Source organism: Candidatus Methylomirabilota bacterium, assembly GCA_036001065.1.
Classification (GTDB): domain Bacteria; phylum Methylomirabilota; class Methylomirabilia; order Rokubacteriales; family CSP1-6; genus MNEF01.
On sequence record DASYUQ010000115.1, the window covers coordinates 1 to 55,844 of the forward strand.

The 55,844-nt window shown below is 70.9% G+C and carries 57 protein-coding genes, 1 pseudogene and 1 riboswitch; of the genes and pseudogenes, 16 read left to right on the forward strand and 42 right to left on the reverse strand.

Annotated features, from left to right (window positions below; genetic code table 11):
- From VGV13_10390 to thrC, 10 genes are all read right to left on the reverse strand, one after another.
- Window positions 1-419, reverse strand: a 419-nt coding sequence (locus VGV13_10390; protein HEV8641492.1) for an asparagine synthase-related protein, incomplete at its 3' end; no start/stop codon positions are given.
- A gap of 7 nt (window positions 420-426) precedes the next feature.
- The gene (locus tag VGV13_10395; GenBank protein HEV8641493.1) at window positions 427-1,338 is read right to left on the reverse strand and encodes a PfkB family carbohydrate kinase; all 912 of its coding nucleotides are present in this window, start codon (window positions 1,336-1,338) and stop codon (window positions 427-429) included.
- Window positions 1,331-2,248: an S-methyl-5'-thioadenosine phosphorylase gene (gene mtnP / locus VGV13_10400; protein ID HEV8641494.1), complete on the reverse strand. Its 918-nt coding sequence runs from the start codon at window positions 2,246-2,248 to the stop codon at window positions 1,331-1,333. The genes VGV13_10395 and mtnP overlap by 8 nt, the downstream gene beginning before the upstream one ends.
- Entirely contained in the window at window positions 2,245-3,585 is a 1,341-nt protein-coding gene (gene mtaB / locus VGV13_10405; GenBank protein ID HEV8641495.1) for a tRNA (N(6)-L-threonylcarbamoyladenosine(37)-C(2))-methylthiotransferase MtaB, read from the reverse strand. Before mtaB ends, mtnP begins: the two co-directional genes overlap by 4 nt.
- Window positions 3,582-4,625, reverse strand: a complete 1,044-nt coding sequence (gene rlmN, locus VGV13_10410) for a 23S rRNA (adenine(2503)-C(2))-methyltransferase RlmN (GenBank protein ID HEV8641496.1) — start codon at window positions 4,623-4,625, stop codon at window positions 3,582-3,584. The genes mtaB and rlmN overlap by 4 nt, the downstream gene beginning before the upstream one ends.
- A gap of 108 nt (window positions 4,626-4,733) precedes the next feature.
- Complete coding sequence (locus tag VGV13_10415; GenBank protein ID HEV8641497.1) at window positions 4,734-6,068, reverse strand: glycerate kinase; 1,335 nt, start codon at window positions 6,066-6,068, stop codon at window positions 4,734-4,736.
- A gap of 178 nt (window positions 6,069-6,246) precedes the next feature.
- Complete coding sequence (locus VGV13_10420) at window positions 6,247-7,365, reverse strand: aminotransferase class I/II-fold pyridoxal phosphate-dependent enzyme (protein ID HEV8641498.1); 1,119 nt, start codon at window positions 7,363-7,365, stop codon at window positions 6,247-6,249.
- Window positions 7,366-7,650: 285 nt separating this feature from the next.
- Window positions 7,651-7,893 (reverse strand): NIL domain-containing protein, encoded by a 243-nt coding sequence (locus VGV13_10425; GenBank protein HEV8641499.1) that lies wholly within the window; start codon window positions 7,891-7,893, stop codon window positions 7,651-7,653.
- 12 nt (window positions 7,894-7,905) lie between these two features.
- Window positions 7,906-8,184 (reverse strand): ubiquitin-like small modifier protein 1, encoded by a 279-nt coding sequence (locus VGV13_10430; protein HEV8641500.1) that lies wholly within the window; start codon window positions 8,182-8,184, stop codon window positions 7,906-7,908.
- Window positions 8,184-9,443 (reverse strand): threonine synthase, encoded by a 1,260-nt coding sequence (thrC, locus tag VGV13_10435; protein HEV8641501.1) that lies wholly within the window; start codon window positions 9,441-9,443, stop codon window positions 8,184-8,186. Before thrC ends, VGV13_10430 begins: the two co-directional genes overlap by 1 nt.
- 118 nt (window positions 9,444-9,561) lie before the next feature.
- Between thrC and VGV13_10440 the strand changes: the two genes are divergently transcribed.
- The gene (locus VGV13_10440; GenBank protein HEV8641502.1) at window positions 9,562-11,469 is read left to right on the forward strand and encodes a hypothetical protein; all 1,908 of its coding nucleotides are present in this window, start codon (window positions 9,562-9,564) and stop codon (window positions 11,467-11,469) included.
- 98 nt (window positions 11,470-11,567) lie between these two features.
- On the opposite strand, the gene VGV13_10445 is transcribed toward VGV13_10440, so the two are convergent.
- The 6 genes from VGV13_10445 to VGV13_10470 form a co-directional block, all read right to left on the reverse strand.
- Window positions 11,568-12,932 (reverse strand): alkaline phosphatase D family protein, encoded by a 1,365-nt coding sequence (locus tag VGV13_10445; GenBank protein HEV8641503.1) that lies wholly within the window; start codon window positions 12,930-12,932, stop codon window positions 11,568-11,570.
- Window positions 12,922-13,695 (reverse strand): hypothetical protein, encoded by a 774-nt coding sequence (locus tag VGV13_10450; protein HEV8641504.1) that lies wholly within the window; start codon window positions 13,693-13,695, stop codon window positions 12,922-12,924. Before VGV13_10450 ends, VGV13_10445 begins: the two co-directional genes overlap by 11 nt.
- Before the next feature lie 369 nt (window positions 13,696-14,064).
- Window positions 14,065-14,976 carry an SDR family NAD(P)-dependent oxidoreductase gene (locus VGV13_10455; GenBank protein HEV8641505.1) on the reverse strand — a complete coding sequence of 304 codons (912 nt, stop codon included), beginning with the start codon at window positions 14,974-14,976 and terminating at the stop codon, window positions 14,065-14,067.
- 171 nt (window positions 14,977-15,147) lie between these two features.
- Window positions 15,148-15,948: a YihY/virulence factor BrkB family protein gene (locus VGV13_10460; GenBank protein ID HEV8641506.1), complete on the reverse strand. Its 801-nt coding sequence runs from the start codon at window positions 15,946-15,948 to the stop codon at window positions 15,148-15,150.
- Window positions 15,949-15,953: 5 nt separating this feature from the next.
- The gene (locus VGV13_10465; protein ID HEV8641507.1) at window positions 15,954-16,733 is read right to left on the reverse strand and encodes an SDR family oxidoreductase; all 780 of its coding nucleotides are present in this window, start codon (window positions 16,731-16,733) and stop codon (window positions 15,954-15,956) included.
- Window positions 16,734-16,758: 25 nt separating this feature from the next.
- The gene (locus tag VGV13_10470; protein ID HEV8641508.1) at window positions 16,759-17,616 is read right to left on the reverse strand and encodes a dienelactone hydrolase family protein; all 858 of its coding nucleotides are present in this window, start codon (window positions 17,614-17,616) and stop codon (window positions 16,759-16,761) included.
- Window positions 17,617-17,702: 86 nt separating this feature from the next.
- On the opposite strand from VGV13_10470, the pseudogene VGV13_10475 reads away from it, so the two are divergent.
- Window positions 17,703-18,266, forward strand: a pseudogene (locus VGV13_10475) (DsbA family protein).
- Window positions 18,267-18,385: 119 nt separating this feature from the next.
- Window positions 18,386-20,527 (forward strand): DNA polymerase domain-containing protein, encoded by a 2,142-nt coding sequence (locus VGV13_10480; protein ID HEV8641509.1) that lies wholly within the window; start codon window positions 18,386-18,388, stop codon window positions 20,525-20,527.
- A 126-nt stretch (window positions 20,528-20,653) separates the two neighbouring features.
- Here the strand turns inward: VGV13_10480 and VGV13_10485 are convergent, their stop codons facing one another.
- From VGV13_10485 to VGV13_10505, 5 genes are all read right to left on the reverse strand, one after another.
- The gene (locus tag VGV13_10485; GenBank protein ID HEV8641510.1) at window positions 20,654-20,986 is read right to left on the reverse strand and encodes an RNA-binding protein; all 333 of its coding nucleotides are present in this window, start codon (window positions 20,984-20,986) and stop codon (window positions 20,654-20,656) included.
- Between the two features lie 116 nt (window positions 20,987-21,102).
- A complete protein-coding gene (locus tag VGV13_10490; protein HEV8641511.1) occupies window positions 21,103-21,891 on the reverse strand; it encodes an alpha/beta fold hydrolase in 789 nt (262 codons plus the stop codon).
- Window positions 21,891-22,031, reverse strand: a complete 141-nt coding sequence (locus VGV13_10495; protein ID HEV8641512.1) for a hypothetical protein — start codon at window positions 22,029-22,031, stop codon at window positions 21,891-21,893. Before VGV13_10495 ends, VGV13_10490 begins: the two co-directional genes overlap by 1 nt.
- A gap of 8 nt (window positions 22,032-22,039) precedes the next feature.
- Entirely contained in the window at window positions 22,040-22,615 is a 576-nt protein-coding gene (locus VGV13_10500; protein HEV8641513.1) for a DUF309 domain-containing protein, read from the reverse strand.
- A complete protein-coding gene (locus VGV13_10505; protein HEV8641514.1) occupies window positions 22,612-23,109 on the reverse strand; it encodes an RDD family protein in 498 nt (165 codons plus the stop codon). The genes VGV13_10500 and VGV13_10505 overlap by 4 nt, the downstream gene beginning before the upstream one ends.
- Window positions 23,110-23,127: 18 nt before the next feature.
- Here VGV13_10505 and glp point away from each other — a divergent pair, with 18 nt between their 5' ends.
- From glp to VGV13_10535, 6 genes are all read left to right on the forward strand, one after another.
- Entirely contained in the window at window positions 23,128-24,333 is a 1,206-nt protein-coding gene (gene glp, locus VGV13_10510) for a gephyrin-like molybdotransferase Glp (GenBank protein ID HEV8641515.1), read from the forward strand.
- Window positions 24,333-25,898: a TldD/PmbA family protein gene (locus VGV13_10515; GenBank protein HEV8641516.1), complete on the forward strand. Its 1,566-nt coding sequence runs from the start codon at window positions 24,333-24,335 to the stop codon at window positions 25,896-25,898. The genes glp and VGV13_10515 overlap by 1 nt, the downstream gene beginning before the upstream one ends.
- A 4-nt stretch (window positions 25,899-25,902) precedes the next feature.
- On the forward strand, window positions 25,903-26,172 hold the full coding sequence (locus tag VGV13_10520; protein ID HEV8641517.1) for a rhodanese-like domain-containing protein: 270 nt from the start codon (window positions 25,903-25,905) through the stop codon (window positions 26,170-26,172).
- A 131-nt stretch (window positions 26,173-26,303) separates the two neighbouring features.
- Window positions 26,304-27,863 carry a TldD/PmbA family protein gene (locus VGV13_10525; GenBank protein ID HEV8641518.1) on the forward strand — a complete coding sequence of 520 codons (1,560 nt, stop codon included), beginning with the start codon at window positions 26,304-26,306 and terminating at the stop codon, window positions 27,861-27,863.
- Window positions 27,863-28,780 carry a transketolase gene (locus tag VGV13_10530; protein ID HEV8641519.1) on the forward strand — a complete coding sequence of 306 codons (918 nt, stop codon included), beginning with the start codon at window positions 27,863-27,865 and terminating at the stop codon, window positions 28,778-28,780. The genes VGV13_10525 and VGV13_10530 overlap by 1 nt, the downstream gene beginning before the upstream one ends.
- Before the next feature lie 10 nt (window positions 28,781-28,790).
- Complete coding sequence (locus VGV13_10535) at window positions 28,791-29,717, forward strand: transketolase C-terminal domain-containing protein (protein ID HEV8641520.1); 927 nt, start codon at window positions 28,791-28,793, stop codon at window positions 29,715-29,717.
- A 23-nt stretch (window positions 29,718-29,740) separates the two neighbouring features.
- Here the strand turns inward: VGV13_10535 and VGV13_10540 are convergent, their stop codons facing one another.
- The 3 genes from VGV13_10540 to VGV13_10550 are packed head-to-tail and all read right to left on the reverse strand — an operon-like array spanning window position 29,741 to window position 32,095.
- A complete protein-coding gene (locus tag VGV13_10540) occupies window positions 29,741-30,361 on the reverse strand; it encodes an RraA family protein (GenBank protein HEV8641521.1) in 621 nt (206 codons plus the stop codon).
- Between the two features lie 2 nt (window positions 30,362-30,363).
- Window positions 30,364-31,161: an ABC transporter permease gene (locus VGV13_10545; protein ID HEV8641522.1), complete on the reverse strand. Its 798-nt coding sequence runs from the start codon at window positions 31,159-31,161 to the stop codon at window positions 30,364-30,366.
- Window positions 31,142-32,095, reverse strand: coding sequence for an ABC transporter ATP-binding protein (locus VGV13_10550; protein ID HEV8641523.1), 954 nt, complete (start codon window positions 32,093-32,095; stop codon window positions 31,142-31,144). Before VGV13_10550 ends, VGV13_10545 begins: the two co-directional genes overlap by 20 nt.
- Here VGV13_10550 and VGV13_10555 point away from each other — a divergent pair.
- Genes VGV13_10555 through VGV13_10575 form a run of 5 tightly spaced genes read left to right on the forward strand, consistent with a single transcriptional unit; the run spans window position 32,094 to window position 34,458 of the window.
- Window positions 32,094-32,453: a Rieske (2Fe-2S) protein gene (locus VGV13_10555; protein ID HEV8641524.1), complete on the forward strand. Its 360-nt coding sequence runs from the start codon at window positions 32,094-32,096 to the stop codon at window positions 32,451-32,453. The genes VGV13_10550 and VGV13_10555 overlap by 2 nt on opposite strands.
- Complete coding sequence (locus tag VGV13_10560; protein ID HEV8641525.1) at window positions 32,450-32,857, forward strand: nuclear transport factor 2 family protein; 408 nt, start codon at window positions 32,450-32,452, stop codon at window positions 32,855-32,857. Before VGV13_10555 ends, VGV13_10560 begins: the two co-directional genes overlap by 4 nt.
- A gap of 33 nt (window positions 32,858-32,890) precedes the next feature.
- Window positions 32,891-33,199: a CoA-transferase gene (locus VGV13_10565; protein HEV8641526.1), complete on the forward strand. Its 309-nt coding sequence runs from the start codon at window positions 32,891-32,893 to the stop codon at window positions 33,197-33,199.
- Between the two features lie 48 nt (window positions 33,200-33,247).
- Entirely contained in the window at window positions 33,248-33,733 is a 486-nt protein-coding gene (locus tag VGV13_10570; protein ID HEV8641527.1) for a CoA transferase, read from the forward strand.
- Between the two features lie 23 nt (window positions 33,734-33,756).
- Entirely contained in the window at window positions 33,757-34,458 is a 702-nt protein-coding gene (locus VGV13_10575) for a CoA-transferase (GenBank protein HEV8641528.1), read from the forward strand.
- Window positions 34,459-34,529: 71 nt separating this feature from the next.
- Here the strand turns inward: VGV13_10575 and VGV13_10580 are convergent, their stop codons facing one another.
- From VGV13_10580 to VGV13_10590, 3 genes are all read right to left on the reverse strand, one after another.
- Window positions 34,530-35,312: a glycosyltransferase family 2 protein gene (locus VGV13_10580; GenBank protein ID HEV8641529.1), complete on the reverse strand. Its 783-nt coding sequence runs from the start codon at window positions 35,310-35,312 to the stop codon at window positions 34,530-34,532.
- 152 nt (window positions 35,313-35,464) lie between these two features.
- Complete coding sequence (locus VGV13_10585; GenBank protein HEV8641530.1) at window positions 35,465-36,157, reverse strand: iron-containing redox enzyme family protein; 693 nt, start codon at window positions 36,155-36,157, stop codon at window positions 35,465-35,467.
- A 20-nt stretch (window positions 36,158-36,177) separates the two neighbouring features.
- Window positions 36,178-36,906 carry a molybdopterin-binding protein gene (locus VGV13_10590; protein HEV8641531.1) on the reverse strand — a complete coding sequence of 243 codons (729 nt, stop codon included), beginning with the start codon at window positions 36,904-36,906 and terminating at the stop codon, window positions 36,178-36,180.
- Window positions 36,907-36,984: 78 nt separating this feature from the next.
- On the opposite strand from VGV13_10590, the gene VGV13_10595 reads away from it, so the two are divergent.
- On the forward strand, window positions 36,985-37,773 hold the full coding sequence (locus VGV13_10595) for an undecaprenyl-diphosphate phosphatase (GenBank protein HEV8641532.1): 789 nt from the start codon (window positions 36,985-36,987) through the stop codon (window positions 37,771-37,773).
- A 428-nt stretch (window positions 37,774-38,201) separates the two neighbouring features.
- On the opposite strand, the gene VGV13_10600 is transcribed toward VGV13_10595, so the two are convergent.
- The 3 genes from VGV13_10600 to VGV13_10610 form a co-directional block, all read right to left on the reverse strand.
- Entirely contained in the window at window positions 38,202-40,553 is a 2,352-nt protein-coding gene (locus VGV13_10600; protein HEV8641533.1) for a response regulator, read from the reverse strand.
- Window positions 40,550-42,094, reverse strand: a complete 1,545-nt coding sequence (locus VGV13_10605; GenBank protein ID HEV8641534.1) for an ATP-binding protein — start codon at window positions 42,092-42,094, stop codon at window positions 40,550-40,552. The genes VGV13_10600 and VGV13_10605 overlap by 4 nt, the downstream gene beginning before the upstream one ends.
- 207 nt (window positions 42,095-42,301) lie before the next feature.
- Window positions 42,302-43,576, reverse strand: coding sequence for an HlyD family secretion protein (locus VGV13_10610; GenBank protein HEV8641535.1), 1,275 nt, complete (start codon window positions 43,574-43,576; stop codon window positions 42,302-42,304).
- A gap of 160 nt (window positions 43,577-43,736) precedes the next feature.
- Here VGV13_10610 and VGV13_10615 point away from each other — a divergent pair, with 160 nt between their 5' ends.
- Window positions 43,737-44,357, forward strand: coding sequence for a hypothetical protein (locus tag VGV13_10615; GenBank protein HEV8641536.1), 621 nt, complete (start codon window positions 43,737-43,739; stop codon window positions 44,355-44,357).
- 298 nt (window positions 44,358-44,655) lie between these two features.
- Here the strand turns inward: VGV13_10615 and VGV13_10620 are convergent, their stop codons facing one another.
- The 12 genes from VGV13_10620 to VGV13_10675 all read right to left on the reverse strand — a co-directional run bounded on the left by VGV13_10620 (window position 44,656) and on the right by VGV13_10675 (window position 55,802).
- Window positions 44,656-45,375 (reverse strand): alpha/beta fold hydrolase, encoded by a 720-nt coding sequence (locus tag VGV13_10620; GenBank protein HEV8641537.1) that lies wholly within the window; start codon window positions 45,373-45,375, stop codon window positions 44,656-44,658.
- A gap of 128 nt (window positions 45,376-45,503) precedes the next feature.
- The gene (locus tag VGV13_10625; GenBank protein HEV8641538.1) at window positions 45,504-46,289 is read right to left on the reverse strand and encodes a TatD family hydrolase; all 786 of its coding nucleotides are present in this window, start codon (window positions 46,287-46,289) and stop codon (window positions 45,504-45,506) included.
- 15 nt (window positions 46,290-46,304) lie between these two features.
- Window positions 46,305-47,651, reverse strand: coding sequence for a TldD/PmbA family protein (locus tag VGV13_10630; protein ID HEV8641539.1), 1,347 nt, complete (start codon window positions 47,649-47,651; stop codon window positions 46,305-46,307).
- Entirely contained in the window at window positions 47,648-49,093 is a 1,446-nt protein-coding gene (gene tldD / locus VGV13_10635) for a metalloprotease TldD (protein HEV8641540.1), read from the reverse strand. The genes VGV13_10630 and tldD overlap by 4 nt, the downstream gene beginning before the upstream one ends.
- An 84-nt stretch (window positions 49,094-49,177) precedes the next feature.
- Window positions 49,178-49,981, reverse strand: coding sequence for a cobalamin-binding protein (locus VGV13_10640; GenBank protein HEV8641541.1), 804 nt, complete (start codon window positions 49,979-49,981; stop codon window positions 49,178-49,180).
- 4 nt (window positions 49,982-49,985) lie between these two features.
- Window positions 49,986-51,314, reverse strand: a complete 1,329-nt coding sequence (locus VGV13_10645; protein ID HEV8641542.1) for an amidohydrolase — start codon at window positions 51,312-51,314, stop codon at window positions 49,986-49,988.
- On the reverse strand, window positions 51,311-52,423 hold the full coding sequence (gene thiO / locus VGV13_10650) for a glycine oxidase ThiO (protein HEV8641543.1): 1,113 nt from the start codon (window positions 52,421-52,423) through the stop codon (window positions 51,311-51,313). The genes VGV13_10645 and thiO overlap by 4 nt, the downstream gene beginning before the upstream one ends.
- Window positions 52,424-52,535: 112 nt before the next feature.
- A complete protein-coding gene (thiE, locus tag VGV13_10655) occupies window positions 52,536-53,159 on the reverse strand; it encodes a thiamine phosphate synthase (GenBank protein HEV8641544.1) in 624 nt (207 codons plus the stop codon).
- Complete coding sequence (locus VGV13_10660; GenBank protein ID HEV8641545.1) at window positions 53,147-53,929, reverse strand: thiazole synthase; 783 nt, start codon at window positions 53,927-53,929, stop codon at window positions 53,147-53,149. Before VGV13_10660 ends, thiE begins: the two co-directional genes overlap by 13 nt.
- A 4-nt stretch (window positions 53,930-53,933) precedes the next feature.
- On the reverse strand, window positions 53,934-54,134 hold the full coding sequence (thiS, locus tag VGV13_10665; GenBank protein ID HEV8641546.1) for a sulfur carrier protein ThiS: 201 nt from the start codon (window positions 54,132-54,134) through the stop codon (window positions 53,934-53,936).
- A gap of 50 nt (window positions 54,135-54,184) precedes the next feature.
- Window positions 54,185-54,286: riboswitch (TPP riboswitch) on the reverse strand.
- Window positions 54,287-54,528: 242 nt separating this feature from the next.
- Complete coding sequence (locus VGV13_10670) at window positions 54,529-55,218, reverse strand: UPF0158 family protein (protein HEV8641547.1); 690 nt, start codon at window positions 55,216-55,218, stop codon at window positions 54,529-54,531.
- A gap of 38 nt (window positions 55,219-55,256) precedes the next feature.
- Window positions 55,257-55,802: a hypothetical protein gene (locus VGV13_10675; protein HEV8641548.1), complete on the reverse strand. Its 546-nt coding sequence runs from the start codon at window positions 55,800-55,802 to the stop codon at window positions 55,257-55,259.
- Window positions 55,803-55,844 lie beyond the last annotated feature (42 nt).

Sequence of the window (55,844 nt, forward strand, 5' to 3'; positions counted from 1 at the left end):
CCGCGCTGCCTGGCCGACTCCATGCCCGGGCGGTGGTCGCCCAGGTCGTCCACGTTGGCGCCATAGACGAGATAGCGGCAGCCCTCGCGCTCGGCGATGGGCGCGAGCATCGTGAACAGCTCCTCCTTGCAGAAGAAGCATCGGTTGGCGGGGTTGCGGGCATAGTCGGGGTTGTCCAGCTCGCGCGTCCGGACGATGAGGTGGCGCAGGCCCAGCAGCTCGCCGAGCTTCTCGGCCTCCGCTCGCTCGCTCTCGGGGTACGTCTCCGAGTCGGCGGTCACCAGGATGGCGCGATCGCCGAGGGCATCCTTGGCCGCGCGGGCCAGCAGGGTCGAATCGACGCCACCGGAGAACGCCACCACCACGCTCTCCATCTCCCGCAGCACGCCCAGCAGCCGCTCGTATTTCGCCTGGCTCATCCCGCCCTCAAACCGGAAGCCGCATCAGATCCTGGAACACGCCGAACCGCTCGCCGATCTCGGCCGGCGTCAGCCGGGTGAGCCGGTTGAGCGAGAAGTCCTCGACGGTGAAGGAGGCCATGACCGAACCGTACACCAGCGCGCGCCTCATCGTCGCACCTTCCACGCGGTCCTGCGACGCCAGGTAGCCCATGAAACCGCCCGCGAACGTGTCCCCCGCCCCGGTGGGGTCGTAGACCGATTCCAGCGGGTAGGCCGGCACGATGAAGAAGGAGCCGTCCGCGATCATCAGGGCCCCGTACTCGCCCCGCTTCACCACCACCGTCTTCGGCCCCATGGCCGCGATGGCTCGCGCCGCCTTGACCAGGCTGGGCTCCTGGGCGAGCTGGCGGGCCTCGCTGTCGTTGATCGCCACCACATCGACCTCGGCCAGGACACGGAGCAACGCCTGGCGCTTGCCCTGGATCCAGAAGTTCATGGTATCGAGGGCGACCAGGCGCGGGCGCGCCCCCATCTGTCGGAGGACGTCGAGCTGAATCTCCGGGTCGATGTTGGCCAGGAACAGGAACGGCGCACCCCGGAGCTCGGCTGTCACGGCCGGGCGGAAGTCGGCGAAGACGTTGAGCTGGGTGTCGAGCGTCCGCGCCTCGTTGAGGTCGTATCCGTACTGGCCCGCCCAGCGGAACGTGCGGCCGCGGGCCACCTGGAGCCCGGCCAGGTCGACGCCCCGGTCCTTGAGCAATTGCAAGTGCTCCTCGGGAAAGTCCTCCCCGACCACCGCGACCAGGTGCACCGGGGTGAAGAAGCTCGCCGAGTACGAGAAGTAGGTCGCCGAGCCGCCCAGGACTTCCTGCACCTTGCCGAAGGGCGTCTCGACGGTGTCGAGCGCGACGGAGCCGACGACGAGGAGGTCAGCCACGGCCTCGCCCTCGCTTAGACCCCGATCTCACCCCATGCCGTCTTTCTTCCCGAAAATACTTACCGATTAGAAGGTCGAGACGCCGGCGCGTCGATGGAGGGAACGCGCCGGGGCTGGTGATGACCGCGTTCTCGAGGAGGCTCGGACAGGCGCAGGCGCGGACAGACGCGATGGCCGGGATGGCCTGCCGGAGCACCTCCTTGGCGGTCGCGACGTTCTTGAGGAGGTTCTGGATGACTGCCTCGACGCTGACCGTCGCGTGGGTCTCGTGCCAGACGTCGTAGTCGGTGGCCAGGGCCAGCGTCGCGTAGCAGAGCTCCGCTTCCCGGGCCAGCTTGGCCTCGGGCATGTTCGTCATGCCGATGACGTCGACGCCCCAGCTCCGGTAGATCCGCGACTCGGCCTGCGTCGAGAACTGCGGTCCCTCGATGCAGATGTAGGTCCCGCCCCGATGGACGGGGGCGCCGGTCTGCCGGGCGGCCTTCTCGAGCGTCGTCGCGAGCTGCGGGCACACGGGCTCGGCCATGCCCACGTGGGCGACGATTCCCTCTCCGAAGAACGAGGAGACGCGCCGCCTGGTGGCGTCGAAGAACTGGTCGGGGATCACGAGGTCCAGCGGGCGGATCTCCTCTTTCATGCTACCGACGGCGGACACGGAAATGACCCACTCCGCCCCCAGCAACTTGAGGCCCCAGATGTTGGCGCGGAAGTTCAGCTCCGACGGCATGAGGCGATGGCCGCGCCCGTGGCGGGCCAGGAAGATCACCGGCCGCCCGTCCAGGCGCCCACAGCAGTACTCGTCCGACGGCTGGCCGAAGGGCGTGCGCACGCGGCGCCACCGCACGTCGCTGAGCCCCGGCAGCTCGTAGAGGCCGCTGCCGCCGATGATCCCGACCCCCGGCTCGCTCACAGGTCGGAGGGGGGCTCCAGCTCCCCCCGGCTCCGCGCCCCGTCCACTCCGGTGACGCGGACCTTGACGAGCCGCCGCATGAGGCCGGCGGGTCCGTCGAAGACGACCTCCACGTAGTTGCCGCTCAGCCCCACCAGGTGGCCGCTCTCCCGATCGCGCGTCTCCAGCACGAGCACCTCCTGGGTCGTGCCCACGAGCCCCCGGCGAAACGCCAGGCTCTTGGCCTGGCCCAGCCCGCGCAGCTCGCGGCTACGCGCGGCGACGACGCGCGCGCCCACGTGGGCGCAGAGACGCGCCGCCTCGGTACCCCTGCGGTCCGAGTAGGCGAACACGTGCAGATAGGTGAACGGCAGCGCCTCGACCAGCGCGCGCGTCTGGGCGACGTCCGCGTCGGTCTCGCGGGGAAAGCCGACGATCACGTCGGTGCCGAGCCCGAGCGCGGGGATCGCCGAGGCCAGGCGCTCGACGAGCCGCCCGTACATGCCGGCCGTGTAGGGCCGGCGCATGCGCCGGAGCACCCGATCACTCCCGCTCTGCAGCGGGATGTGCAGGTGGGGCGCGATCACGGGCGACCCCGTGATCAGGTCGATCAGCTCGGGGGTGAAGTAGGCCGGGAGCACCGACGACAGCCGCACCCAGCGGAGGCCGGGGACCTCGATCATCTCGCGCAGCAGAGCGGCCAGCGACGCGCGGGGGTAGAGGTCGTGGCCATAGTGGCCCATGTCGACACCGGTGAGCACGACCTCGGGGTAGCCCGTCTCCACGAGCAGGCGTACCTGATCGAGCACCGCCTTCGGCTCGCGGCTCCGGCTCGCCCCGCGCGCGAAGGGCACGATGCAGAACGCGCAGCGGTGCTGGCAGCCGTCCTGGATCTTCACGAAGGCTCGCGAGCGCCCGTTGATCCGGGCCAGAGGCGCCGCCGCCAGCGCATGCTCGGTGCCGATGTCGGAAACGCAGCGGCGCGGCGTCGGGTCGAGGCCCTCGGGGCGGGCCAGGAGCTCCTCGAGCAGCTCGGGCAGGCGGCGCTTGTCGGCATTGCCCACCACGAGGGCGACGCCGCGCACGCGCGCCACCGCGTCGGGATCGGTCTGAGCCCAGCACCCGGTCACGACGATCCGCGCGCCCGGGCTCCCGCGGACGGCGCGATGGATCATCTGCCGGTCGGAAAAGTCGGCGCGCGAGGTGACGGTGCAGGTGTTGACGAGGACGACGTCGGCCGGCGCCTCGAGCGGGACGGTTCGAAAGCCGCGCGCCTCCAGCGCCGCCTGGATCTCCTGCGTGTCCACCTGATTGAGGCGGCAGCCGAGGGTGGCGAACGAGACGGTGCGTCCGGTCATCGGGCGCTCCCCTCCGGCACGGCCTCCCGGAGCTGCCCGCAGGCGGCGCCGATGTCCTCGCCCTTGCTCCAGCGGACCGTCGTCGTGATCCCGGCGTCGAGGAGCGTCGACTGGAAGGCTAGGATCCTGGCCAGCGGCGGCCGCCGGAACGGCGCGCCCTCCCAGTCGTTGAACGGGATCAGGTTGACCTTCGCCCGCACGCCCCGGAGCAGTTGCGCGAGCCGTCGCGCGTCCTCGGGGGAATCGTTGACGCCCTCCAGCAGGACGTACTCGAAGAAGACGCGCTGGCGCGGCGCCAGCGGGTACCGGCGCACGGCCTCCATCAGCGCCGCCAGGTTCCAGGACTGGTTGACGGGCATCAGGCGCGATCGCACCTCGTCGGAAGCCGCGTGCAGCGAGATGGCCAGGTTCACCCTGAGGTTCTCGCCGCCGAGACGGCGGATACCGGAGACCAGGCCCACCGTCGAGACCGTGATGCGCCGGGGAGAGTAGCCGACGCCGAGTCTGGCGTCGGTGAGGATCCGGATCGCCTTGACGAGCGCGGCGAGGTTGGCCAGCGGCTCGCCCATGCCCATGAAGACGAGGTGCGTGACGCGCCGGCCCTCCTCCAACGCCAGCGCATTGGCGGCCAGGAGCTGGCCGACGATCTCCGCCGACGTCAGATTCCGCCCGAGCCCCATCGTGCCTGTCAGACAGAACGCGCACGCGTAGCCACAGCCGACCTGCGTGGAGAGGCACAGCGTGATGCGCTCGTCGTCGGGCATGAGCACTGCGCTCACCCGGCTGCCGTCGTCGAGCCGGAAGACCAGCTTGCGGCTTCCATCCTGCGACGGCGTCACGCGCTCGGTCTCGGGCAGCGCGACGACCGCCCGCTCGGCCAGCGCGGCGCGAAAGTCCTTGGGTAGGTCCGACATCGCCCCCAGCGACAGGACGCCCTTGCGATAGATCCACGTGGCGAGCTGGCGGCCGCGGTAGCGTGAGCCGCCGAGCTCGACGGCGAGATCTTCCATCTCGGAGGGCAGCATTCCGATCAGATTCATGCGCGACATCGCTCGAAGAATATCACGAAGCCCTCGGTGAGTTTTCCACCGCACTTGTGCGCGAGCGGTGGATAACCCTGTGAGCGCGCCGAGGTCCGCCACAACTTTTCAGCCACTTGGAGCGCTTCGCTCATCCCGCGGGCACCCAGGCTGCAAGATGATGTACAGATCGAGCAAATTGGTGTTCGTGGGGCCGGTGATTACCAGATCTCCGCTGGCCCGGAGGAACGCGTAGGCATCGTTGTCCTTTAGTGACTCCCGCGGATCGTGGCCCGCGGCCTGACCGCGGGCCACCGTGCCGGCGTCCACCAGCGCGCCGGCCGCGTCGGTCGGCCCGTCGGTCCCATCGGTGCCCGCGGCGAGGGCGACCAGGCTCTCGTGGGGACGAAGCTCCTGGGCGGCGGTCAGGGCGAATTCCTGACAGCGCCCGCCGCGCCCGCGCCCCCGGACCGTCACGGTCGTTTCCCCGCCCGCGATCAGACAGGCCGGCGGCCGGAGCCGGCGGGCCCGGGCCAGGAGGTCGCGCGCCACCTCCCGCGCTTCACCCTCGAGCGCGCGAGTGAGGACGTGGGGATCGAAACCGAGCCGCCGCGCCTCGGCGGCCGCCGCGTCGACGGTCAGCGCGTTGTTACCGATCACGAGGTTCGTGACGCGCTCGAACAGCGGATCGCCCGGCTTCGGCGTCTCCTCCACCTCGCCGCGGGCGCCGGCCTCGAGCCGCGCCAGCACCGAGACCGGGGCCCGGTCGCGAACGCCGCGCCTGGTCAGCACGCCCAGGGCGTCCGCGAAGGTCGTGGGGTCGGGAGCCGTCGGTCCCGACGCGATCACGTCGAGCGGGTCGCCGATGACGTCGGAGAGGATGAGCGTGAGCACCATCGCCGGCGCCGCCGCCCGCGCCAGCTGCCCCCCCTTGAGAAGCGACAGATGCTTGCGGACCGCGTTCAGCTCGTTGATGGTCGCGCCGGCGGCGAGCAGGAGCCTGGTGACCGCCTGCTTCTCTTCCAGGGTCACGGGGGGCGCCGGCGCGGGGGTGAGCGCCGAGCCCCCACCCGAGATCAGAAACATGACGAGGTCGCCGGCGCCGGCGGTCCGGGCCAGCTCGAGGAGCCGCGCCGCGGCTACCTGGCCGCGACCGTCGGGCACCGGATGGCCGGCCTGCGCCAAACGGATGCGTCGGGTGGGCGCGGTGTGTCCGTCCTTGACGATGACGAATCCGTCGGCGATGCGGTCGCCCAGCACGCCCTCGACCGCCCGCGCCATCGCCCCGCTGGCTTTACCGCAGCCCAGCACGAGCAGGCGCCGGAGACGGCCGAGGTCGACGGCTCTCGGCCCGGCGACGAGCTTCGGGCCGTCCACGCGGAGGGCGCGACCGATGAGGGGCTCGGCGTCGCCGGCGGCCAGCGCGGCCTCGAAGATGGCGCGAGCCGCCTCGCGAGCGGTCACACGTCGGAGGGGGCGGACGTTACGGCCCCCTCGAGATCCATAGTCAGAGGGGGCCTCACGGCCCCCTCCGAACCACCCCGGTGGCGTTGCGCCGGCGAAGCCGGCGCCCGAAGCAAGAACGCCTTGATCCGATCGAACATCGGGAGCCTCGGCTGCGACGGTTCCGGTCCCGGCGCTCTCAGCGAGAGCGGAGCTTCTGCAGCCGCTCCCCCGCTTCCCGAAGCACATCGTCGGTCTTCGGAAAGCAGAACCGGATCTTCGTCCGTCCCAGCTCGCGATGGGCGTGGAAGGACGAGCCGGGAACCGTGGCCACCCCCATCTCCTTGATGAGGAACATAGCGAAGGTGGCGTCGTCCTCGATGCCGTACCGCTTCAGGAAATGCGCGACGTCGGTGAGGATGTAGTAGGCGCCGTCCGGTTTGTAGACCACGAAGCCCGCGCGCTCGAGGTAGCCGAGCAGCAGGTCGCGCTTGGCCTGGTACATCTCGCGGAGCCAGACGTAATAGGCGTCGGGCAGCGCGAGCGCCGTCACGGCCGCCTCCTGAAACGGGTGCGGCGCCCCCACGGTCACGAAGTCGTGAGCGCGCCGGATGCCGAGGCTGATCTCCGGCGACGCGATGGCGTAGCCGATGCGCCAGCCCGTCACCGAGTAGGACTTCGAGATTCCCGAGATCGTGATCGTGCGCTCGGCCATGCCCGGCAGGGTGGCGATCGGCGTATGACCGAGCCCGTCGAAGACGATGTGCTCGTAGATCTCGTCGGTGATGGCCAGCAGGTCGTGCTGGAGGCAGAGATCGGCGATGAGGCCGAGCTCCCGGCGCGAGAAGACCTTGCCGGTCGGGTTGTTGGGGCTGTTGAAGACGATGGCCTTCGTGCGCGGCGAGACCGCCCGGGCCAGCCGCTCGGGGTCGAAGCCGAACTCGGGAGGCTCCAGCGGAACGAAGACGGGCTGAGCACCGGAGATGATGCAGCCGGGGCCGTAGTTTTCGTAGAACGGCTCGAAGATGATCACCTCGTCGCCGGGGTTGAGCACCGCCAGCAGCGTCGACAGCATCGTCTCCGTCGAGCCGCAGCAGACGGTGATGTGGCGGTCGGGGTCCAGCTCCATCCCGTAAAACTTCCGGTACTTGTCGGCGATGCCCCGGCGCAGACGCGGCGTGCCCCAGGTGATGGCGTACTGGTGGAAGTCGCCGTCCAGCGCCTTGTGAGCGGCGTCGATCAGCTCTGGCGGCGGAGGGAAGTTGGGCATGCCCTGGGCCAGGTTGACGCCTCCGTGCTGGCTGACGACGCGCGTCATCTCACGGATCACCGACTCCGTGAAGCCTTGAACCCGACGCGAGAGGCGAGATGTCGTCACGATGCCCGCGCGGAGGTCGACCCCACGGGGGCGGCGCGCCGCCGTCCCGGGAACGCCAGGTGATGGGGCGAGGGGCGGCGGGGGTGGGCGGGGCTCTCGGAGACCCGTGTTTCAGGGTATGGTCTCGGCCCCGCGTGCAGAACTGGTCGGCGAGCGATGTCGGACAGCGTGGTCGACGAGGGCCCCGCCCGCCCCCGCCGCCGGGTCAACGTCTTCACGAAGCGTTCACGGAACGACGACGTCGCGCTCGATGGGATCGATCTGGACGCCGAGCTTCTTAAGCCAGGCCACACCCTGCTGAAGCCTCTCTTCGGGCGCGTCCATCTCCAGCGCCACCCAGCCGTAGTCCGCCTTCACGTCGGCGCGCCGGATGTTGATCACGATGTCGAAGTCCTTCACGAGCCGGTAGAGGATGGGCTCCTGGATCAGGTGCGCCGGAAACGTGAGGCGGACACGCATGCGGGCCATGGCCGCACCGGGTCAGCGCCCTCCGGCAATGGCGGGCACGATCGAGACGGTATCGCCGTCCTTGAGGGCCGTCTTCTTGCCCTGGATGAACCGGATGTCTTCCTCGTTCACGTAGATGTTGATGAAGCGCCTCAGCTCTCCGCTGTCGTCCACCAGCCGTTCCCGTAGCCCGGGGAACTGGCGCTCCAGGTCGTCCACCACCTCCGCGACGGACTCCCCCTTGGCGCGGACCTCGGCGTTGCCCTTCGTGATGGAGCGGAGTGGAGTCGGGATACGCACCGTCACCGGCATCAGTGTTCCTCCTGGGCTCCGTGGGACTTGAGGTCGGTCAGCGCCCGGTCGAACGCCGAGAGCGTCGGCCGGATCTTTACGTGGGTCTCGAGCCGCTCGTACAGCGAGTCGGGGGTCTTGAGCCCGTTGCCCGTGATGCAGATGACCACCGACTCGTCGCGGGGAATCACGCCCTGCTCGATCAGCTTCTTCGTCGTGGCCACCGTCACGCCGCCGGCCGTCTCGGTGAAGATCCCCTCGGTACGCGCGAGCAGCAGCATGCCCTCGACGATCTCCGGGTCCGTCGCGTGCTCGCCGTGACCGCCCGACTCCTTGACGGTCCGGTAGGCGTAGTAGCCGTCGGCGGGATTGCCGATGGCCAGCGACTTGGCGATCGTGTTGGGCCGAACCGGCACCAGCACGTCGGTGTCGTTCTTGATCATGGTGACGATCGGTCCGCAGCCGAGGGCCTGGGCGGCGTGGATCCTGGTGTCGACGGGGCCGTCGATGAGCCCCAGCATCTTCATCTCCTTGATGGCCTTCCAGATCTTGGTGATGAGCGAGCCGCCGGCGCAGGGGACGACGATATGTTGCGGCGGGCGCCAGCCGAGTTGTTCGATGATCTCGAATCCGTAGCTCTTCGACCCTTCAGAATAGTAGGGCCGGAAGTTCACGTTCACGAACGCCCAGCGGTACTTGTCGGCGATCTCCGAGCAGAGGCGGTTGACCTCGTCGTACGTGCCCTCCACGGCCACCAGTGTCGGGTTGTAGACCAGCGTGGCCAGGACCTTGCCCGGCTCCAGGTCGGCCGGGATGAAGATGTAGGACTTGAGCCGCCCCTCGGCGGCATGCGCCGCAACGGAGTTCGCCAAGTTCCCCGTGGAGGCGCAGGCCACGGTGTCGAAGCCGAACTCCTTGGCCTTGGTCACCGCGACGGCCACGACGCGGTCCTTGAAGGACCAGGTGGGGTGACAGACGGAGTCGTTCTTGATCCAGATCTCCCGACAGCCCAGTTCGTCGGCCAGGTTGTTGGCCCGGATCAGAGGCGTGAAGCCGACGTGATGGCCCACCGCCACGTCGCCCTCGATCGGCAGCAGCGCCTGGTACCGCCACATGCTCGGTGGCCCCGCGGCGATGGAGGCCCGGGTGACCACGCCCTTGAGCGCCTCGTATTGATAGTCGACTTCCAGAGGGCCGAAGCAGAACTCGCAGACGTGGACGGGGGCCGAAGGATAGCGGCGGCCGCACTCGCGGCACTTCAGGCCTTTCAGCTTCTCCATGAGCACGTCTCCATCGGTAGGGGAATTGAGCCCCGAGTTGTACTGCACCGACAGCAAGACATTTCGCTTAGTTAACAGTGAACAGCGGAGGAAGTCAATTGCAGTATGATCCGACCCCGTGGCGTTGTCCCGGCTGGGCCCGCTGCTCCTCGTGCTCGCCTATGGAGTCGCCTTCGGCGCGGCGGCGTTCGGCCGGACGCTCCCCGCCTTCGACGATCACCCCGGGCAGTTCTACCGCCTGCACCACGTCGTCGCCCGCGGGTGGGCGCCGTGGACGTGGAATCCGGATTGGTGGGCGGGCTATCCGGAGATGCAGTTCTATCCCCCCGGCTTCTTCTATCTGGGCGCGCTCGTCGCGCGGGGCTCCTTCGGCCTGATCGACGTCGCCGTCACCTATCAGAGCCTCCTCTGGCTCACCTGGCTCGCGCCCGCCGTGACCACCTTTCTCGCTCTGGCGCGCCTGCTCGGGAGCGGCTGGCTCGCGCTCCCCGGCGCCTTCATCGCGCTGACGCTCTCGGCCGGCCTCACGAGCGGTGTCGAGGGCGGCGTGCACGTCGGCATGCTGCCGGCGCGCCTGGCCTGGGGGCTCCTGCCGGTGGTGCTGATGGCGGCGGCGCCCTGGGCGGAGGACCGGCGCCTTCCGTGGCTCACGGTACCGCTGCTCGCGGTCGTCGCCCTCACGCATCCGGCTCACGTGCCAGCGGCCGGCGCGCTCGTCGTCCTGGCCGCGTGGTCGGGCCCGGGCTCGCGCCTCCACCGTCTGGGGGCCGCCGTGGGGGGACTGGTACTCGCCGCCGCGCTGACCGCCTTCTGGGCACTTCCGCTCCTGGCTCGGCTCTCGTACACGCGCGCGCTCGCTTGGGGACGGCTGGCGCCCCTGGAAACCCTGACGGCCCACCCACTGCTGCTCGGACTGCTCGTCCTCGCGGCTGTCGCGACGCGCCGGGGCCGGTCGCCCAGCGACACGATCGTCGCTCGGTTCCCCTGGGTCATGATCGCCGTCGTCGCCGCCGATGCCGCCCTGGTCGAGCCACTCGGGCTTCTCTGGCTCCCCGCTGATCGCGTGGCCGACGGCGCCTGGCTCGCGACCGTCCTGGCGGCGGGGCTCGCGGGCGGCCGCCTGCTCGAGCGCCTCTCGGCGAGGACGGGCGCGCCCGTGGCCGCGCTGGCGCTCGCCGCCACCGCCGTCGCCATCGCGCTGTCGCTCCCCGGCGGAACGCTCACGCTCTGGCCGCGCGCCTCCCAGTGGCCTTCGTACGCGGCGGTCGAGCGCGGGATGCGTCTAGGCGCGCTGTGGGCGGCGCTGCGCGGCGCCCCCCCCGGGCGCGTGCTCTTCGTCCGGTCGGGCGTGCCGCTCGCCTACGGCGGCGAGTGGTGGCGGCCTCACACCCACGTCACCGCGCTCACGCCGCTCCGCGCCGGGCGCGCCATCGTCCACGGGACCTTCACCCATCCCTCCCCTGTCGCCGCGCTGGTGTACCGCGGCGAGGCCGGCCCCGGGGCGATCACGACGCTGGCCGAGCGGCTCGACGGCCACCGGCTGTTCGGCCGGCCGCTCGACGGCCTCGACGCGGCGACGTTCGACTTCTTCGCCGAACGCCTCGGGATCGCCGCCGTCGTCGCGCTCGACGAAGACGCCGGGAGTCTCCGATTCCTGGACGACAACCCGGCGCTCGCCAGACGCCCGCCGCTGGGACCGTTCCTGGTCTACGAGCGCCGAGCGCCCACCACGCTTCCGATCCGGATGGCGCCCGACCGCTGGACCATCACCCTCTCCGGCCAGCCCGGCGAGTGGGTCTCGACGCGCGTCACCTACTACCCCCTCTGGCGCGCCGAGCGCGGCGGGGCCCCGCTGGCGACGCGTCGCGGGAGCATCGGAGACCTGGAAGCGCGGCTGGACGCCGGGGTCGGCCCCGTTGAGCTCGTCTACGCCGCCGGCGCCCCGGAGGCGGCCGGAGTGCTCGTGAGCGCGCTGGGGTTCATCGCCTGGTCGGTGGGCTGGGGGCTGCGGAGGCGCGGCGACTAGGTCCCTCGGAGGGGGGCTTCGCCCCCCTTCCGAGATTCCTATTCGGAGGAGGCCTCGAGGACGAACGCCGAGGAGAGCAGACCGTAGAGGCGCAGGCGCTACTCCGGACCGATCGTGTGGGTGAAGAGCACGGCGCCGTCCTCGTCGATCAAGCGCACCGTGAGGTGCGGCGCTTCGATCGTCACCGCGCCGAAGTTGTTCACGCCCCCCCGGGCGAAGAGCGAGCGCGGGTTGAGCGCGGCGTCCAGCGGCCGCGGCCGGCCCGGCGTCGCCGACAGCGGGCCGGCGATGAACTCGTGAAACGAGAACTCCGGCGTCGGGTGGTGCCGGATCAGCTCCCCGTGATGCACGTCCGCGGCGAGGAAGACGAGGTTCTTCACCCCGCGCTGGCGGAACGCGTTCAAGATCGCGTCCCGCTCCACGGCGAAGCCCGTCCCGTTCTCCTCCGGAATGCCCCAGACGGTGGCGTTCGACCAGGCGTCCCGAGAGTCCCGCCCGGTGGGCACGGACAGTGGCACGCTGGAGACGACGACCTTCCAGGTGGCCGTCGAGGCGGTCACCCCGTCGATCAGCCAGCGCCGCTGCCGGGACCCCAGCATCGTCTTGGCCGGACCGTCGGGCTCGCTGTTGTCGCTCCGGTACTGGCGGGTGTCGAGGATGAAGACCTCCAGCAGGCGACCCCAGCGGAACTGGCGGTAGAGGCGGGTGGGCTCGTCGGCGGGGGGAACGACGGGCCAGTACTCGACGAACGCCTGGCGACCCCGCGGCATCAGGGGCTCGGTCGGGCCCGCGAAGTTGTTGCGCACCTCGTGGTCGTCCCAGATCGCGTGCACGGACGTCTGGCCGAGGAACGCGCTCAGGGCCGGGTCCTCGCGGTTGTACCGGTGTTTGCGGCGGAACTGGTCCAGCGTCCGGGCGACGAAATCGCCGCCGGGCGCCACGCCGGGCCCGCTGCAGCGGTGATCGGCGTAGGCCGTGTCGCCGACGAACAGGAAGAAGTCGGGGCGCGCGCCCGCCATTGCCGAGAAGACCCGGTACCCGGTGTCGACCGGGCGGCAGAACCGTCCGCCGCCCAGGTCGCCGCCCCACACGAACGTCACCCGCACCGGATCGTCCGGCGCCGGCGCCGTGACGAACTCGCCGGCGGCGGCGCCCCCGGCGCTCCGCGCCCGATAAGCGTAGCGCGTCGCCGGGCGCAGTCCGGCCAGTCGCACCTTCCCGGTGAGATCACTGCGGCGCGTAACCCGCAGGCTGGCGCTCTGGGCGGGCCCCGCGTCGGCCGGACCGTAGTCGACGACGATCTCCCCCTCGGCGACGCCCCGCACCCACACGACCACCGTCGTCGGCGTCACGTCGCCGACGGCGAGCAGCAGACGCTCGGCGGCCGGCGCCGGGACGCACAGGAAGAGGAGGAGCAGGCCGACGAACGCGGTCAGCGCGCGGAGGCGGCGCTCACGGAACAACGGACTTCAAGTGGGTGAGGATCTCGCGCTCGAACTCCTCGTGCGTCTGACCGAAGGTGCGGACGAAGTTCTCCCGGCGGTCCTGGCGCTGGCCGAAGGCGCGGAAATAGGACACCACGCGCTCGAGCCCGTCGCGCTGGATCAGGTAGTCCGCCATCAGGAAGGCGAGCTGGTACGTGGGCAGCGACCCCTCCCGCCGGTGCCGTAGCGTGAACCCCCGCGGCGAGCCGAGCGTCTCGAGGTCGAGCCGGGCCACCGCCAGCGCCGCGTGGTTGCGGATGCCGCGGCGCGCCACGACCCGGCGCTTGGGCAGCGCGTCGAGCCCCAGCCGCTCCAGCACCGTGAAGGCGACCCACTCCGCCATGCCCTCGGCAAGCCACTGGTCGGCGCGCCCCTCCCCTTGCTGCAGCTCGATCTGGCAGACGTGGGTGAGCTCGTGGGCGATCAGCCGCAGCCACTCGCGCCCGTGGCCCTCCGCGCCCTCATCGTTGAGGAGGAGCTGGCGGCGCTTGCCGACACCGATCGCGAAGTCGCTCAGCTCGGCCGCCCGGGCCGGGGAGACGTTCGCGTCCTGGACCAGGCCCCGCTCGAAGACCCGGCGGGAGCCGTACACGAACACGGTGACTTCCTCGGGCACGGGCAATCCGAGGTCGCGGACGAGGATGGCGGCGATGCCGCGGACCGCGCTGGCATGGGTCGTCAGCAGTCGCACGTCCTCCGGCACCGCGAGCGACGTAGGCTCGATCGTGACGGGCACGACCACGCGTCCGCTCCCGCAGCCGGAGACGACGACCAGCGCGATGAAAGTGAGAAATCTGATTCGCGTAGGAAAACCCTTTCCTAGCCCGCTCCAAAATTCTTACACGAGGTGCGCGAAGAGTGGAAGAGGATTTCACAGGGCCTGGTGCAAAAGCTACAGATGCGAAACCCCCACACGGGTTCCGGCTTGAGAATCCCGGAGATAGACGCGGGGGGGGAGACCGGCGGGGGCGCCGGTCTCCCGGCGCCTAGGTGCGTGTCGGAGGAGCCGTGGTTCGAGCGCCGGCTTCGCCGGCGCAATCAGTTCTGGGGGAGGCTCGGAGGGGGCCGTCGCGCCCTGTGGGCGCGCCTGTGAAGTCGCCCCCTCCGACGACTAGACGAGCGGATCGTAGTTGAAGTACTGCCCGGAGGTCTCGAGCGGCACGAGGTGGTGCTGGAGCGTGCCCGGGAACATGTCGGCCAGGCGCTCGACCGTCCAGCCCTCGGCGTGGTGGATGCGCATGATCGGCCGCATGTGGCCGAACAGCATGATCTCCTTGCCTCGCACACCGAAGACCTGGCCGGTGATCTCCTTGGCGTGATCGGAGGCGAGAAAGACGGCCACGGGCGCGATGTGGGCGGGCGAGAGCTTCTTGATCTTCTCCACGCGCGCCTTCTGGACCTCGGTCTCGGTGGGGATGGTGCCGATCATGCGCGTCCACGCGAATGGCGAGATGCAGTTCGCGGTGACGTTGTAGCGCGCCATGTCCAGCGCCGTGACCTTGGTCAGGCCGACGATGCCCAGCTTGGCCGCGGCGTAGTTGGCCTGGCCCACGTTGCCGACGAGGCCGGAGGTCGAGGTCATGTTGATGATGCGACCGGAGCGCTGCTCCCGCATGCGGGGCGTGGCGGCCCGGGTGACGGCGAACGCCCCCTTCAGGTGCGTGTCGATGACGCCGTCCCACTCCTCCTCGGTCATGTTGAAGACCATGCGATCGCGCAGGATGCCCGCGTTGTTGACGACGATGTCGACGCGGCCGAAGGCGTCGACCGCGGTCTCGACGATCCGCTGGCCGCCGGCCATCGTGGCCACCGAGTCGTAGTTGGCGACCGCCCGCCCGCCGGCCCCTTTGATCTCCCCGACCACCTCATCGGCCGGCATCGGCGATCCCCCCTGCCCCGACTCCGTGCCGCCGATGTCGTTGACCACGACCAGCGCGCCCAGCCGGGCCATCAGCAGCGCGATCTCGCGGCCGATGCCACGTCCGGCGCCGGTCACCACCGCCACCTTGTCCCTGAGGATCATGCGAGCCCCCCGCGCTGCCGAGTGAAAAGCGGAGCAGACGATAGCACGAACGGCGCCGCTCCGGCCGCCTCGCTGAGTCGGAGGGGGCAGACGTTACGGCCCCCTCCCGAACCACCCCAATGGTTGCGCGGGCGAAGCCCGCGCTCGAACGGTGGTTCCTCCGACGCGCGCCTAGTGTCTCCGGGCGTCCAGCGCGGCGACGTAGGCGGCGCCGAAGACGAACACGACCGCCGAGTAGTACACGAACATCACAAGCGCGCCCAGCACGCCCAGCGGCCCGTAGATCTGGTCGTAGAGCCCGACCTCGCGGATGTAGAGGCGGAAGAGCTGCTTGGCCACCTCCCACAGCAGGCTCGTCAGCACGGCCCCGGCGAGCGCCGCTCCCACCCGCACCCGCCGGTAGGGGACGAACCGGTACCCCAGGTAGAACATCAGGGCCGAAAAGCCGACGCTGACGACGATCGCGACGGCGTGAATCCACTGGCTCGGCGTCTGAATCGGCTCCAGGACGAAGGTTTGAAACCACTGCGCCATCCACGTCGCGACCGTGGCCCCGAAGAGGAGCCCGGCCAGCAGCAGCACCATGCCGGCGTCGACGAAGAAGTTGCGGAGGGCGTTGTGGGAGCCGCGAAGCCCCAGCATCCGGTGCATCACCAGGCGGGCGGCCCCGAAGAGCGACGTCGAGAAGAGCACCAGGATTCCGGTCCCCACCAGGCCCGAGGCCGTGCGGGTCTGGACGATGCGCAGCAGTACGCGCGTGAGCTCGCGCTCGTAGACCGGGAAGTTGCGCGCGAGCTGCCCGACCACCTCCCGGGCGGCATCCTCCGTCGAGAGGACGAAGCCGACCGCGGAGACGCCCAGGAGCGTGACCGGGATCATGCAGACCAGAAAGAAGAACGCGAGCCCGGCGGCCAGGAAGAAGCCGTCGTTGGTGTAGAACCGATAGACCGCGCCGCGAAGCCCGCCGAGCACCGGTGTCAGAGGATGCCGCGCACGAGCCCGCCGTCGACCTGGATCGTGACGCCGGTGATGTAGGAGGCCCGCTCCGAGGCCAGGAAGACGACCACGTTGGCGAACTCCTCCGGGCTGCCGATCCGGCGCAGCGGGATCTCGGCACTGCTCTTCTTGACGTATTCCTCCGTGGGGAGGCCGGCCTGCTTGGCGCCGCCCAGGAAGCGATCGGTCATGATGCGGCCCGGGCATACGGTGTTGATCAGGATGTTGTCCTTTCCCAGATCGGCCGACAGCGTCTTGACCAGTCCGGCCACGCCGGGCCGGACCGCGTTGGACAGCAGCAACCCCTCCACCGGCTGCTTGACCGACACCGACTGGATCGTGAGGATGCGGCCCCACTTCCGCTGCCGCATCGAGGGCACGACCTCGCGGATCAGCCGTACGACCGACAGGAGCGACACCTCGAAGGCTCCAAACCACTGCTCGTCGGTCATGTCGGCGAGGCCGCCCCGGGGCGGACCCCCGCAGTTGGCCACCAGGATGTCGACGGCCCCGAAGGCCTCCGTCGTGCGCGCCACTAGCGCCGTGACGTCGGCCGCCTTGGTCACGTCGGCGCGCATGGCCAGGACCTCGGCGCCGGTCTTGGCGCGGACCTCGTCGGCCGCCGTCTTCAGATCTTGGTCGCCGCGCGCGCACATCATGACTCGCGCGCCTTCCGCCGCCAGGCCGAGGGCGCAGGCCTTGCCCATCCCCTTGCTCGCCGCCGTCACCAGCGCCGCCTTGCCCTTGAGTCCGAGGTCCATGAGCCTGCTCCTCTCCGGGAAGGGCTCAGCGCCCTCCGAGATGATGATGGAAGAATTCGGCGACCCGCCGGCGGGCGTCGGCTGCGGCCCGGCGGTCATAGCCGACGGTCGCCCCGCAGCACCCGCTCGGCTTGTTGTCGTTGGCCACGTCGGGGAGAAACATCCGCGGCTGGCCCTCCACGTCGAAGTAGTGAACCGCGCCGGGATAGAGTACGATCGCGACGTCGGCGCCCCGCGCGCGCATAGCCTCCGCCATCGCCAGGCAGGGCCCCGGAATCGTCCAGTCGTCGGCGTCGCCTAGCAGAACGAGCAGCGGGCGGACCGCCAGCTCCTTCACCAGTGACGGGCAGCCCCCCGGATACACCGCCACGGCGGCCCGGAAGCCGGGCGCGGGCAGGGTGACGCCCCGCCTCATGGCGCGCTCGTGAGTGGGGCCGTTCACGAGCGCCATGGCGAAGACGCCGCCGTTGGACCAGCCGATGACGCCCACGCCGTTCCGATCGACGGACGGCAGCCCGTGCAGGAACCGCAGCGCGCCGACGGCGTCGTCGAAGCGTTCGGTGTTGGGCAGGTCCGGCGACTCCGGCGAGCAGCCCTCCGACATCCCGCGCGCCGCCCAGCTGTCCACCACCAGCGCGACGTATCCCCGATCCCGGAACCACAGCGCCCAGTCGTGCGTCGACGCCGACACGCCGTGGCAGCCGTGGAGCAGGACGACGGCGGGGAAAGGTCCGCGACCCCGCGGCAGCGAGAGCCAACCGGGGACCGGGCGCAGCGCGCCCGGCGTGGCGTTGGGGAACTGCACCAGCGAGGCGGCGCAGCCGGCGCTGAGCACGCAGGCCCCGAGCGCCGCCATCAGGGGGCGGAGCATGGCTTTGAGCATACATCGGCGCCCGGGTAGAATCCGAGTCGATGACGGACCCCGTCCGCGCGATCACCTACTCCGACTATCTCTGACCGTGGTGCTACCCGGCGGCGGTCCGCCTCCAGCGCCTGGTCGAGGAGTTCGGCGGTCGATTCACGCTCGAGCACCGCGCGTTCCCGCTCCGTCCCGCGCCTGACCCCTCGGTCACCTTCCAGGGCACCTATCGGGAGGAGGCCTGGCGGCGCTGCGCGCAGATGTCGGCCGGCGACGGGATCGTCTTCAACGCTTGGCCACACGCGGGCCACTATCCCCACTGGAGCCTTCCCGCCCTGGAGGCCGCCAAGTGCATCGCCCGGCAAGGCCCGGAGGCCTTCGGGCGCATCCACCTGCGCCTCTACGAGGCGTTCTTCACGCGGAGCCGGAACATCGCGGATCCCGGCGAGGTCGTGACGATCGTCGCCGAGGCCGGTATCGACACCGAGCGGTTCGTCGCCGATTACCGCGCGGGCATCGGGCGCGACGAGGTGATCAAGGATTACCAGGCGGCGATGGAGGAGGGCGTCCGGGCGATTCCCGGCGTGATCTTCCCGGCGACCGGACAGGCGCTGGTGGGCCTGGCCGACCTCGCACAGTATCGCGCCGCAGTCGAGGAAGCCGCGCGCTGCTGACCCTCGAGCGGACGCCGCTCCTCTTCGGACGCGACGCCACGCCCGGCGTCCTGGCACTCGGGCTCGCCGCGACCGGCGACGCCATCCGGCTGCATCGACGGGCGGCGGGCGGCGTCACGGTGGAGACCGCGTCGTTTTCCCCGTTCCTCCTGGCCGCGGACGCGGAGCTGCTCCGTGAGGGCCCGGGCTTGGTCGCCCTGAACGAGCTGGCCGGCTCCGGGGCTCTGCGCTGGATCGCCCGCTACCGTTCCTGGGGCGGGGCGCTGGCCGCGCGTGACCGCTGCCGCGAGCGCTCCGGCCAGCTCGCCTTCGCGCCCGGCGCGCCCTACCGGTTCTTCCCTGATCCCGTCCACCAGTACCTGCTGCTGACCGGACGCACGTCGTTCGGCGGACTCACCTTCGCCGACCTCCGCCGGGTGGCGCTCGACATCGAAGTGCTCACCTCGGAGGGCTTCGAGTTCCCCAACGCGGCGCGGCCGGGCGACCGCATCGTGGCCATCGCGCTCGCCGACTCGACCGGCTTCCGCCACGTGATCCGTGGCGATCGGCTGGACGAGCGCGAGCTCCTCCAGGAATGCGTCCGCCTCGTCCGGGAGCGGGACCCCGACGTGATCGAGGGCCACAACATCTTCCGCTTCGACCTCAAGTACCTGGAGGCCCGGGCCCAGCGACACGGGGTGGTCCTGGCCTGGGGGCGCGACGGCAGCGCCCTGGGGGGACGGCCCTCGCGCCTGCAGATCGCCGAGCGGACCATCGGCTACCGCCGCTACGAGGTGGCGGGTCGCCACATCATCGACACCTGGATCCTCGCCCAGCTCCACGACGTCGGCGCCCGGGACCTGCCCTCGTTCGGGCTCAAGGAGATCGCGCGCCATCTCGGCGTTGCCGCCGAAGATCGCACCTACGTCGATCCCGCCACCATTTCCCGGGAATTCCGGGAGGCCCCCGATCGCTTGATGGCCTATGCGCTCGACGACGTCGTCGAGACGCTTGCCGTGTCGGCGATCCTCTCGCCGCCGTACTTCGCCCAGGCCCAGGTGGTGCCCTTCGACTACCAGTCGACCGTGCTGCGCGGGGCGGCGGCCAAGATCGACGCCCTGCTGCTGCGCGAGTACCTGCACCGCGGCCACGCCGTGCCCCTGCCGCGCCCCGGCGGCGCCGTCGGCGGCGGCCTCGTCGCGATCTTCCACCAGGGGGTCGCCCGCCCCGTGCTCCACGTCGACGTCACCTCCCTCTATCCCTCGCTGATGCTGGCCGGCGGCATCGCCCCCCAGTCCGACGAGCTGGGAATCTTTCCCGATCTCTTGCGTTACCTCACCGAGTTCCGCGTGAGGGCCAAGCGCCTGGCCGCGGGCTCCGCCGACCCTGGCGAGCGCGGGCATTTGCTGGCCCTGCAGCAGTCGTTCAAGATCCTGATCAACGCCTTCTACGGCTACCTGGCCTTCGCCGGAGGGCACTTCAACGACTTCGAGGCGGCCAATCGCGTCACGGCGGAGGGCCGTGCCACCGTCAGCGCGATCATCGAGCGGCTCGCCGCCCTGGGAGCCACGGTCCTCGAGGCCGACACGGACGGCGTCTACTTCACGCCGCCGTCGGGCCACGCGCCGGCCGACGACGAGCCGCTGCTCGAGAAGATCGCCGGCGCGCTCGGACCCGGAATCCACCTCGAGCTGGACGGGCGCTACGCGGCGATGTTCAGTTACAAGCTCAAGACCTACGCGCTGCTCGACGCGCAGGGGCGCGTCAACCTGAAGGGCTCAGCCTTCCGGTCCCGCGGGCTCGAGCCCTTCCAGCGGCATCTCATCGAGGAGGTCGTGCGCCTGCTGCTGATCGGTCGCGCGGCGGAGGTCAAGGCCGTCGTCGACCGCTGGATGCAGGATTTCGCCGCGCGCCGGGTGCCCCCGCGCGCCTTCGCCCGCACCGAGACGCTCGGGGAGACGCTGGAGGCGTACCGTGAGCGGGTCCGCGCGGGAGCCCGGAATCCCTCGGCCGCCTATGAGCTGGCCACGGCGGCCGGCCGCGCCTGGCAACCCGGCGACCAGGTTTCCTACTACGTGGCGGGGCGCGGCGCCGGGGTGGCGGTGAACGAGTGCGCCAGGCTCCTGGCGGCGTGGGATCCTGCCCGTCGCGACGAAAACGTCGAGTACTACCAGGCGAAGGTCGTGGAGATCTGGGAGCGGTTTCGGCCATTCGTCGAGCACGACGGCCTCCGTCCCCCCGCCGACGACGCCGACGCATCGCCCCAGCTCACGCTCTTCTGATCCACACCGGGGAGCGCTCGCTCTCCATTTAAAATGGTGGGCGCGATCACACCGTCATGTGTTGAGCCCGACGGCCACGATAAAACCCCGGGGAGGGGTCCCGCCCCGGGGTTGCCGCTCAGCGAATCAGCGGCGCCAGCCGCCTCCGCCGCCGCCCGGCCGTGAGCCGCGCCCACCACGATCACCACCCCCGCCCCCCGGACCGCGCTGGGGTTGAGGGCGCGCCTCGTCGACGACGAGATTGCGGTCTCGGAACAGCCGACCGTTGAGCATCTCGATCGCCTTGGTCGCCTCCTCCTTGGTGGCCATCTCCACGAACCCGAACCCGCGCGGCCTACCGGTGAACTGGTCCGTGATGATGCGGACCGTTTCAACGGTGCCGGCCTGAGCGAACAGCTCGCGCAGATCCTCCTCCGTGGCCTGGAACGAGAGATTACCGACGAAAAGCTTTGCGGGCATCGCGCGAACCTCCTGCCCTCAATGAAAGCGGCGCCCTATGGAACGTGCCGAGCCTCCCCCGACTCCCGTGGGTCAAGAGTAGTTACAGGAGGGAACGCCTGTCAAGGTAGGTTGCACTATCCCTTTTGTAGAAACTCGCCCACCGCCCCCAGAAAGGTCTCGGGCGCCTCCAGGTGCGGAAAATGGGCGCAGCCGTCGACGACCGCCAGCCTCGCCCCGGCAATGGCCCTCGCCAGGTACTCCGAGTGGTACGGCGGGGTCAACCGGTCCTGGCGCCCCACCAGCACCAGGGTGGGTGCCGCCACTCTGGCGAGATCGCCGCGCATGTCGTGGGCGACGCAGGCTCCCACGGCGGACCGGAGGGAGGCCACCTCCGCGCGAGCGACCCGTGCCCGGTACGCCTCGATCGCCTCAGGGTGCTCGCGGACATAACCGTCGGAATAGACCTGGGGAATCGCCGCGTCGGCATACGCGCGCAGGTCGCCGCGTTCCAGCAACGCCAGCCGCTCGCGCATCATCCCGACGAAGTCGGGGTGCGGAAACCCCCAGGTGTCGACCAGCACCAGCTTCCGGACCCGCTCGGGATGATCGGCGGCCAGGCGCATCGCCACGGCGCCGCCGAGGGAGAGGCCGAGGAGGTCCGCGCGCTGAACCCCGAGCGCACCCAGGGCCGCCCGCCAGTCATCCGCGAGCAGACGGACCGTGTAGGGGCCCCCCGGCTTGTCCGAGCCGCCATGACCACGATGATCCCCCGCCAGCACGCGCCGCGAGGCGGAGAGCGCCGGGAGCACGGGCTGCCACATCTCGTGGGAACCGCCGACGCCGTGGAGCAGGACCAGCGGCGGCTCCCCCTGGCCCGCCTCGACGTAGTTGAGGTGGACGTTGTTGGCGCGGAGGCGCGGCATCACTCCCTCCCGGGCTCGATGTCTCGCCCGATCCCCCGCTCGAGATCGCCGCACTCGATCCGCGCCTGCTCGCCGGAATCGACCGGTGCGAGCGCCATGGGCAAGAGACGCGCGACCGCGTCTTCCGTGATGAGGCGCACCGTGGAGCTCACCGCGCGCGACCGCGCCCGCGCGGGAAGCGCGGGATGGCGGCCGGATCCAGGGTCGGCAGGCCCTCGATCGATTCCCGGACGGCCCGCGCGAACGATGCGAGCTGGAGCCCGCCCAGGCGGCGCCCCTCCAGGCGCGCTCCCCCTTCCGCGAGCAGCGCGCGGGCGCCGCTGGCGTTGCCGTTGGCGAGATGCTGATAGCCGACGGCGATCTGGATCAACCCTTGAAGGGCCTCGCGGTCGTCGCCCGTCGCCCGAGTCCAGTGGGGCTCGAGCAGCTCGTGGACCTCGAAGCCGAGCCCGGCGTCGAAGAGGGTGGCCGCCGCCGCCAGCGCGTCGTCGAGGCGGGATCCGGCCGGCCCCAGCGGCAACGCGCGCACCGCTTCGCTCGCCCGCTGGGCCCGGAGCCGCAGCAGCCTGGCCTGACCGCGCTCGTCGGGGCCGAGCCAGTCGGACTCGGCGGCGCCGCCGCGCGCCAGCCGCTCGAGCCCATGGCGGGCCTCGGCGTCGTGCAGGGACTGCAAGATCGTCTCGGCCAGGCGATTGCGCGCGCGCCAGGGCAGCGTCGGGATCACAGGACGCCGGAGGGCGTCGATTGGCCGGCGGGCGTCGGCGCGCGGCGGAGAGCGCGCGCGGGCAGCCGCTCCACGCGGCTGCCGGCGATCAGGTCGTGCAGCGCCCGCTTGTCACGGCGCAGCCCCGCCATGACGAAGCCGAGCCCCAGCGGCAGCGAAGAGACGAAGTAGGCGAGGTACCGGAGAAACGCCCCACCCACCGGCAGCAACTCACCGTCGATGGCGACGACGCGGATGCCGACCGCCATCTTGCCCACCGTCTGCCCGCCGAGGGCGTGGAGCACGGTCGTGTAGAGGACGGTGAAGAGCCACGCGAACGCCACCGCGACGACCTGGACGGCGATGGCCTCTTCCGTCTGGCGTCCCCCCAGACGTCCGGCCACGAAGCGGAGCGAGGCCAGCACGAGGAAGAACACGATGGAGTCGATCAGCAGCGCGACGACGCGGATCCAGAAGCCGGCCGGGCGGGGTTCGCTCCAAGCGCGCTCGTTCACGGCGTGTATAATATCGCCATGATTTCGGTGCGGGATGGTCAAAATCGCATCCTCGCACAGGTCACGCAGCGCACCTCGCCGGAGCTCGTTCCCCTCGCCGATGCGCGCGATCGTGTGCTCTGGGAAGCCGCCCGTGCGTCCTTCGACGTGCCGCCGACGGACAACTCCGCCGTCGATGGCTACGCGGTGTCGAGCGCCGACATCCCGGCTCGAGACAGCCGCGAGCTGATCGTGGTCGGCGATCTCCCCGCCGGTTCCGTCTTCGACGGCGTGATCCCGCCCGGGCAGGCCATCCGCATCATGACGGGCGCCCCGATGCCGGCGGGCCCGGACACGGTCTATCCCCAGGAGAGCGTCGAGCGCGTGGGCGATCGCATCCGCGTGCCGCCGATCGCCAGGGGCGCCAACGTCCGCCGGCGCGGCGAGGACGTGGCCAGCGGCACGGTCGTGATCGAGGCGGGCGCCGTCCTGCGTCCGCAAGAGCTGGGGCTCCTGGCCTCGCTCGGCCAGCGTCAGGTGCTGGTGAGTCAACCGCCGCGCGTCGCGCTGCTCTCCACCGGCGACGAGGTGGCCGAGCCCGGCGCAATCCGCAAGCCCGGGCAGATCTATGACGCGAACCGCTTCACGCTGCGCGGGCTGAGCGAGCAGTGTGGCGGCGTGGTGACCGACCTCGGGATCGTGCCCGACCAGCGCGATCGCCTCCGCGCGCGGCTGCTGGAGGCGGCGGAGGTCGCGGACCTCGTCATCACCTCCGGCGGCGTGTCCGTCGGCGCCTACGATCTCGTGAAGGAGGTGCTGGGCGAGGTCGGCGGCATCGACTTCTGGCAGGTGGCCATGCAGCCGGGACGGCCGCTGGCGGTGGGCCGCATCGGGCGCGCGCACTTCTTCGGCCTCCCCGGCAATCCCGTCGCCTCCATGCTCACCTTCCTGCTCTTCGTCCGGCCGGCGATCTTCACGCTGGCGGGGCGGCGGCGGGTCTTTCCCGAGACCTGGCCGGCGCGCGCGGCGGAGCCGATGCGGAAGAAGGTGGGCCGCCGCGAATTCAAGCGCGGCATCCTCCGCCTCGACCAGGGGTGCTGGGAGGTGCGCACCACCGGGCCCCAGGGCTCGGGGATCCTGAGCTCGATGGTCGCCGGCAACTGCCTCATCGTCCTCGAGGAGGAGCGCGGCGACGTGGCGGCGGGTGACACGGTCCTGATCGAGCCGTTCGGGTGGACGGATTGATGGCCGGAGCGCTCACCGTCGAGCTGATCGACGCCCTCAAGGACACCGTCCGCGATCTCCTGCGCGACACCGCGCGCGCCTTGGCCCACCTCGCCTACGCCGATCTGAGAGTGGAAGTCACCGAGGTGAAGGCCGCCGCCGCCGAGAACGGCGCCAGCAAGTTCTCGGGCGACGACTACGTCTTCACGCTGGGCGTGCGTGTCCTGGCCGGCCACCGCACCATCGCGCCCGGCTACGTGGGCCTCACGCTCGGCGCCGCCGACGTCCCCCACATCGAGCGCGTGATCCGCGAGGCGCTCGAGCGCGCGTACCGGCGGGCCAGCGTGAACGCCGAGATGAAGGCGGACGCGCGGGAGAAGTTCGGCGCCCTGGGCGCGGCGCTGGCCGACACGCGCCTGCACCCCATCGAGGTGCGCGAGGATACCGTCCCCGCCGTCTACGCGGTGGACCCGCGCTCCATGCGCCTGGCCGAGATGGTCGCCTACGCCACCGACGTCTCCCGCCAGGTCGCCGCCGTCGACCCCCGCCTCAAATACAACTCGATCTCGACGCTCACCCAGATGTCGCGCGAGCTCTTCGCCTCGACGGAAGGCGCGCTGATCGACCAGGCCTTCGCCCTGACCCAGGGGGCGTGCTCCATCGTGGCCGTCGCCGGGGTCACCAGCCAGGACCTCTACGACGTGCTCGGCCACCAGCGGGGCTGGGAAATTCTGTCAGAGGGCGTGGGCGAGTCGCTCATCCGTTTCCCGACGTTCCGCGACTTCGCCCTGGAGCTCGGCCGGGAGGGGGTGGCCCTGGCCGAGGCGCCGGTCCTGCCCACCGCTGACCGCGAGGTGGTCGTGGTCACGGACCCGCACTACAACACGCTGGTCGCCCACGAGATCGTCGGCCACCCCGTCGAGCTCGACCGCGCGCTCAAGATGGAGACCGCCTACGCCGGCCGCTCCTGGCTCCTGCGCGGTCTCGGCGAGCACCAGCTCGGCAAGCAGATCGCCTCTCCACTCGTCACCGCGTACTCGGACCCGTCCCTGCCCGGCTACGGCCATTACCGCTACGACCACGAAGGGGCCCCGGCGCGGCGGGTCGTCCACATCGACCGCGGGATCTTCACGGGCTTCATGAATAGCCGCCAGACCGCCGCGATCTTTGGCGGGGCGCCCAACGGGCACTACAAGGCCACCGACGCCGCGTTGGTGCCGCTGATCCGGATGTCCAACACCGTCTTCGCCGGTGGCGACCGCGACCCACGCGACATCCTGAAGGAGGTCGACCATGGCTACTATGTGGCCGGCCATCGCATCCCGTCGATCGCCGAGAGCCGCGAGAACTTCCGGATCTCCGCGCGACGCGTCCACGAGATCCGGAACGGCGAGCTGGGCCGTCTCTACCGCGACGGCGGCATCGCCGCCGACAGCCGCGACTACCTGATGAACGTGGACGCCGTCGGCTCGGACTTCCTGCTGTACCCGATCCCCAACTGCGGCAAGGGCCAGCCCATGCAGACGAAGAAGCTCGGCAACGGGGGCCCCACGATGCGCAGTCGGGCCCGGGTGGTGGGGGGCTGAAGCCGTGGGCCGGGCGCTGATCCCCCTGCTGGTGGCGGCACTGCTCCTGGGGGCCGCGGCGCCGGCGGCGCCGCCCGAGTATCCGGTCGCCTTCGTCACGGTGGACGAGCTGCAGGGGGCGCTCGATCGCGGTCTGCCGGCGGACGTGATCGACGTGCGCGCGCGGGGCGAGTTCGACGAGCTGCACATCAAAGGCGCGCGCTCGATGCCGCTCCCCAGCGTCGCCGACAGGATCGGCGAGATCCCCCGGACGGGCCTCGTGGTCTTCTACTGAGCGTGCCCGCACGCGCTGTCCCGGGGGGCCAGCAACATCCTGTACGCGCGCGGGTGGCGCAACCATCGCGTGCTCGACGAGGGCCTGCCCGGCTGGATCGCGCACGGCTACCCGGTAGAGGGCGCGCGCCGATGATCGCGACCGCCGATCTCGCCAAGGCGGCGCGAGCGGCGCTGGAGTATGCGCAGGCCCAGCCCGGCGTGCGCGAGGTGGAAATCTTCGCCGCCGCCAATACGAGCCTGCTCACCCGGCTCTGCTACACCTCGCACATCGCCTCCAACGGCGTGGAGGAGCCGAAGTCCGCCCAGGCCCACGGCATCGGCATCCAGGCGGTGTTCGATGGGCCCCAGGGTCCCCGGCTCGGCTTCGGCAGCGAGCCCAGCGACCTCACGCCGGGCGGCGCCGAGCGGGCGCTGGGCAAGGCGCGGGCCGCCGCCGTCCTCGATCCCGAGTTCGTCTCGCTACCGCGCCCGCGCCGCGAGCCGCGCGTCCTCTTCGATTATCACGACCCCAAGCTCATGGCCCTCGACGACGCGAGCCTGGTGGAGGCCGGCTGGAAGGTGGTCGGGGGCGCGCTCCGGACCTTCCTGGCGTCCTCCCGCCTGGCCGAGCTGGCGGGGAGCGACGAGGGGCTCCGGGCCCTCGGCCTCATCCTCGGCGGCGACGTCACCGTTGTCCAGGAGCGCATCGCCATCGCCTCCACCCACCTGCCCCAGGTGCAGACGGACGAATCGGCGCTGATCACCGCGTTCGTCACCGCGATGGTGGAGGCCCGCGATGCCAAGGGCTCGGGCTGGTCCACCGGCGTGCGCCTGGACCACTTCACCGACGAGTCCGGCGTCGACGCCGCCCAGCGCGCCATCGAGGCCATCGGCGGCCGGCGGGTGCCGTCGGGCGAGTACACGGTCATCTTCGGCAAGCAGCCGGTGGCCGACCTGCTCAACAACCTCATCGTGCCGGCGTGCACGGCCAGCGCCTTCTACGCCTCCAGCACGCCCTTCCTGGCCAAGCTCGGCCGACGGGTGGCCTCCCCGCTCCTCACCATCTACGATCACGGTGCCATGCCCGGGCTCATGGGCTCCAAAGGCATCACCTGTGAGGGCCTGTCCACCGGGCGCACCGATCTCATCAAGGACGGGATCCTCGTCGGGTGCCTCAGCAACTGGTACGAATCACAACGGCTGCTCCAAGATCCCGCGCTCGCTGGCAAGCTCGGTGCAACCGGAAAGGCCGCGGAGGCCGCGCTGGTGCCGCGCAACGGCTTCCGCTTCGAGGCCGGCGGTGGCCGCCAGTTCTACACTCAGCCGGGGATCGCCGCCTCGAACGTGCTGGTGGAGGGAAGCTCGCCGGCGTCCCTGGACGAGCTGATCCGGACGGTGAGGGACGGGCTTTACATCGGTCGCATCTGGTACACGTATCCCATCAACGGGCTCCGGGCGGGCGATTTCACCTGCACGGTCGTCGGCGATTCGTATATCATCCGCGATGGCCGCCTGGCGGCGCCGCTCCGGCCCAACACGGTGCGGATCAACGACAACATCCTCAGAGTCCTGAACGCCGTCGTCGGCATCACCAAGGACGTGAAGGGCACCATCGTGTGGGCGGCCGACGAGGTCGTCTACGCCCCCGAGATCGCCGTCGCCGGCCTCCGGGTCGAAGAGATCGCCGGCTTCATGGAGGGGCTTTCCTGATGACAGACGTGGCTCGTCTCGAAGCGATCGCCCGCGAATGCCGCGTGCAGATCATCCGGATGCTGGCCCACGCGGGCTCGGGGCATCCGGGCGGCTCGCTCTCGGTCATCGACCTCGTGGTGACGCTCATGTTCGGCCGCATGCGGCACGATCCCCAGCGCCCCCACTGGCCCGAGCGGGACCGGCTGATCCTGTCCAAGGGTCACGCGGTCCCCGCCCTCTACGCGGCGATGGCCCGCGCCGGGTATTTCGCCGACGACCGGCTGATCACGCTCCGCAAGCTGGGCAGCCCGCTGCAGGGGCACCCCGACCGTACCGTGCTGCCCGGCATCGAGGCCGCCACGGGCTCGCTGGGCCAGGGGCTCTCGATCTCGCTGGGGATCGCGCTCGGCCTCAAGATGGCCGGCTCGCCGGCGCGCGTGTACTGCATCCTCGGCGACGGCGAGATCCAGGAGGGTCAGGTCTGGGAAGCGGCGATGTCCGGCCCCCAGCTGGGCCAGCCCCGGCATCCCCTCGACAATCTCACCGTGATCCTGGACTACAACAAGATCCAGCTGGACGACTTCGTCGCCAAGATCCGCGACCTCGAGCCCGTGCTGGCCAAGTGGCAGGCGTTCGGCTGGCCGGTGGTCGAGATCGACGGCCACCAGATCGATCAGATCGACAAGGCCCTCGATCAGGCCGAAACCACCCGCGGCAAGCCCTCTTTCATCGTGGCCCACACCGTCAAGGGCAAGGCCGTGTCGTTCATGGAAAACCAGCCCGAGTGGCACGGCAAGGCGCCCAAGCCGGCCGAGGCGATCGCGGCCGTCCGCGAGATCCTGGGCGTCACCGAGGCCGCCTGGGAGGAGTATCTGGCCAAGGATTCCACCGCCCGCGCGCTCGTCAGCGAGCTGCGCGCGCTCGAGAGAAAGTAAGGAGACCTGGATGCCTGGGAAAGCCACCCGCGCGGCGTTCGGCGAGGCGCTCCTCGAGCTAGGAGCGCGCGACGAGCGGATCGTCACCCTCGACGCCGATCTCTCGAAGTCCACGATGACCGTGGCCTTCGCCAAGAAGCATCCCGACCGCGCCTTCAACCTAGGCATCGCCGAGCAGAACATGATCGGCATCGGGGCCGGCCTGGCGCTGGCCGGGAAGATTCCCTTCGTGTGCTCGTTCGCCTGCTTCCTGGTGGGCCGGTTCGAGACGGTCCGGATGTCCGTCGCCTACACCAACGCCAACGTGAAGCTCGTCGGCACCCACGCCGGGATCGCCATCGGCGAGGACGGCTACAGCCAGATGGGGCTCGAGGACGTGGCCTGCATCCGGTCCCTGCCGAACATCGCGATCGTCCAGCCCGCGGACGAGCTGGAGACCAAGCAGGCCGTGGCTTACGCCGTCGAGCACGAGGGCCCGGTCTACCTGCGGCTCACGCGCCAGAACATGGAGCCGGTCTGTCCGCCCGACTATCGCTTCCGGCTGGGCCAGTGGCTCCTGCTGCGCGCGGGCCACGACGTCACCCTCATCGGCTCGGGCGGGCCGATCGGGAACTGCCTGGAGGCCGCCAAGCTGCTGGCCGCCGAGGGAATCTCGGCGGAGGTCATCGACGCGGCGTCGATCAAGCCGCTCGACGAGGATCTGTTGTTACGCTCGGCCGGCCGCACCGGCCACGTCGTCACCGTCGAGGACCACGCGCTGGCGGGCGGTCTGGGCGGCGCCGTCGCCGAACTGCTCGGCGAGGTCATGCCCACGCCGTTGAAGCGGCTGGGGGTGCAGGGCTTCGGCGAGTCCGGCGATCCCCAGGGGCTCTACGCCAAGCACGGCCTCGATCCGGCCGGCATAGCCGCCAGCGTGAGGAAGTTCCTCAACCGCTGAGACGCCCGGGCGCAGGGCCTGGCTCAGTCGCGAAAGTTCAGCTCGCGCAGCGTCTGCTCGATGCGCTCGCGGTGGGCGCGGGCCCAGTCGTCCAGGGACTGGGCGGCGTCCTTGGCCGCCTTGGCTTCGGCGGCGCTCAGGATCTCCTGGGCGCGTCCCAGCGGGACGACCACGATCCCCTCCTCGTCGGCCACGACGATGTCGCCCGGCGCCACCCGGACGCCCCCACAACTGACGGGACCGTTGAGCACGCCCGCGCGCCGCTTGTCGCCGGGGATGGGGATGACGCCGCGGGCGAAGACCGGGAACCCCCGCTCGCGCACCTCGGCCACGTCGCGGATGACGCCGTCGACGACGAACGCGGCGATCCCGCGCTTCTGAGCCCACGCGCACACGTTGCCCCCCGAGACCGCGTAGTCGCGGTCGCCGGCCTCGACCACGACGATCGCGCCAGCGGGCGCGCGGTGGATGGCGGCGTGCAGCATCAGGTTGTCCCCCCGGTCACAGCGCACGGGATAGGCCGGCCCGGCCACGCGCGGGATCGGCGCCCAGGCGGGGCGGATGCCGTGGTCCATCACGTGGTCGCGCGTCAGCACATCGGCGAAAGTCGTGGGGCTCAGACGGGCAAAGGCCTTGGTGTCCATGGTCACTCCGATAGTTTGAGGAGGAGCCCCGAGCGCCGCGCGCGGCGGACGGCCGCCACCAGCGCCCAGTGGGACACTAGAACATAGCCGGCGGCGAGCGGGAAGCCCACCGCCAGCGGGGCACTGAACTCGGGGGCGAACCCGTAGTGCGCCCGGTACGCATCCAGAAAATAGGTCAGGGGAATCGCCGCCGCCACGCCGGCCACGGGGCCCGGCAAGACGGAGATGGGATAGTAGATCCCCGCCAGCAGCAGGACGAGATTGATGCTGGCCCAGGCCGCGGTCTCCGCCCGCAGTCCGACCAGCATGACCAGCGCGCAGACGAGGACTCCGATGACCCACGCGGTCAGAAAGCACCCGGCCAGGAACGCCGCCAGCGGCAACGGTCCGGCGTCGAGCGGGTCGAAGCCGAAGGCCCACCGGGCCAGCGCGGCCTGCAGGAGGAAGACGAACACCCCGCGCAGCATGCCGACGATCCAGGCGCCCACGGTGAGATGCCGCACGCCGATCGGCGCCACGAACTGGTGCTTCATCGACTTGCTCCAGGCGTCGTAGAGCAGGGCGTAGGCGACGTCGAGCTGGCAGACCTGCAGCGTGTTGAACGCGATCGTCCCGATGAGGACGAAGGAGATCTCCGGGCCGGAGAGCCCCAGGAACCGGGTGAGGAGGCCGATCGACATCACGTTGACCACCGGCCAGAAGAGCAGCTCGAAGAGCAGGAAGACGTTGCGGGACGCCATCTGGAGATTGCGCAACGCGAAGGCCCAGACGGCCACCAGCTCAGCGCGCCAGCTCGACAAAGACCTGCTCCAGATCGGGCTCCCTCACCTGGACGTCACGCACGATCACGCCCTCGTTGTGCAGGGCGCGGAGCAGCTCGGGCAGGCGCTTGTCGGCCTCGTCCACGGTACAGTGAACGCGGCCGTCGCCCTCCACGCAGCGCAGGACGCCGGGCGCCTCGGCCAGCCAGGGCACCTGCGGCGGATCGAGCCGTAGCGCGATCACGTCACCGATGCGGATCTGGCGCTTCAGGTCGCCCGAGGTGCCGCGAGCGAGGATGAGGCCGGCCTTGATGAAGGCGATCTCGTCGCACAGCTCTTCCGCCTCCCGCATGTAGTGGGTGGTCAGCACGATGGTCATCCCGCGCTCGCGGCGCAGCGACGCGATGTGGGAGCGCATGCGGACGGACACGTCGGGATCGAGCCCGAGGGTCGGCTCGTCCAGGAAGAGCAGCTCCGGATCGTTGACGAGGGACTTGGCCAGCGACAGGCGCTGCTTGAGGCCAGTGGAGAGCTCGTTGTAGGGGACGCGACGGTAAGGCTCCAGCTCGCCGATTTCCAGGAGCTGCTCGATGCGTCGCTTGAGCGCGGCGCCGTAGAGGCCGTAGAGCCGCCCGTAGAACGCCAGGATCTCGGCGACCCGGAGGTTCCAGAGGAACGAGGCGTTGCCGCTGGCCAGGTTGAGACGGCGGCGGAGCGCCGGCGCCTCGCGGACCACGTCGTGGCCGAGGATGGTGACGGTCCCCCCGTCGGGCGTGAGCAGCGTGGCGAAGATCGAGAGCAGCGTGGTCTTGCCGGCGCCGTTGGGACCGAGCACGCCGAAGATCGCGCCGCGGGGCACGCTCAGGGACACGCCCCGCAGCGCCGCCGTCCGGCGCCGGCCCAGCAGACCCGAGCGGAACGTCTTCGCGACATCGCGCGCGTCGATGGCGAGCATGAGTATGAATGGTAACATGCGGCGCATGACCGCCCCCTCCGAGTGGCGCTGCGCCGTCGCCGACCTGCCGGCGGGCCGGACCGCCACGTTCCGCCTCCGGTGCGGCGGGCGGACGGTGGAGGGCTTCGTCGTCAACCACGGCGGCGGCTACCACGCCTACGTCAACCGCTGCGCCCACGTGGGCACGCCGCTCGACCTCTGGCCCAACGAGTTCTTCAGCGAGGACGGGCAGTCGCTCGTCTGCGCCACCCACGGCGCCGTCTACGAGCCCGACAGCGGCCACTGCACGGACGGCCCCTGCCGGGGCGACGCGCTGGCCCGCCTGCCGCTGCGCCGCGAGGGCGATGCGATCGTCGTCTCCTGCCCGCGCGAATGAGCGGCGGGCCGGTCGACATCGAGGAGGCCAACGCGCGGTTCTACCGGGCGTTCGAGGCGCTCGATCTGGCCGAGATGGACAAGGTGTGGGCGCACGGCGACCACGTCAAGTGCGTCCACCCCGGCTGGCCGCTGCTGGCGGGCTGGGACGCGGTGCGCGCCTCCTGGGAGGCGATCTTCAGCAGCACCGGCGAGATCCGCTTCACCATCAGCGACGTGCAGGTGGCGGCCCGCGGCGACCTCGGCTGGGTCACCTGCACGGAAAACATCCTCTCCCAGGTCCGCGGTCGCGTGTCGGTGACGTCGGTGCTGGCCACCAACATCTTCGAGCAGGGACCCGACGGCTGGCGCATGATCCACCACCACGCCTCCCACGTCCTGGGGGCCTCCGCCTCCGAGCCTTGACCGGCCCGCCCAGCGTGCCACAATGAAGCTGCGGTGACGGACAAGCGGATCACCCTCGGGGAAGTGCCGCGCTACGTGCAGAGCGGCATGCGGCTGGGCATCGGCGGCGGGCCGGTCATGATCACGCCCACCGCGCTGATCCGCGAGGTGGTCCGCAGCGGCGTCCGTGACCTGAATCTGGTGGCCGCCTCCACCGGCGGCTTCGGCCTCGACCTCCTGATCGGCGCCGGGTGCGCGGCGTCGGTGGAGTTCGCGCAGATCGTCTTCAACGAGTTCGGCCCGGCGCCGAACTTCCGCCGCTACGCGGAGAGCGGCCGCCTTCGCTGTCTCGACCACACCTGACCCGGGCTCCTGGCCGGGCTCCAGGCGGGAGCCCAGGGTGTTCCCTTCATGGTCGTGCCGGGGCACGTGGGCTCGGACTACCAGCGTCTCCGGCCCGAGTTCAGGGTGATCCCGAACCCCTACGACCCCGCCCAGCGCGTGATGATCGTCCCCGCCATCCGGTGCGACGCCGCGCTCATCCACGCCCTGGCGGCGACGCCCGACGGCACCCTGCTGGTCGACCACATGGAGGACGACGCGCTGCTCGCCCAGGCCTCGCGGGTGGTGATCGCGTCGGCGGAGCGGATCGTGACGCGGGACGAGCTCGGTCGGGCCGGCGAGGGCGTAGTGCTGGAAGGCATCCACGTCACTGCCGTCGTCGAGCTGCCCCGGGGCGCGCACCCCACGTTCGTCCGGGGGCTCTACGCCGTCGATGCCGCGCATCTCGGCGAGTACGCCGTCGCCGCCCGGGACGACGAGGCCTTCCGGGACTACCTCGCCCGCTACGTGCATGGCCCCAAGGACCACGCCGCCTACCTCGCCCTGCTGACGTGACGCCCTGCACGTCGGAGGAGCGGATGGCGACCGTCATCGCCCGCGAGGTGCGCGACGGCGAGACGGTGGCGGTGGGGACGCTGGCGCCGGTGCCCGCCAGCGGCGTGCTGCTCGCTCACTTCACACACGCGCCCCGGGCGCGGGTCGTCATCCTCAACCACCCCGACTACTGGCCCTTCCGCCAGGGCTCCAAGGAGTTCTACGACTTCGCGCAGCGCGGCGGCTTCGACCTCTTCTTCCTCTCGGGCGGCCAGATCGATCGCCACGGCAACCTGAACCTGATCGCGGTCGGCGACGTCGAGCGGCCGCGCGTCAGGCTCCCGGGCGGCGCCGGCTCGGCGATGCTCTACTACCTGCCCCGGCGAGTCATCGTCTTCCGCACCGAGCACTCCCCGCGGATCTTCGTCGAGCGCGTGGACCACGTGGCCAGCCCGGGCTCGAGCCCGCCCGAGGTCGCGCGGCCGGGCGGCCCCTGGAAGGTCGTCACCCCTCTGTGCGTGTTCCGCTTCGATAAGGAGCGGAAGGCACTGGTGGTGGAGTCCGTCCACCCGGGCGTGACGCGGGAGGAGCTGGCGCGGCGCACGGGCTTCGCGCTCGACTACGCCGGGAGGGTGGGGGTCATCCCCGAGCCCACGCCGGGCGAGCTCCACCTGCTCCGCACCCGCGTCCGCGAAGCCGTCGCCAAGACCTACCCGCAGTTCGCCGAGACCGCGTTCGCCCGTTGATCGGCCCCCGCGCCGCCGGGGCGGAGAGCGCCGGCTCGAGCGGGGCCGGGGGGCCGCGACGCCGCCCGCGCTCAGGGCAGGCGCGTGTAGCGCGCCCGGAGGCTATCGAAGCGCCGCGAGCGCCGGATGCCGCGGCGGTGGAGCGTGAACCAGAAGAGCATGGACAGAATCCGCAGGCCGTAGACGGTCGAGGCCGCCAGGCTCGCCGACGAGGCTTCGGGGAAGTAGCGGGTGGGCACCGCGATCTCCTCGATCCGGAAGCCCGCGGCGACGATCTGCCCGATGATCTCCTGATCGAACACGAAGCCGTCGGAGTTCAGCACGAAGTTGACGACGTCCAACACTTCGCGCCGGAAGGCGCGATAGCCGGTGTGGTACTCGCTGAGGTTCAGGCCGAAGGCCCGGTTTTCGAGCCAGGTGAGGCCGCGGTTCGCCGCGTACTTCCACCAGGGCATCCCCTGCGCCAGCGGCGAGCCCGCCTTGCGCCGTGAGCCCAGCACCACGTCGGCGCGACCGCTGACGACGGGCTCGATGAGCTTCGGCACCAGCGCCGGATCGTACTGATAGTCCGGGTGCACCATCACGACGATGTCGGCGCCCGCTCGCAGCGCCTCCGTGTAGCAGGTCTTCTGGTTGGCGCCGTAGCCGTAGTTCCGGTTGTGGACGAAGACCTCCAGCCCCAGCTCGCGCGCGATCTGGAGGGTGGAGTCGGTCGAGCCGTCGTCCACCAGGATCACCGTGCTCACCGCGTCCTTGGGAAGCTCCTCGTACGTCAGCCGCAGCGTGCGGCCCGCATTATAGGCCGGCATCACCACGACCACCTTCGGCTGGCCGAGTCGCCCGACGTCACCCATCTCCCTCGATGATCCGGCGCCGCGCCTCAGTCGGCAAGGCTGGAGTAGAGGCGGCGCCCGCCGGCCCCGACGATGAGGTGCACGTCGGCAGGCGGCAGCGTGCGCACCACGCTCCGATCGGCGCCGAGCGGGATCAGAGGCACCACCCGCGGCTACCCGAAGCTCTCGTCCATTCCGTCGAAGAACTGCCACCACATCGCCAGCGAGGTCCGCACCGCCCGGCGGACGGCCTCCTGCCGCTCGGCGGTCGTGGCGTGCCGGACGACGATGTGATCGCCCACGTCCGAGTGCTCGGCGTCGGCCACCTCGTGGATGTCCCAGAACGCGACCGCTGCCTGGCTGAGGCCGTAGTGTTTCTGAAGCGCGCGGGCGAAGGGGCCGAAGGCCCCCACCACCTGCCCCTCGGCGGCCAGGTTGATGGCGGCCACGCCCTCGTGGAACGGCAGGAGCTTCGTGGAGTACTCGAACCAGTGGATGAGCGCCGCCGTCGAGGGCAGCGGCGTCGCCGCCAGCATCTCCGGGCGCGGGACGCCCGCGCCGGCGGCGAAGTCGAGGAACAGCTCGGGGTGCGGCTTGGAGCCCGACAGCCGCCCCGTCTCCTCCTCGTAGACGGACTCGGCCAGCTTCACACGCTCGGCCACATCGGGGCAACGCGAGTGCAGCGCCGACACGGCCCGGGGGAACTCGACCACCTGCAGGAAGAACTGCTTGGCGAACTCGCCGAGTGCCTGGCGGGAGAGCCGGCCCTCGGCGATCTTGAACCACAGCGGGTGGCCCCCGAAGGAGCGGCGCTCCCGCACCTCCTGCAGGAGCGCCGCGCCGAACGCCTTCGCATCGAGCGCCATGGCTGGACCTCCTCGGTGCCTCAGGTGACCTTGACGACGGCGTCGCCGGGCAGGCGGGCGAGCAGCGCGTCCAGGGCCTCCTCCAGATAGGTGGGGTCCCGCGACTCGAGCGTCACCTTGACCCGGTACTCGGGGTTCGAGAACTCCGGGTAGGAGCCGAGCAGGAGCGCAGGGAAGTCGCGGAGCAGACCGTTGAGGTAGTCGGCCAGGCTCCCCTCGGCGATACTCACGAACACGTTCTTGAGGTGGAAGGGCTGATCGCGGAACCGCTCGCGGATCGCCTCGAACTTCTGGCGGAAGATCTCGGGCACGCCGGGCAGGATGTAGACGTTGCGCATCAGGATGGTGGGGAAGCGGAGTGACTCGCCGCCGATCAGCTCGGCCCCCTCCGGGACCTCCGCCATCTTGAGGTGGGCGTCGGTGGCCTGGCCGCCGTAGTACTGGATGAGCAGCGCGACCAGCGCGGGGTGGCGGACCACGGCCACCGCCAGCGCCCGCGCCGCGCCCTCGATGGTCACGTCGTCGTGGGTCGGACCCACACCGCCCGAGGTGAACACGACGTCGTGGTCACGGCAGTGGGCGGCGATCTCCGCGGCGATCGTCTCGACCTGGTCGGGAATCACGCTGATCCGGCGCACGTCGACACCGAGGGCGCGCAGCTCGCGGCAGAGATACGCGGCGTTGGCGTCCGCGATCTTGCCCGAGAGGATTTCGTTTCCGATGAGGATGATGCCCGCAGTCTTCGGCATGCCGTCCGAATTTTACGCTAGAATGCGCCCATCCATGCGACCCGGGTCGATCCGGCTCGAGAGGTGGGCGCTCGTCGGGTGACGTATCCGCAGGCGGTGGCGCTGGGCGTCGTCCAGGGAGTCACCGAGTTTCTTCCCGTCTCCTCCTCCGGCCACCTCATCCTGGCGCCGCACCTCTTAGGCTGGCCCGATCAGGGCCTCGCCTTCGACGCCGCCATCCACCTGGGGACGCTGGGGGCGCTGCTCGCGTACTTCCGCGGCGAGCTGCGCGCGCTGGCGTCGGGGGCGCTCTCACCCCGGATCGGCCTGCTCCTCGTCCTGGCCACCATCCCGGGCGGGCTGGCCGGCCTGCTCTTCGACACGCTCATCGAGGCGCACCTCCGCTCGGCCGTCGTGGTGGCGACGTCGACCGCGTTCTGGGCGATCGTGATGGCGGTGGCCGACCGCCGAGCGGCGCCGCCGACGCCGGGCGGCGGCGATCCGCTCGAGCGCATCAGCGGGGGCCAGGCCCTCGCTATCGGCTGCGCCCAGGCGCTGGCGCTGATCCCCGGAACATCGCGCTCGGGCATCACCATCACGGCGGCGTTGTTCGGCGGCCTCGATCGGCCGACGGCGGCGCGCTTCGCTTTCCTGCTGGGCGTTCCGATCACGGCCGGCGCGGGGGCACTCAAAATACTGCACCTGCTCCGCGTCGGTCTGCCGCCCGCGGAGTCCGGCCCGCTCGTGGCCGCCGTGGTCGCCGCGTTCCTGAGCGGGTGGATCGCCGTGTGGTTCCTGGTGGGCTACGTCAAGCGCCGCTCCCTGCTGCCCTTCGTGCTCTACCGCCTCCTCGTCGCCGCGGTCATCTTCGCCCTCGTGGCCCGATGACGGGCGGCGACGGCGACGCCGTCGAGGCGCTGCACGCTGGTGGCGTTACCGACGGGCTGCCCGCGGTGCCGCCGACGCGGCCGCGGGCAGCGCGGGCCGTGGCGGCGGCGGGCCGCCGGGCCGATGAGCTGATCGCGGAAGAGCCGCCCGGGTCTGGGACCCTGATTCCGAAGTCTTCCCCGGCTGGTCCTTCCCGCACGCGCCCTCCCGCCTGATGATCAAGAAGATCGTTTGAAGCTCCGGCCGACGCCCTGGCCCACGCTGTCGGGAATCGTATCCGACCGGGCAGCGGGAATGGGCAGCCCGGCGGGTGGCCCTCCGAGACCCGTGTCTCAGGGGATCGACCCCAACCCGTGTAGAAAGAAGGCGCCGAGCCGGCTGTGGCTAGCGTGGTCGAGGAAGCCACCCGCCGGGCCGCCCCCATCGCGTTACGCGGAGCGGACGCGATCGGGGACGGCGCGGGCCAGGGTGTCGAACAGGCGCTCGCGCGAGAACGGCTTGGCCAGCACCACGTCGACGCCCAGCGTCGCGTCCCGCTCCAGCTCGTCGGCCCAGCCCGTCAAGAGCACGATGGGCACCGGGCGCAGCCGCTTGAGCTCGGCGGCCAGCGCCAGCCCCGTCATGCCGGGCATGCCGAGATCGGTGATGACGAGGTCGACGGGCTCGCGCCCGAACAGCGCCAGCGCCTCCCGCCCGGAGGCGGCGCTCAGCACGGTGTGCCCGGCGTGGGCCAGCATCGCCCGCACGAGATCGAGCACCTCCGGCTCGTCCTCGACGGCCAGGATCCGGAGGGGCTCGAGGATGGGCAGGAACACGGGCCCCCGCGGCGCGTCGGCGGTGACGGCGGGGAACGTGAACGTGAACGTGGTGCCGACGCCCTGCCGGCTGGCCAGCGCGATGCGGCCTCCGTAGCGCTGGACGATCTCCTGGGCCAGGGCCAGGCCCAGCCCCGTGCCGCCCTCGCTGGCGCGCGTGGTGAAGAACGGCTCGAAGGCCAGGCGCTGCACCTCGGGGCTCATCCCGCGGCCGGTGTCGGAGATGGCCACGACCGCGTGATCGTCGTGGCCGCGGATCTCGATCGTGAGCCGCCCGCCGTCCGGCATGGCCGTGAACGCATTTTCCAAAGTATTGAGCAGGGCCTCCCGGATCTCGCTCGCCACCGCCAGGATCGGGGGGGCGGGTTCGATGCGGAGGTCGATCTGGTAGCGCACTCCGCGCCGGGCCGCCTCGTTGTCCCACTGGGGCCGGGTGAGGGCCAGCAACTGCTCGACGATCTCGCGGAGCTGGACGACCTCGGGCCCCTTCATCACCCGGGCCGGGCGCGAGTACTCCTGCAGCCGCCGCACCGTGCCCACGCTGTCCTCGGCCCCTTGGTGGATGACCCGCAGTGCATGGGCCACCTCTTCGGGATCGATGCTCTCGCCGGCGGCCAGCCGCTCCAGCAGCATCTCCGTCCAACCCAGCACCGGCGTGAGCCGATTGTTGATGTTGTGGGCCACACCGGCGGCCAGCGAGCCGAGCGTCCGGAACTTCTGCTCGCGGATCACGCGGAACCGCAACTCGTGCTCGTGGCTGATGTCCCGGAACACGCCGATGCGCTGGGGTCCGCCCTCCGCCCGCTCCACCGTCGACAGCGTCAGGTGCACGGGCCGGGGCTCGCCGCCGCGCGCGATCAGGAGGAATTCCCCCTGGAAGGGCAGCTGCCGTAGCTGGGAGGTCAGCGCGGCGATGTCCTGGGCAGTGGAGAGCGACTCCGTCCAGCGCTGGCCGATCATCTCCTCGGCGGTCAGGCCGACCATCTCGAGGAAGGCGCGGTTGGCGAAGACGACGCGGTCGTCGCCGTCGGCGACCACGACGCCCTCGCCGATGCGCCGGACGACGTCCGCCAGCTCGTGCGCCTCCCCCTGCAGCCGCGCGTGCTCGATCGCCACCGCCACCCGGTCGGCCACGATGTGCAGCAACCGGTCGGCCCGGGGATCGATCCGTCGCCCCCGCCGGGCCACCTCGATGACGCCGATGGGCGCGCCCCCCGCGATGAGCGGCGCCGCCATCAGCGAGCGAAATCCCTCCCGCCGCAGCACCGCATTCCCCACCCGCGGATCGGCGGCGGCGCCGTCGAGGATCAGGACCGGGCGGCGTGTGCTGAGCGCGATCCCGCCCACGCCCTCGCCGGAGGGGGTCGACAGCCCGCCCAGGTCGTCGCCCAGGCCGACCGCGGCGCGCGCGCGCAGCTCGCCCCGCGCCTCGTCGGTGAGCAGAATCATCGCGGCATCGGCCTCGAACACCTCGGCCACGATCTCCACGATCCGGCGCAGGAGAACGTCGGCGCTCGCGGCCGTCAGGCTGGCTTGGGCGATCTGGCCCAGCGCCTGGATCTCCCGCGTCCGCCGCTCGAGCAGCCGGCTGGTGACGAGCGTCCGCGCCCGCGCCACCAGCTCCTCGGGCAGGAAGGGCTTCGTCATGTAGTCGTCGGCGCCGTCCCGGAGCCCGCGGACCCGGGCCGCCGCGCTGCTCAGCGCGCTCAATACCAGAATCGGGATGCGACTGAAGTTCGCCTCGGCCCGCAGCTGCTCGATGACCTCGTAGCCGCTCATGCCGGGCAGCATGAGATCGAGCACCAACAGATCGACGGCCGGCGTCAGCTCGAGCGTCTCGAAGACCGCTTCGCCGGTCGCCACGGAGTTCACCTGGTAGCCCTCCGCCTCCAGGAGGTCGCGCAGGAGCGCGGAGGTGTCCCGGTTGTCCTCGACGACGAGCACGCGGGGTGACTCGTCCCTCATCGCCACGCCACCCCCTCGCTGAGGAGCGTGGTCGTGACGACCCGAGCCAGCTCGTCGGGCAGGAAGGGCTTGCTGATGTAAGCGTCGCAGCCGGCGCGGAGCGCGGCCTCGCGCTCCTGCGGCCGGGCCAGGGCCGAGACCGCGATGATGAGCAGGCCGCGGGTGGCCGGGTGCTGGCGAAGCCGCCGCGCGACCTCCCACCCCGACAGGCGCGGCAGCATGAGATCGAGCAGGAGGAGCGCGGGGGGCCGCTCGATGGCCTCCCTGACCGCCTCCTCGCCGTCGGCGCAGACCCGTGCCCGGCCGCCGAGCACGTCCTCCACGACCGAGCGCATCAGGGCCTGGCTCGCCTCGTCGTCCTCGACGATCAGCACCTCGCGCCCGGCCAGCACCGGCTCCAGCGCGGCCTCCGGCTCGGGCGCGCCCTCCGGCCTGAGCGCCTCGGTGGCGATCGGCAGCGTGAAGCTGAAGCGGCTACCGTGGCCCGCGCCTTCGCTCTCGGCGCGCACCAGCCCCCCGTGCAGCTCCACCAGACGGCGCACGATGGCCAGGCCCAGCCCCGAGCCGCCGTGCCGCCGGCGCATCGGCGACTCGACCTGGTAGAAAGGATCCCAGATGCGCGCCAGCTCCTCGCGCGCGATGCCCACCCCCGTGTCCTCGACCGCGATCCAGACCTGGTCGTTGTGGCGGTCTCCGCGGATGCGGACGGTGCCGCCCGGCGGCGTGAACTTGATCGCGTTGGCGACGAGGTTGACCAGGATCTGGTGCAGGCGCGGCTGATCCGCCTGCACCAGCGGCAGCGAGTCACCCAGCTTGTTCAGGAGATGGATCTGCTTGGCCTGGGCGGCCACGTGGACGGCCGCAATCACCTGGTCGGTGACCTGCCGCGCGTCGGTGGGGCGCGGATGCAGCTCGATCCGCGCCGCCTCCAGGCGCGAGACGTCCAGGAGGTCGTTGATGAGATCGGTGAGCCGCTGGGCGCTGCGAAAGATCGCCTCCTGGTGCTCGAGCTGCTTGGCGTTGAGCGGTCCGTGCACCTGCCGCAGCAGCAAGCGGCCGTAGCCGACGATCGCGGTGAGCGGCGTGCGCAGCTCGTGGCTGACCATGGCCAGGAACTCCGACTTCAGCTCGTCGAGCCGCCGCAGCTCCTCGTTGACCTGGGCCAGGCCGTGGGCCTCCCGCTCCTTCGCCGCATACTCCGTCTCGTACTCGCGGACGATGTCGGCGCTCTCGATGAACACGCCGTACCGGCGCCGCAGGGCCAGGCACGCCAGCGTCGCTCCCGCCGCCAGGGCGTCGATCGCCACCACCGTGGCCGCAGCCTCGCGCGGTACGCTGGAGACCTGCTCGAACGTGACTCGCACGGCGGCCCGCAGACCGATGGCCAGAAAGACGATGCAGAACGCGATACCCAGCGGCTCGCGCCGGCGCGTGGGGCGGCGCCCGATCTCGACGACGATGAGCGCGGCGACGGTCAGCGCCGAGACGCCGAGCAGGACGTTGGCGAGGCGATGGATCAGCTCGAGCGTGACGTCGGCCATTCAGTCAGCGATGCTATCACCGCGCGGCGCGTCCGGGCAGTCTGTGAAGTGAATTTCCTAGAGACGAGAAGAAATTACCGCGAGGGCCGCGGCCAGAGTACTTGTTACACTCCGGCCCCCCGCCGCTTCGAGCCCGGGCTTCGCCCGCGCAATCCTTGCTGGGGGAGGTCTCGGAGGGGGCGGACGTTACGGCCCCCTCCGTCCGAGCTACCGGAGGTGGATCGTCACCGCCACCGACATCCCCGCCCGCAGGGTGTGCGGATTGGACGATTCCTTGGGATCGAGCGTGATCTTCACGGGGACGCGCTGGACCACCTTGACCCAGTTGCCGGTCGCGTTCTCCGGCGGAAGCAGCGAGAAGCGCGAGCCCGTCCCCGCGGCGATGGAATCGACGGTGCCGATGTACCGGCGATCGGCGAAGGTGTCGACGACGACGTCGACGCGCATCCCGGGCCGCACCCGGCCGAGCTGCGTCTCCTTGAAGTTGGCGATGACCCAGACGTCGTGCAGCCCGACGACGGCGAGCAGCGGCTGGCCCACCTGGACCACCTGGCCGGGCTCGACGTTCTTGCGGGAGACCAGGCCGGCGGTGGGCGCGCGGATCTCGGCGTGCTCGAGGTTGAGCAGCGCCAGCGCCAGCTCGGCTTGGGCCTCCTTCAGCTGCGCCTGGGCCAGGTCCCGCTCGGCTTCGCGGACGCGCACCTCCTGCAGGAGGGCCTCGGCCTGGATGGCCTGGGCCTTGGCCTCCACGGCGCGCGCCTCGGCGGTCTTGAGCCCGATCTGCTGCGGCTCGAACCCCGCCTCGCGCATGCGGGCGTCGGCCTCGGCGGTTTCCAGATCGCGCCGGGCCTGCGTCACCCGCTCCTCGGCAACCGTGAGCTGCGCCTCGGCGGCCCGCGCCTCGGCCTCGGCGTGATCGACGAACTCGCGCGCCACCAGCTCCTTGGCGAACAGCTCGCGGGCGCGCGCGAGGTCCTGCGCGGCCCGGTCGCGCATCGCCTGCGCCCGGACGCGTTCGGCCGCCGTGGAGGCCAGCGCAGCGCGCCGCGCATGGGCGGCCGCGCGACTGGACTCCAGCACACTGACCGCCGACGACCGCGCCGCCTCCGCACGGAGCGTCGCCGCCTGCGCCTGGGTCATCTGGCTCGCCGCCATCTCGCGCCCCAGCGCCACGCGCTCCACGGCGGCCCGGTGGCGACGCTCGGCGATGAGCACGGCCGCGCGGGCCTGCTCGGCCTTGGCGCGCCAATCGCGGTCGTCGATCCGGACCAGCACCTGGCCGGCGGTGACCGCCTGATTGTCCCGGACCAGGATGTCCACCACCTGGCCGGGAACTTTTGCACTCACGGGCGCGATGGCGCTCTCGATGTAGGCGTCGTCCGTGAACACGGTGAGGCGCGATCGGTACCAGGCGTAGCCCGCCCAGGCCAGGCCCGCGACGGCGACGAGCGCGAACGCGAGCACGACGGCGCGGCGATTCACGCCACACTCCTAGCACAAAGGAGGACGGATTGTCACGCCGGTGACAGCCCGACGTCGGCGACGTCGCGATTGAAAAATCTGGGCAGGCGCATGTGCGCGCAGACGCCCGCGATTCTCGCCGGAGCATCCGCGGCACGGGAGTTGCTTGGAGGCATCGCCCGTGCATCGCATGCGCCCGCTGTGGATCCGGGGCTTGCGTCTCTATCGGAGCGGCGACCCCACTGCCGCCGACGACGTGGGGCTGTGGCCGGGCGACGAAGAGAGGGAGCCGCTGCCTCACGTGAGGTCGCGGTTCCGGAGCGTGGACGATCCCGAATGCTTCGCGCTCTACTCGGTCCGTGACGTGCCGCTGCTGGGCCACGCGGCCCAGCCGATGCAACTCCTGCCGACCGAAGACCACACGCTCATCGTCGTCCGCGAGTTCCGCCGCGTGCCCCTCGAGGCCTCCGCGCTCGCCCTGATGATCTTCACCGCCCGCGTCGGCGCCGCCGCCCGGGTGATCGCGACCCTGGCGCACTGGGCTGAGCGCGCGGTGAGCACGTACCAGCCGGCGTACCTGCTGCTGGCCCACTCGCTGGAGCAGCCGAAAGTCAGCGCGCTCCTCACCGGCGTGCACGAGCGCCGGGCCCTTCAGTGGGCGCGCGCGTGTCCGTTCAGCGTCGATCTGGTGCTGCCAGAGGTGGGTCCCCTGCTCGACGCGGCGCCCGAGCACTACGCGTATTGCCCCGAGGAGGAGGCCCTGGCCGCGCTTCCTCGCGCGGTCGCTCCCTCCGCGGTCTGATCCCGGTCAGCCCTCGGCGTTCAGCCGAAGCGTTTCGACCAGCAAGGCGGCGGTGGCGACGATGTCCTTGACGTCGACCCACTCGTGGACGGTGCGCATGCCGCAACCGAGGTTGCCACGCGGGCCAGGACATTGCCGGTGTCCCCGCCCACCTTGTTCCCTGCGTCGTCGACCTCGATGCTCGCCCCCAGCGCTGCGAGCGCGGGCATCAGGCGCTTGGCCACCGGCCCCTCGCGCCGGGAGGGGCTCGAGATCTGGACCAGCTCCAGGAACTCGGCGACGAGGCGCTCGCGGTTGATCACGGGCTCTTCCCGAGAAACCGCTGGAACCATTCGAGGCTCCGCGCCACCGCCTCCTGGCGGTGGGCCAGGTCGGTGAGGCGATGGTCGGCGTCGAGGATGATGGCGAGGTCGCAGGGCTCGGCGGCGCGCGCGTAGAGGGTGGCGCCGTGATCCACCGGCACGACGTCGTCGGCCTCGGCCTGGATGATCAGATGCCGGGCCACGCCGGCGGGCGCCTCGGTGAACAGCCGCGCCGTCAGCTCCCGGAAGAAGGGCGAGCCCAGACCGGGCGCGTCCTTGTCCATCGTGTCCATGAGGTCGTCGAGATTCGACGGAGCGTTCCAGGTGACGACCGGCGTGCCGTCGCCGCGCTCGGCGGCCAGGTGCAGCGCCACGTACCCGCCCATGCTGGAGCCGAGAAGGCCGAAGCGCCCGCTCAGCCTCCGGTGGAAGGGCAGGTACTTGAGCACCGCGCGGGCGTCCTCCAGCCGCGTGCCTACCGTGGTCTCCTCCTCGGCCCCGGAGGACTCGCCGCAGCCCCGGAAGTCGAAGCGCGCCAGCGCGAGACCGGCGGCCGGGAGCTCGGCGCCCAGGAGGAGATACTTGTCGCTGTCCTTGGAGGCCCGGAGACCGTGGCAGGCCACCACGCAGGGCACCCGTTCTTTCCTCTGGGGGAGGTGGAGGACCAGCGCCAGCGCGCCCCCGGCCACCGGGACCGTGTGGCGCTCTTCGGTCATTTCAGGCTCGCCTCGCCGCGCTTGTGATCGTAGAGTTTCGCTCGCCTCGGACGCGGGGGGCCCAGCCCTCGGCCGTCCTCCGGCTCGCACTGCAGGCAGCTCGGCCGCGTCTCGGCTCGCACTACCGGTCAGATCCACACGAGATCGAACAGACGGCAGGCGTTGGACGAGAGGCGGAACATCACGTCCTCGACCGGTAGCTGTTTGATCTTGGCGATCTCCTCACCCACCCGCCCGGCGAACCACGGCCCCGACGGCAGCCCCTCGAACTCGCCCCGATACTTCCAGGGGGCGTCGCTCTCGACGAGCAGCGCATCCAGCGGCACCGCGGCGACCATCTCGCGGTCGCGGTCTCGATGGACGACCTCGGGCGTGACCGAGACGAAGTAGCCCGCGTCAACGATCGCCTGCGTCACGTCGGCCGGCGCCTTGTGCCAGTGGAAGACCGCCCGCTCGATCCCGTGGCGCCGGAGCGCCTCCAGCGCGCCCACCGCGGCGCCGTGCGGCGCATGGAGCGCCACCGCCAGGTCGTACCGGACCGCCAGCGTCAGCAGGCGGTCGAGCCGCCGGCGGCCACTCGTCATCAGCTCGGTCGGGTCGGCTGCCCCCTCCAGGGAGTACCAGGGCAGACCGACTTCGCCCAGGGCGACGATCCGGGAATGGTGATCGCGCAGCTGCTGCTCGACCCGCTCGAGGTCGGCGTCGGTCAGGCGCGTCCAGTCGGGATGAAAGCCGAGCGCCGCCCACACCGCCTTGGGCACCACCGCCGCCGCCGCCAGAGTTCGCTCGTTCGACTCCGGGTCGCAGCCGACCGCGACGACGCCCCAAACGTCGTGGGTGAGGGCCTGCCGCAGCGTCTCGCGGACGTCGGCGAAGGCGGGATCGTACAGATGACAGTGCGTGTCGATGATCATACGAGCCCCCGAGGCTTAGTTCCCGGCGACCACCATGCGGGCGATCTTGAGCGTGGGCGAGGCGGTGCGGTCGCGGAGCACGAGGTCGTTGCCCACCCCGTCGACCGCGTCGAACATCTCCAGGAGATTCCCGGCGACGGTGACCTCCTCGACCGGATAGGCGAGCCGGCCGTTCTCGATCCAGTGGCCCACGGCGCCCCGCGAGTAGTCGCCGGTGACGCCGTTGACGCCGAAGCCGATCAGCTCCGTGACGTAGAAGCCTTCCGTCACCGACGCGATCAGCTCCGCGGGCGGCGTCGTTCCCGGGCGCAGCGTGAGGTTGGTCGTCCCCACGGTGACGCCGCTGCCGTCCCGCACGGCGTGGTGCGTGGAGGCCAGGCCGAGCTTGCGGGCGCCGTAGGTGTCGAGCAGATACGACTCCAGCACGCCCTCCCGGACGACGACCGTCCGCCGCACCGGCAGCCCCTCGCCGTCGAACGGCCGCGAGCCCAGCGCGCCTGCGATCAGTCCGTCGTCGACGATCGTCACCGACGGAGCGGCGATGCGCGAGCCCAGCCGGTCGCAGAGGAACGAGGCGCGCCGGTAGAGACTCGGCCCGCTGGCGGCCGAGGCCAGCGCCCGGACGAGGCTGGCGGCCGTCTCGGGATCGAAGATGACGGGGACCTCCACGGTCTTCACCTTGCGGGCCCCCAGCCGCTGGAGCGCGCGCGCCGCCGCCATCCGGCCCACCGCCGCGGGATCCTCCAGCCCCGCCCGCTGGCGGGCCATCGAGTACCAGGTGTCGCGCTGCATCTCTCCGTTCCGGGCGGCGACCGGCGAGACGGTGATGCCGAAGCTCGAGGTCGCGTAGGCGCGCGCGAACCCGGACGAGGTCGCGTACGCGTACCGCGCCTGGCGATCCCAGTGCTCCGCGCCTTCGGAGTTGGTGATCCGCGGATCGGCGGCCAGCGCCGCCGCCTCGGCCCGGCGCGCGATCTCGATCTTCTCCTCGGGCGTGAGGTCGTGCCCCGAGGCATCGCGCAGACCCAGGTCGGGCACGCGATCGATCAGCTCGGCGGGATCGGGAAGGCCGGCGTGCGGATCCTCGGCGGTGATGCGGGCCAGGCGCGTCGCCTCGTCCACCACCCGCCCGAGCGACTCCGGCGACAGGTCGGAGGTCGACGCGGCGGCAGAGGCCGTGCCGGCGAAGACGCGCAGGGACAGCCGCTGCTCGTGCGAGTGCGTCACCGTGTCCACCTCGCCCAGCCGAACGGTGGCGCTGAAGCGGCGCTCCTCCACGAGGAAGGCGTCGGCGGCGGTGGCGCCCCGCGCGGTGGCGCGCTTGAGCACCGAGACGAGCAGGTCGCTGCTGAGCTGGCTCACACCTGGGTGCCTCCCACCGTCATGCCGTCGATGCGGATCGTCGGCAGGCCCACGCCGACCGGCACCGACTGGCCGTCCTTGCCGCAGGTGCCGATGCCTTCGTCGAGCTGCAGGTCGTGCCCCACGCGCGTCACGCGTGTGAGCGCCTCGGGGCCGTTGCCGATGAGCGTGGCGCCCTTTACGGGCGCGGTGATGCGCCCGTCCTCGACGAGGTAGGCCTCGCTGGCGGAGAAGACGAACTTGCCGCTGGTGATGTCCACTTGCCCGCCGCCGAAGGAGACGGCGTAGAGACCGTACGTCACCGAGCGGATGATGTCCTCGGGGTCGTCTTCCCCGGCCAGCATGAAGGTGTTCGTCATGCGGGGCATCGGCGGACAGGCGTAGGACTCGCGGCGGCCGTTGCCCGTCGGCTGCATGCCCATGAGGCGCGCGTTGAGCTTGTCCTGCATGTAGCCGCAGAGAACGCCCCGGTCGATGAGGACGGTGCGCCCGGTGGGCGTGCCCTCGTCGTCCACGTTCAGCGAGCCGCGCCGGTTGGGGATGGTGCCGTCGTCCACGACGGTGACCAGCTCCGAGGCGACCTTCTGGCCCATGCGCCCCGCGAAGGCGGACACGCCCTTGCGGTTGAAGTCGCCCTCCAGCCCGTGCCCGACCGCTTCGTGGAGGAGAATCCCGGGCCAGCCGGGGCCGAGCACCACCGTCATCGCTCCCGCGGGCGCGCCGACGGCCCGAAGCTTCAGCGTCGCCTGTCGCGCGGCCTCGGCAGCGAACCGCTGCCAGCGCTCCCGCTCGAGGAAGAAGTCGAAGCCGACGCGGCCGCCGCCTCCGTACGCGCCGATCTCGCGCTTTCCCCCTTCCTCGGCGATGACCGTCACGTTGAGGCGGGTGAGCGGGCGGATGTCCCCCACCGTCCAGCCCGCGGCGGTGGCGATCAGCATGACCGCATCCTCGCTGGTGAGGCTCGCGATCACCTGCTTGACCCGCGCGTCGGCGGCGCGAGCCGCCCGGTCCACCGATCTCAGCAGATCCAGCTTGCGCGTGAGGTCCGTGGCGATGGGAGGCTCGGGCAGCGTATAGAGGTCGTGCGGTCGTCCGCTCGGCACCGCCACGACCGCCGAGGCGCTCGCCTGCGAGGCGATGGCCCGGGCCTGGCGCGCCGCCTCCTCGAGGTTCCCCAGCGAGATGTCGTCGGTATGGGCGTAGCCGGTCCGGGCGCCCGCCTGGGCCCGAACCCCGGCCCCCTGGCTCACGTGCCGGGAGGCCTTCTTTACGGTCCCTTCCTCGAGTACGAGCTCTTCGTTGATACAGTACTCGAGGTAGATGTCAGCATCGTCCACCCTGCCCTTGAGCGCCGAGCCGATCAGGCGGTCGATGAGGCCCGGCGTGACGTCGAACCGGTCGGCAAAGAAGCGCTCCGGCCGGACATGCACGAGGTCAGTCATTGGAGGGCTCCAATCCTAGCCCGGGCCCTGCCGGACCCCAAGTTTTTTGAAGGCGACCGGTAAGTCTCCTGAAAGCTTACGCTTCTATCTGGCGGCCTGGAAGCGCTGGATGATTTCGTGGATCAGCCGCAGCCCGACCATCAGCGAGGGCCCCGGCGAGAGAATGTCGCCGCCGTCGATCTCGTGGATCTGGCCCAGCTTGACCGCCGTGATCCCGTCCCAGCCGGGACGGCGCGCGACCGCCTGGCGGTCGAGGGGCTTGCCGCACCACGAGGCGAGGATGATCTGGGGATCGCGCGCGACGACCTCATCGGGGCTCACGATCCGGCCCTGGGCCTGCGGCCGGTCGCGGAGCTCGGCGAAGACATCCCGCCCCCCCGCGATCTCGACCAGCTCGGAGACCCAGCGGATGCCGACGATGGGCGGATCCGGCCACTCCTCGAAGTAGACGCGGGGACGATCGGGCCAGACGGCGGAGTACTCGCGGATCTGCTTGACCTCGTCGCGGATGTCCTGGATCAGCTCCCGCGCCCGCTCCTGGCACCCCAGCGCGCCCCCGATCAGGAGGATGGCGCGCAGGACGTCGTCGAACGAGCGCTGATTCGTGCAGAGGACGGTGACGCCGCTGGCGATCAGGTCGCGCACGATGTCCTTCTGGAGATCGGAGAAGCCGAGCACGAGGTCGGGCTCGAGGGCGAAGATCTTGTCGACGCGGAACGTGGTGAAGCCCCCGACCTTCGCTTTTTCGCGCGCCGCCTCCGGGCGGTGCGCCGTCCCCGGCACCCCCACCACGCGATCGCCCGCGCCGACTAGGTGGGCGATCTCCGCCGTCTCCGCCGTCAGGCAGACGATGCGGCGGGGAAAGTCGATCGAGGTCTTGCCGTACACCCGCTCAGCCCTCGTAGAGCTCCCGCCGGGCCACGGACCGCTGGAAGGTGAGGTACCCCTCGCGCGTCATGGGCGGCTTGGCGGTCTGGAGGACCTCGCGGGCGCCGGTCGCGCCGTCCGCCAGCATGTCGATGACCATCGCAGCGAGCGCCTTGGCCGGCGTGACGTAGGCCAGCGACTTGTCGACGATCTCGTAGTCGGGGCCGTGCCCGGTGCCGCGCGCGCCGCCGATATAAGGATGGAGCACGGGCATCACCTGGGAGAGATCGCCCATGTCCGTGGAGCCCGTGCGGTGGCCGATCTGCTTGTAGTGCTCCTCGCCGACCAGCGTGACGGCGTTCTGTTTAAAGTATTGCGCCATGGTGGCATCGCACTGCATCGGCAGGTAGCCCGGCAGCGTCTCGATCTCCACCTTGGCGCCGAGGGCCAGCGCCCCCGCGCGCAGCGCGCGATCGACCCTGCGCTCGGCCTCGAGGATCGCCTCCACCGTCCGGCCGCGGACGTAGGTTTCGATTCGCACCTCGCCCGGGATGACGTTCACCTGCGAGCCGCCGTGGGTGATGATCGGGTGGACGCGGATCGTGTCCTCGTCCCGGAAGGTCTCGCGGATCGCGTTGATGGCCGTGAGCCCGATCTGCGCCGCGTAGAGCGCGTTGATCCCCAGGTGGGGGGCGCCTCCGGCGTGGGCGGCCCGGCCGATGTAGCGGACCGTCTTGACGACGCAGCCGTTGTTCGACTGCGGCACGCCGGCCTTGCCGTCCTCGGGACGCGCAGTGGCGTGGATCATCATCGCGAGGTCGACGTCGTCGAAGTGGCCGAGCCGGAGCAGCTCGGGCTTGCCTCCGAGAAATTCCAGCTTCCCCTGCCGCGCCTGTCTCACGCGCCATTCCACGTCCCCGTACTCCTCGGCAGGCACGGCGAACAAGACGACCCGGCCGGCGAGGTGCTCCATGGCCTGGGCGTCGCTGAGCCCCATCGCGCAGCCCAGCAGACCGGCCACCTGGGCGTTGTGGCCGCAGGCATGGGCGGCGCCCGTTTCGGGATCCGCTCCGGGATGGCCCGCCACGACCAGGGCGTCCAGCTCGGCCAGGAGCGCGAACGTGGGGCCTGCTCCCGCCTTGCCCACGAGGTCGGCGCGAACGCCCGTCAGCGCCAGACCGGCCCTGGGCTTGAGCCCGAGCCGGCTCAACGTGTCCTCCACGAGCCGGGCCGTCTTGACTTCCTTGAAGCCGAGCTCGGGGTGGCGCCGGATCTGCTCGCCGAGCCCGATGATCTCTTCGCCGTGTCGATCGATCGCCTGCCACACCCGACGCTTCAGGTCGTCCTTCGTCATGGCTCGCGCCTCTCGATGAACCGGTCAGGGAGGAAGTCGTTGAGTGAGAGCGAGGGGCGCCCCGTGAGGATCCACTCGGTCATCACCTTCGCCGTGATGGGGGCCAGGAGGATGCCGTTACGGAAGTGCGCCGTCGCGATCCAGAGCCCCTCGAGACCGGGCCAGGGGCCCAGGATGGGGAGATTGTCCGGGGCCCAGGGCCGGAACCCGTACCACGTCCGGTTGATCGCCAGCCCGGCGAGCGCCGGCACCAGCTCGATGGCCGCGTTGAGGAGTCCCGCGATCCCCATGGCCGTCACCGCCCGATGAAAACCCACGCGCTCGACGGTGGCCCCGACCAGCAGCTCGCCCGACGGCCGCGGGACGAGATAGACCTCGTCGCCGTGGACGCAGTGCGTGAGCACCGGCGGGACGTGGGCGAGCGCGATCATCTGTCCGCGCCGGGGCTCCACCGGGAGGCGCCCGCCGAACGAGGCCACCAGCGGCGCCGTCCAGGCGCCGGCGGCGAGGACGATCACGTCGCCGTCGAACCGCTCTCCATCGGCGACGACCGCCCGGGCGTGACCGTCCTCGACGACGAGCCGGGAGACGCCGCAGCCGGCGATCAGGGCGACGCCGGCGGCCACGGCGGCCTGGGCGTAGGCGACGACGAGCCGCTGGTTGTTCACCCAGTGGTCGCCGCGCACGAACATCGCGCCGCTCACCTTGGCCGACAGCGCCGGCTCCCGGGCGTGCACCTCGCCGCTGTCCCAGGCCTCGATGCCGAACTCGCGACCGAGCGCCTCCTGCGCGCGGCTCTGGGTCTCGCGCACGTCGTGCACGGTAGCGAGGGGATAGATCGTTCCGCGGGTGACGTACTCGACGTCGATGCCCGTGCGCTCCCTGAGCTCGTGGACCACGGCGGGATAGAGCCGCCAGCTTGTCACCGCGAGCTCGCGAAAGCCGGTCGCCGAGGACTCGCCGAGCGGCGCCAGCAGTCCGGCGGCGGCGCCCGAGGCCTCCGCGCCCGGGGTGGCCCGCTCCAGGAGCACCACCGCGCACCCGGCCTTGGCCAGCTCCCAGGCCGTGGCACAGCCGATCACGCCGCCACCGACGACGACGACTTTCACTTCACTCGGAGGGGGGCTTCGCCCCCCTTCCGATTCCTCCCCCCAGGAGTTGCGCGGGCAAAGCCCGCGCTCGAACAGCGGCACGCCGACACGTGGGGCGCCATCCGTGGCATCAGATGGCGGCCAGGGCGTCGAGGAAGCGCCGGGTCGCGTCGGCCGGCGAGGAGGCGGCCAGGATGGCCGAGATGGCGGCGACGCCGGTCGCTCCCGATCGCCGGACGTCACGCACCCGCTCGGGAGTGATCCCGCCGATCGCGATCAGGGGGATGTCGAGCGCGCTGGCCACGCGCTCGAGGGCGCCGAGCCCCTGGGGCGGGCCGTAGTGGCGCTTGGAGGGCGTGTCGTAGATCGGCCCGAAGACGACCCAGTCGGCGCCCGCCTCCGCGGCGGCGATCGCCTCCTCGCGCGAGTGCACCGAGGCGCCGATGCCGAGCCGCTTGTCGGCGATCGCCCGGATGTCGGCGACGGGCAGCGAGGTCGACGTCCGCTGGACGCCGTCGGCACCGACGGCCAGCGCCACGTCCAGGCGGTCGTTGACGATCAGGAGGGCGCCGCGGGCGGAAGTCAGGGCGCGGAGGGCGCGGCCCAGACCCGCCAGGGCCTCGGCACCCAGGTCCTTCTCGCGGAGCTGGACCGCGGGAAGCCCGGCGGCCAGGCAGTCACGAACGACGGCGATGAGATCCCGCCCGCCGGTCTGAGCGCGGTCCGTGACGAGGCAGAGTCTCAGCTGGTCCAATCGGGCACGCCTTCGAGCGGCGAGGACGCCGAGGCGTAGAGCTTCTTGCCGATCCGGCCCGCCTTGTACGCCAGGCGGCCCGCCTCGACCGCCAGGCGCATGGCCCGGGCCATGGCCACCGGGTCGCGGGCGCCGGCGATCGCGGTGTTCATGAGGACACCGTCGCACCCGATCTCCATCGCCACCGCGGCGTCGGAGGCGGTCCCCACACCGGCGTCCACGATCACGGGAATCGACACCGTCTCCAAGATGATCTTGAGGTTGTACGGGTTGCGGATGCCCAGCCCCGAGCCGATCGGCGCCGCCAGCGGCATGACCACCGCCGCCCCCGCGTCCTCGAGCTTCTTGGCCGTGACGGGATCGTCGCTGGTGTACGGCATCACCACGAAGCCCTCGCGGGCGAGCGTCTTGGTGGCCTCCAGCAGCCCCTGCACGTCGGGGAAGAGCGTGCGCGAGTCGCCGATGACCTCGAGCTTGACCAGCTCGCCCAGTCCGGCCTCGCGCGCCAGGTAGGCGGTGCGCACCGCCTCGTCGGCCGTGTAGCAGCCGGCGGTGTTCGGGAGCAGCGTGAACCGCTTGGCGTCGATGTGGTCCAGGATCGACTCGCCGGTGCCGGGCAGGCTCACCCGCCGGATGGCCACCGTCACGATCTCGGCGCCGGACTCCTCGTGGGCCTGCCGCATGACGTCGAGCGACGAGTACTTCCCCGTCCCGACGATCAGGCGCGACGTGAACTCCTTGCCTCCGATGACCAGTGGCGTGTCGTACATGCTGCTACCCTCCCCCCATCGGGCGCACGATCTCCACCCGATCGCCTTGCTTTAGGATGGTCTCGGGGTACCGGCTCTTCGGCATCACCTCGCGGTTCACCGCCACCGCCGTGTACTCGCGCTTGACCCCGAGCTGCGACAGCAGCGCCTCGACGCTGACGCCGTCGGTGACGTCCATCGGCTTGCCGTTCACCGTGATCTTCATATGCCGTGCCTGCCCAAAAACCAAACGGCCGCTCCCAGGCTGGGCGCGGCCGTCTCCGTCGGCCGTGTTCCCTTCGCTGGTATTACCCAGAATCAGGTTCGAGGGGTCCCGGGCCGCACCCGGTTCTCAGGAATCCTCCCCCCACGGCGACGGTCGAAGTATACCACTGCGTTCGCTGTGTGGCGACGAGGGCTCGATTGCAACATCCCGATGGGTACGCCGGGGTCGGCGCCAGCATTGTCTCCCCTCTCCTCGTCGGGGAAACCCGCGACCGCCTGACGTGTTTACCGGCAATCAGTTCGCGCGCGACACGCACCCGGATACGGATAAGGCTCGAGACGGGTAATCCCGGCGGAGGCTCGCTCGCATCCGTCGATCTCGGGCGGCTAGACCGTCACCGTGATGCCGGCGGCGAGGTCGTCGGTTCGATCTCGCGCTTCGCCAACCACTCGCTTGCCGCTCCCCGCAGCCGCTCGTCCCGAAACGCAAACCAGCGCTCGCGCTCGGCCGGATGCCCGGCCAAGACGTTCTTGAACCGCCGAAAAGCGCTGCGGCCGTCGAGGGTGACCTCCAGCCGGTCGCGCAGCTGGGGGTCAGCAACCGACGAAGCGAACTCCGCCATCCAACCGTACTCCACCGAGGATCCGAGCGGCTCGACGTGGATAAGGTGTCCCGCTGCCAACCCCGCGGCGATCTCCTCCTCCGAGGACCAGTCATCGTCCTCACCCAAGTGGTCGACCGGGACCATCTGCACCTCGCCGCTGCGCGCGTCGAGGTAGCAGGTCCACTCGGCGGCGTTCGCGGTCAGCGCCATCTCCAGGTCGTCCCAGTCCACCGGCACCGTCCTCCGAGCCACAGATACCGCCCGCTCCGCTTCGCCCCGACCGAGCTGCGCCACAATTCTCTCACGCCCGTCTTCACTGAAGTCGGCGCCGTATAGCCGCAAGAACAGCAGCTCGCGCACCCTGGCCGGCGACGCGGATCGCTCCTGCTCCAGCACGGATGCGACCACGAGCGCTCGCGCGGTGGCGAACATCGAACAGCCCATTTTCAGCCGTTCGGCGCCGGAGCGCTGCAGGAGCATCTCCCGGTATCTTTGTTGCATCGCCGGAGATGTGTCGTTCACCCGGCGACCTCGCGGTAGAGCGAGTCGAGCCCCAGTCGAGTCACCCACCGTGACAGGTATTCCCAGTCGAGGCCCCGCTCCGCGGCTAGGAGATTTCGCACGTCGGCGAGCTGGACTTCGGAACGGGTGTCCTTGGCCCAGTCGAGTTTAGAGATAATCAAGTCCTCCGGAGCCACGACGAAGATCGTGATGTCTTCGATCGTCACGCGACGTCTCCGCCGGAACTCCTCGCGCCGGTAGTCGCTGTCTTTGCGCACAATGAAATCCACCTTGACCACCAGGGCAGTGTGGATGACGTTGAACGTCGTCCGCTCGGCGATCGCCCGAACCACGGCCTCCGGCTCGACATAGAAATCGCCGCGGAAAAGCTCGCTCAGCCGCTCCGCGTCGGCGCCTAACGCCTGGATCACGATGTCGATGTCCCGCGTCATGCGTGGCACCGCGTAATAGTTGGCCGCGATCGACCCGGTGACCATGTATGGGATTCCTGCCGACCCGAGCCGCCTGGTGACGATCTTGAGGACCTCCAGCTCCTCGGTCACAACCCGCCCTCCAGCCTCGCACCGATCTGTGTCAGGGAAGGT

What these genes read in the sequence shown, in the direction of transcription:
- VGV13_10600 (HEV8641533.1), bottom strand. Translation starts at nt 40,553, where the DNA reads ATGAGGGACGAGTCACCCCGCGTGCTCGTCGTCGAGGACAACCGGGAC.
- VGV13_10555 (HEV8641524.1), top strand. Translation starts at nt 32,094, where the DNA reads ATGCGGCGCATGACCGCCCCCTCCGAGTGGCGCTGCGCCGTCGCCGAC.
- VGV13_10590 (HEV8641531.1), bottom strand. Translation starts at nt 36,906, where the DNA reads ATGCCGAAGACTGCGGGCATCATCCTCATCGGAAACGAAATCCTCTCG.
- thrC (HEV8641501.1), bottom strand. Translation starts at nt 9,443, where the DNA reads ATGGAGAAGCTGAAAGGCCTGAAGTGCCGCGAGTGCGGCCGCCGCTAT.
- VGV13_10540 (HEV8641521.1), bottom strand. Translation starts at nt 30,361, where the DNA reads ATGGACACCAAGGCCTTTGCCCGTCTGAGCCCCACGACTTTCGCCGAT.
- VGV13_10625 (HEV8641538.1), bottom strand. Translation starts at nt 46,289, where the DNA reads ATGATCATCGACACGCACTGTCATCTGTACGATCCCGCCTTCGCCGAC.
- VGV13_10530 (HEV8641519.1), top strand. Translation starts at nt 27,863, where the DNA reads ATGACAGACGTGGCTCGTCTCGAAGCGATCGCCCGCGAATGCCGCGTG.
- rlmN (HEV8641496.1), bottom strand. Translation starts at nt 4,625, where the DNA reads ATGAATCTGATCGGAATGCTGCCCTCCGAGATGGAAGATCTCGCCGTC.
- VGV13_10660 (HEV8641545.1), bottom strand. Translation starts at nt 53,929, where the DNA reads ATGTACGACACGCCACTGGTCATCGGAGGCAAGGAGTTCACGTCGCGC.
- VGV13_10605 (HEV8641534.1), bottom strand. Translation starts at nt 42,094, where the DNA reads ATGGCCGACGTCACGCTCGAGCTGATCCATCGCCTCGCCAACGTCCTG.
- VGV13_10515 (HEV8641516.1), top strand. Translation starts at nt 24,333, where the DNA reads ATGGCCGGAGCGCTCACCGTCGAGCTGATCGACGCCCTCAAGGACACC.
- VGV13_10430 (HEV8641500.1), bottom strand. Translation starts at nt 8,184, where the DNA reads ATGCCGGTGACGGTGCGTATCCCGACTCCACTCCGCTCCATCACGAAG.
- VGV13_10490 (HEV8641511.1), bottom strand. Translation starts at nt 21,891, where the DNA reads ATGCCGCGCCTCCGCGCCAACAACGTCCACCTCAACTACGTCGAGGCG.
- VGV13_10585 (HEV8641530.1), bottom strand. Translation starts at nt 36,157, where the DNA reads ATGGCGCTCGATGCGAAGGCGTTCGGCGCGGCGCTCCTGCAGGAGGTG.
- VGV13_10645 (HEV8641542.1), bottom strand. Translation starts at nt 51,314, where the DNA reads ATGACGAAGGACGACCTGAAGCGTCGGGTGTGGCAGGCGATCGATCGA.
- VGV13_10465 (HEV8641507.1), bottom strand. Translation starts at nt 16,733, where the DNA reads ATGGACCTCGGACTCAAGGGCAAGGCGGCGCTGGTGACGGCGGCGAGC.
- glp (HEV8641515.1), top strand. Translation starts at nt 23,128, where the DNA reads ATGATTTCGGTGCGGGATGGTCAAAATCGCATCCTCGCACAGGTCACG.
- VGV13_10560 (HEV8641525.1), top strand. Translation starts at nt 32,450, where the DNA reads ATGAGCGGCGGGCCGGTCGACATCGAGGAGGCCAACGCGCGGTTCTAC.
- tldD (HEV8641540.1), bottom strand. Translation starts at nt 49,093, where the DNA reads ATGACTGACCTCGTGCATGTCCGGCCGGAGCGCTTCTTTGCCGACCGG.
- VGV13_10620 (HEV8641537.1), bottom strand. Translation starts at nt 45,375, where the DNA reads ATGACCGAAGAGCGCCACACGGTCCCGGTGGCCGGGGGCGCGCTGGCG.
- thiS (HEV8641546.1), bottom strand. Translation starts at nt 54,134, where the DNA reads ATGAAGATCACGGTGAACGGCAAGCCGATGGACGTCACCGACGGCGTC.
- VGV13_10455 (HEV8641505.1), bottom strand. Translation starts at nt 14,976, where the DNA reads ATGATCCTCAGGGACAAGGTGGCGGTGGTGACCGGCGCCGGACGTGGC.
- VGV13_10575 (HEV8641528.1), top strand. Translation starts at nt 33,757, where the DNA reads ATGGCGACCGTCATCGCCCGCGAGGTGCGCGACGGCGAGACGGTGGCG.
- VGV13_10525 (HEV8641518.1), top strand. Translation starts at nt 26,304, where the DNA reads ATGATCGCGACCGCCGATCTCGCCAAGGCGGCGCGAGCGGCGCTGGAG.
- VGV13_10420 (HEV8641498.1), bottom strand. Translation starts at nt 7,365, where the DNA reads ATGACGCGCGTCGTCAGCCAGCACGGAGGCGTCAACCTGGCCCAGGGC.
- mtaB (HEV8641495.1), bottom strand. Translation starts at nt 3,585, where the DNA reads ATGACCGGACGCACCGTCTCGTTCGCCACCCTCGGCTGCCGCCTCAAT.
- VGV13_10535 (HEV8641520.1), top strand. Translation starts at nt 28,791, where the DNA reads ATGCCTGGGAAAGCCACCCGCGCGGCGTTCGGCGAGGCGCTCCTCGAG.
- VGV13_10670 (HEV8641547.1), bottom strand. Translation starts at nt 55,218, where the DNA reads ATGCTCCTGCAGCGCTCCGGCGCCGAACGGCTGAAAATGGGCTGTTCG.
- VGV13_10470 (HEV8641508.1), bottom strand. Translation starts at nt 17,616, where the DNA reads ATGCTCAAAGCCATGCTCCGCCCCCTGATGGCGGCGCTCGGGGCCTGC.
- VGV13_10485 (HEV8641510.1), bottom strand. Translation starts at nt 20,986, where the DNA reads ATGCCCGCAAAGCTTTTCGTCGGTAATCTCTCGTTCCAGGCCACGGAG.
- VGV13_10425 (HEV8641499.1), bottom strand. Translation starts at nt 7,893, where the DNA reads ATGGCCCGCATGCGTGTCCGCCTCACGTTTCCGGCGCACCTGATCCAG.
- VGV13_10550 (HEV8641523.1), bottom strand. Translation starts at nt 32,095, where the DNA reads ATGTTACCATTCATACTCATGCTCGCCATCGACGCGCGCGATGTCGCG.
- VGV13_10580 (HEV8641529.1), bottom strand. Translation starts at nt 35,312, where the DNA reads ATGGGTGACGTCGGGCGACTCGGCCAGCCGAAGGTGGTCGTGGTGATG.
- VGV13_10570 (HEV8641527.1), top strand. Translation starts at nt 33,248, where the DNA reads ATGGTCGTGCCGGGGCACGTGGGCTCGGACTACCAGCGTCTCCGGCCC.